Origin of the sequence: Shewanella waksmanii ATCC BAA-643, assembly GCF_000518805.1 — a bacterium.
Classification (GTDB): domain Bacteria; phylum Pseudomonadota; class Gammaproteobacteria; order Enterobacterales; family Shewanellaceae; genus Shewanella; species Shewanella waksmanii.
In genome coordinates, this window is record NZ_KI912499.1 from 9,846 (window position 1) to 67,516 (window position 57,671).

The following is a 57,671-nucleotide window of genomic DNA, read 5'->3' on the forward strand; positions in this document are numbered from 1 at the left end:
GCAAGCTCAACTGGCTTGAACTTAATGTTTGGCGAACCTGCAAGCTCTACAGGCTTGAACTTAATATTAGGAGAGCCAACAATATTGATACTATCAATAGAAGGGCTGATAGTGTCCAATGCGTTAACAGCAGTAGGAGTGGTTAGGCTAAGGGCGATGGCAGTAACTAGTCCGTTAATCATGTTGTTCTCTCTCTCAGGGTGGTTTCATTTTTATGTCAACAAAATGTTGACGTTTGAGAGAGTGGCTGCAGGTGTTATGCCAAGTTTTACTTTTCGCCTTGGTTTTGTGGGATTTCTGTTACATTTTTGGTCCTGAGTTTGCCTGTTTTATATGTTTTTGAGGCTCAATATGCTCCTGAATTAGCAGCTTAGAGAAACGCTCCTCTGTAACCGCTTTGCTGTATATAAATCCCTGTATTTCTTCACATTTTAGTGCTTTTAGTATACTGAGTTGCGATGCTTCTTCAACCCCTTCACCCACAACAGAGAGCCCCATGTTGTGCGCGATGGTAATAATTGAGTCAACCATTTTCAGATCTCTGTCGGACTTATCTATATCGTCAACAAATGCTTTGTCGATCTTAAGAGTATGGATAGGGAAGCGCTTTAAGTATGACAGTGACGAATATCCGGTGCCAAAGTCGTCTAACGCAAGGCTGACGCCCATTTGCGACAATTGATCCATCACCTTGATAGCTTTTTCCGGCTGTTTTATGACGGTCCCTTCGGTAATTTCTAGCTCAAGGTTGCTTGCAGGCAGCTGAGTTAGACGTAAAATTGACTCTATGCGTTGATGGAGGTCGGGTAGAGCGAATTGTTGTGATGATAAATTGACAGCAACCCTGCCATTGAAGATTCCTTGACGGCGCCAATTTTGTGCCGCAAAGCACGCTTTCTTTAGTACGACTTCACCGATATCAATGATCAAGCCAGTTTCTTCTGCCAGAGGAATAAAATCTCCTGGTGGTATTAAACCATGCTGAGGGTGATTTAAACGTACCAGAGCTTCCATGCCTGCTAGCTTGCCAGACTTTAGGTCAATCTTAGGTTGGTAGTAGACTTCAAACAGATCTTCTTTCAGTCCTTCACGAATTAAATTTTCAACTTCAAGCTGGCGAATTGCATTACGGTTGAGTGATTCAGAGTAGAATTGGTATCGGTTACCACCGCCAGATTTGGCATGATACATAGCGATGTCGGCCTTACGCAGCAGTGCTTGCTCATTTTGATCATCTTCAGGATATAGCACAATACCAATACTGACACCGACGACAACTCGGTCATTAGATAGGTCAAATGGATTATTAAAAGCATCGATAACGCTATTGGCGATCACTGCTGCAGAGCCGATATCGGGGTTGTTATCAACAAGAATAGCAAACTCATCGCCACCTAAACGATAAATGCTTGTATGGTAAGGTACTGCAGCTTCAATTCTCAGGGCGACCATTTTCAGCAATTCATCACCAACTTGGTGGCCCAGTGAGTCATTAATCTTTTTGAAGTTGTCTAAATCCAATACCATCAATGTGTGGTGAGTATCTTTGCGTACTAGGTTACCTAACGTCACCATTAAGCTCGAGCGGTTGGGCAGGCTAGTGAGTAAATCATTGTTGGTCAGTTTTCGCAGCTCTTCTTCTTGCTGTTTGCGACGTGATATATCGGAGAATACGCCCACAAAGTGAGATAGCGCCCCTTGCTCATCATAGATGGCATCAATGGTTAGCTCCATTAAGAAACTGCTGCCATCGCCTTTAGAGGATTCGACATCATTACTCCAGCTGCCTTGCTGCTGTAATATTGCATGGATCTGTTCTGAATAACTGTCAGGGTATAAATCAAAGTTAAGTTTAATGCCAATAAAGTCACTGCGACTTTTTTCACATAGATCACAGCAAGCTTCGTTCACTTCGACAAAATTAAATTCACTATCGAGAATAAACATGCCTTCGGAAATATTCTCAATTGCACGCTCAAACAAGCGTAATTGTTCTTCAGCTTGCTTAAAGTTGTTGATGTTCTTGATGGTACCCGTCATCCGAACCGGTTTATCTTGCTCGTCTCGCTCAACAATTTTTGCGCGGTCTAAAATCCATACCCATTCGTCCGCTTTGCCTTTTACTCGATAAGCGGCCTCGAAATGATCGCATTCGCCGGTGAAATGTTTATTCAGCGCGCTACTTACACGCTCTTGATCCATTGGGTGGATATTGCTTTCTTCACTGCCATCACCAGAGCGCTGTCCATCACGAGGAAATTCCAAAGAGCCCCAGATATTGGAGCGATAGATCTGGCCAGTTTCAATATCCCAGTCCCACATTTCATCACCACTGCCCCAGAGTGACAGCTTCAAACGTTCTTCCGATTTGGCTATTTGACGTTGAACTTCACGCCGTCTAAGCAGAGCTTTAGTGAATACACCGGCAAATAACATCACAATCAAGAAATAGACAATCTTGGATTCTGTAGATAACCACCAAGGTGGGGTGATGTTGATGATTAGTGATTTTACTTTTCCAGGTTCACTTAAGAGCGCGCTTTGTGCGTAGATGTTAAATGTATAAACCCCTGATGAAAGGTTAGTGTAGGTCGCAGACTTAGTGCCTTTAGCAGCGATCCAATCATCGGATAAGCCTAAAAGTTGATAATAGTATTCTATTTCTTCAGTTGATGAATTAGGGGTATCAAACTTTATCGTAAAAGGGTAGTCGGAATACTTTAGCGTCACTTCTTCCGCATAGCTAAGAGGCGCTTTTAGGTGCTCGCTGCCAACTGCGACAGCGGTATTAAATATGAGTAGATCGGTTAGTGTGGTTTCAATAACTGGTATATTATTAATATATCGATCTAGTTCAGCGATTGATATCAAACTGGCGCCTTCTATGCCGCCAAAAATCACAGTATCTTGATTGAAACCTATTCCACTCGGCGTATTGTATTCGTGCTGACTTCCATATTTCGTAGAAAAAACATACGACTTATCATTAACCAAGTATACAATTTCGTTGATAGATGAGGCGATAAGTCGACCATCTTCAACAACGATTGAATAGATACTCTTATTATTATCAAATCGTGTTGTACTCAGTTGGCGAGTACGGTCGTAAATGCGAATCGATGTAGATGTGCCGTAAACGACCTGATTTTCATCGATCATGCCAACACTATAAACGAGTCCTTTATCAACTAACTCAACATTGTTGTCGGCGGCTTTATATAAGCCAGCCTGACCGCCGATAAAGTACTCGGTTGCAGACGTTTCTAAGATGCTCAATATTGGCGTTTTTACTGGCAAACTCAATAAAGTACTTACACCACGCTCAGGCTGAAACTGGAGTACTTCGCCCGTTGAGGTTGCTAATATTAGCGCTGAATGAAAATGACTGGTTTTCAGGTAGGTGATTGTCCCACTATATACTTGCTGCAACTCCTCTGACTCTATATCGAACCTGAATAATCCTTGATGATTACCAACGAAGATAGAGCTATCAAAAAATACCGAATTTTTGTAACCGGTAAGTCCTGTTTCATGCGTTGCGATTAGATTCAAATGCTCATCATATTCATTGATGGCACTGCTATCAGAAGATAGTAACAAGTTACCATCAGCTTTCTTGCTCAAATTCCATATGTTGCCAGTAGTGCCGACAATCGTATTAATTAGGTTAGCCGAATTACTTATGCTGATTAAACCGTCGTTAACTAAGCCAATATAAATAGCATTCTTATTGACATAAAGGGCAGAAACTACGGAGTTATTCTCTTCTTTGAGACTCCCAAATAGTGTTTCTATTCCATTTTCAATCAAAAATACTTGGTGGTTGGTAATACCAAACAGGTGGTTATCTCTAACGAAGATCTTTGAATATTGTTTGCTGGTTGCTAACTTAGTACTCTCACCATTAGCAAGAGTTGTGATGTCACTACTTGATAATACGTAGAGGGTATCTTGGTCTTGAGTGATATCAATAATATTATTGGCGACTAACTCTGGTGGTTGTTCGAATTCGCTTAAAGAGAGCTTATATAGTTGTCTGTTGTAGTTTCTGACATAAATATCATTGTGGTATTGAACAATATTTTTAGCTTCATAGAGTGGCTTTTTTGTATTGGCTATAGTGCCATTTTCATTGACTAAATACAGACCCGTATTCGTGCCAATGACTAACCCAGCAGACGTATTGAGAATAGCCCAAATAGCAGATTGGCTAAATTGTTGGGCAATCTTTAGCGATTCGAATTTGTCGTTTTGTTTATCATAAAACATGATTCCCTGGTCGGTGCCAACGAGTAACTCACCTGAACTTGAGGTTGATAAACTTCTAATAAAAGATGACTTTAATCCGCTTTGCTCATCAGCTAAAAAAGCTTTGAATTGCTGACCATCAAAGCGGTTAAGGCCATTTAATGTTCCAACCCAAACATAACCTTGCTGGTCTTCTGCAATTGAAGTTACAGTGCTCTGAGATAGACCTTGGGGGACGCTAAAATTGTCGCTATTAAGTTCAACAGAGTGAGTTATAGAGTCATGGGCACGAGCAACAGTCAAAGACAGGCACGTGATAAACAAGGTCAATACAAGCTTTAACAGAGCATTAGGCATAATTATTTGTTTGATTATTAGCCAGAAAAGCGTAGGCAACAGTTGATTAACCTCACTTTTTCAGAAAGTAAGTGATTTGTCAAAGTTGTGGCTACTTTTTCTAGATGAAAATCATTTGCATCTCCTTTGACTTCAATGAAGAAAATTTGGTGCAGTAATTGTTTGTAGATTATTTAACTAGCTGTTACTGCTATTTTAGATTAAAAATCTGGTGTTGCGTATTTGTTGGTATTATATCGGTAAATTAGCTAATCAATCTCGACATGGCCAATAGTTAGCCAGCTAATAGCTGAATTTATTCGCTTGTTGTTTAAAAGATCGCAAATCAGTGATCATATTATCAGACGTTAATCTATCCAAGTGGCGATGTTGTTCGCCAGTGGTAAACAGGACTAATCGGTCACCGTGCTTGGTGCGCATTTTACTCATCATAAATTTGATGAGATCTGAGCGGGTGATATGCTGAATATTTTCTACCACCAATTCGCGCTGATTGAACTGATAATCCTTATTGCCAATGCTAGACCAATAACGTTGACCACGGGTTTTAAGATTAGCGTCATGTTCCATCACTTGGTTAATTAATCCGAGTTTAGTTTGTTCCCACTGTTCACTGGTGATTTGCATCACCGCATAATTGAAATCAGCAATAAACTCATCGATAGCTTCTAGCAACTGCAGCGGCCCAGCAGTAGGAGATTGAATATAGAAAATCATCCCTGGGTAACGGTTAAGCGGGAGATACCCTGTTCCGACCATATAGCCAAGCTGCCGTTGAGTACGTAACTCGTGGAAAAAAGTAGATGACATGGTGTGGTTGAGTAAACTAAACAGGGCCATCTTTTCTGGTGCGGCTTGTTCTGCCTGATAATATACGATAATGCTGCTGTCTTGATGGGTGACAGGTAGCTCACGCATCAGTGTACCGTGACCTTTGAGGTTAACGAGTTCACGCTCAGATTCGCCACTTGGTGAAGTCACCAAGGACAAAATATGGTCTAAGCGATTGCCCAACTGCCGCACTTCGTCTGTCAGCCAGTCGCCATAGACTAAACCTTCAAGGTGTATTCTTTCATAGAAGCTTCGAACATGCTCGTGTAGATCTTCCAGTTCAATTTCTTCAAGTAGTTCAGCCATACGGCTAGGCTCGTAACTGCGCTTCTGTAAGGTCACCGTTAAACTGGTAAACAGTTGAGATATCGGTTTGGCCTGACTGTGGTTATACCATGTTCTCAAGATCTGTCGCTTAATGGTGTTAAATCGCGCTTGGGTAAAGTTACGTTCCCGGGCTTTATTAATAAGCAGAGACAGCAAGGCTTCTTGTTTGCCGGTGAAGCCAGTTAAATGTAGCGTGATCCCCCCTTGATGAGGGTAGATGTTATAACTGAGCCCAGCAACTTCAGCTGGATAGGTAAATTCGGTCAAATAATCCAGTAACATCTCTACATAAAGCCGAGTGAGTGCGGCATGTCTAGGCGTTTTAGAGGCTTGTTCTGAGTCCATCGATAAATACATATGCCCCTTTGGCACATTAAATTCATCATCTTTACGATGCCAAAGGCGATAGCCTTTCTCTTGGCAAACAACTTCGGGAACCGGGGCACTGCTCTTGTCCGGTCTAGCGACCGAATCGGCAATGATAAACGGGTTTTTATCGGGTAGCTCCAGCGCTTCCCGTGGAGTCACCTCAAGCCACTTTGCCATCCTGTCAGATTCAATAGGTTTTGTTTGGTATGGCGAGTGATACCAAGCAGCTTGTTTTTCGGTATCTAGATCTGGGGCAATCAGTTGCAGCCGCATATTTTGCGGGGTGAGTAGCTTTAACAACTGGTGAGTTTCCGGTAAGTCTAAACCATCCATCCGATAGTCGCCGTAGATCAAATCGTCGACGTCATAGTGGTGCATATTAATGCTTAAATGGCTGGCGAGATCTAATGGCTTTATTTGCTCTTGGTATTTAAATGCCAAATTGAGCAGGTTAGCGCGTTCTTGATAACGCCAATCTTCAATACCTTGTGATTTAATTAACTCAATGTACTCAAAAGCACAGCTAATGACATCATCGAGATGCGAAAGCCCTCGCTCGGTTAACTGGATACTAATGTTGTAGTCTTTAAAATTATACCCATTCACGCCCCCTCCGGCCGAGAGGTTGATAGCCCAGCCTTTTTCTTTCAAGTAACTTAACAGGCTGCCTTTACCTTCGTAGCCAAGTAGGTGGCTGATGAAAGTCAGAGGCTTACGTCGATAAAATGGATCGATTGCAGGTAAGGCGAACGTTATCGCCACCCGGCGTTGCTCTTTAAGTGGCACAATATTGGTTTGCTGTTGCAGTAGCTGCTGACTATAAAGTGGCACATCAGGATATTGTTTGACTAAGTTGGCATTGTTTATCGCACTAAAATATTGTTCGGCAAACGCTTGCAGCTGGGCGATTGGTTGCGGCGCTACCAAGCAAAGCGTCATGAGATTAGCGCTATAGTGGTTTTGATAAAAGGCCAACAATTCTTGTCGCAATTGACCTTCATCGCCATCAAGTGTGCTGAGATTGCCAACCGAAAACTTGCTAAAGGGATGGGCAGGGTTAACGGACTCTTTTTGGACTTGATAGGTGCGCCTTACATCATCTTTGAGCTTTAAGCTAAATTCTGATTCTATTGCGTGACGCTCTCTATCGACCAGTTCTTGATTAAATAGTGGCGCGATAAAAAACTGGCTAAATCGGTCTAAAGATTGCTCGAAAACCTCGGCATCAATAGAGAAAAAGAAATTGGTCTGTTCGGTACCCGTCCAAGCATTATTATTGCCGCCATGCTGGTTAATAAAAGCATGGTATTCACCAGAATCTGGATACTTTTTTGTGCCAAGAAACAACATGTGTTCGAGAAAGTGTGCCATACCTGGACGTTCTACAGGATCATCAAAGTGGCCGACATTGACGGCCATTGATGCCGCAGCCTGCGAGGCCAAACTGTCTTCCACTAACATGACTCTTAGATTATTGGCTAAGGTAATAAATGCATATTGGCGGTGATCGTTGGGGCTTTTAATGATCGAAGTCTGTGTTTGCAACAGGTATATCCATCCTTTTTAGCGATTGATCAAATGAATCAACCTAAAGTATCAGCTTAGCAAGTTATGTCGCGATAATACATATTGGTATTGAAACTCGACTTTAGCAAATTTCATATGTTATTTCTGATAGATATCAACAGTCGTTAACGCTAATTCAGTGGCAATTTTCGTATGGTAAGTGCTGTTATATACCGCCAGGGTGTTGAATATCTGTTAGTTCTACTGTGCCGGGTTAACGTTAAATTTACATTAACATGGCCGCTTGTCTGATTTTTGACTATTCGACTAATTATTGAGTCAACTATGGTTTGTTGACTGCTAATTTAAAGCTACAATTGGCAAAAGCAATGATAATAATAGCGAGATGTTGTATGCAGCTATTCCTAATGCGCCATGGTGAAGCAGGTTACGATGCCCACTCAGACAGAGAGCGAACACTCACTGAGTTAGGTCGACATCAAACCGAGCAAATGAGCAATTATTTGGCCCGTAGTGTAGCCGAGTTTGACTTAGTGTTTGTCAGTCCATATTTGCGCGCCCAGCAAACTTGGCAAGAGGTTGCAAAGCATTTTCCTGAGCCGCGCAAGTGGTTGGTGCTTGATGAATTAACCCCATCAGCCGATCCGTGTACAGCGGCAGATTTAGTCTGTGCTTACGCAGAACAATACCGCGCTGATAAAGTATTGGTTATCGCGCATATGCCGCTGTTAGGTTACATGGTTAGTGAGTTAGTACGTGGCATTGAGCCGCCGCTGTTTGCAACCTCAGGGGTAACTCTCATCGATAAGCATGGCGAACAGCAGTCTATTAGCTGGCAGCACTCTCCCTACACGATTGCGTAGGCAACAAAGTTTCCCATAGCAGAGCTAGATGTTTAGCTCTGCCACATCCACCAAAACCAATAATGCGGCACTGCCACCCCATTCTTTAGGCGCTTGATGAAAGGCTTGCACATGGGGGTGTTGCGCTAACCACAATGGAATACTCTGCTTTAATACTCCGCTGCCATGGCCATGCATAATACAACAGCAATGGATGTGTTGCTTACTGCATGCTTGTATGAGGGCGGCTATCTCTAGCTTGGCCTCAGTTTGTCGCATACCGTGTAAATCCAGCAACAACTCCGGTTGGTAATCACCGCGGCGCAAGCGCTTAAGTTCATGCTTATCGGTGTCTTCTCGTTGCCAGCGCATGGCACCTTCATCGGGCAGATGAGGCTGGTAAGTGTCGGAAAAATAGCTATCAGCATAGAGCTGCTGCTGTTTTTCCACTACCTGACGTTTCTGCTTTTCTGGCGCGGCAAAGTGGCGTTTATCTTGAGTTATTGGCTTTACGCCTGCGGTAAGCGCCTTAAATAGCGCCAAACCATCATCTTTTTCATTTTTCATGCGGGCTATTTTATTGAATCCGATGCCATATGAATAGAGTTCAGTTACAATGATGCCGAACAAATACGTTGGAGTACCCTTGTGGACAAGATTTTTGTAGATGAAGCCGTTACCGAGTTACGCACCGTAGGTGATATGTTGCGTTGGGCCGTTAGTCGATTTAATGACGCTAATATTTATTATGGTCACGGTACAGACAATGCCTGGGATGAGGCGATCGCGCTAGTTTTTCACGCATTACATTTACCAGAAGAGCTTGGTCAACAAGTGGTACATGCTAACTTAACCAGTAGCGAAAAACATAAAATAGTCGAATTGATTATTCGCCGAGTTAGAGAGCGGCTACCAGTGCCTTATTTGACTAATCGCGCTATGTTTGCCGGCCTCGAATTTTATGTCGATGAGCGTGTATTAGTACCGCGTTCACCGATTGCAGAAATGATTGCCGAACGCTTTAGCCCGTGGTTATACAATAAGCCAGTTAATCGCATTCTAGATTTGTGCACCGGTAGTGCCTGTATTGCGATTGCGTGTGCTTATGAGTTTGATGAAGCTGAGGTTGATGCGTTAGATATTAGTACCGATGCCTTAGAAGTGGCGCAGGTTAACATTGAGTCATTGGGCGTAATGGAACGTGTTTTTCCAATTGAGTCAGATCTGTTTTCAGCGATACCACGTGGTCCGCAATACGATCTTATTGTCTCTAACCCGCCTTATGTTGATGCTGAAGATATCGATGATATGCCAAGTGAGTATCACCATGAGCCTGAATTAGGTTTAGCATCGGGGCGAGATGGCTTAGATCTCACTAAACGTATTTTAGCAAACGCGGCGGATTATTTGACTGAAGAAGGTCTGCTGGTGGTTGAGGTGGGTAATTCTATGGTGCATCTGATTGAGCAGTTCCCTGATGTACCTTTTACTTGGGTTAGCTTTGAACATGGCGGTGACGGTGTGTTTGTGTTAACCCGTGATCAGCTAGTTGAAAATGAATCACTTTTCGCCATCTATAAAGATAGTGGACAATAGGTAGTCATGGGTCAGCTCATATGCTGACCTTAAGCTAGTTTATTTCGGAATATGTCATCGGTTAATTTTTGAGTTAACCTCATAAGCTTATTGAATAAAAGACGGGGTGTATAAAGCGGATGTCGGGAAACAGTATTGGTCAAAATTTCGTAGTCACCACATTTGGTGAGAGCCATGGCAAAGCGCTGGGCTGTATTATTGATGGCTGCCCTCCAGGGTTGGAGTTAACCGAAGCCGATATGCAACACGACCTAGACAGACGACGCCCAGGCACATCTCGATATACGACGGCACGTCGTGAGCCGGACGAAGTTAAAGTGTTATCAGGCGTCTTTGAAGGTAAAACCACCGGTACTTCTATCGGACTGGTGATTGAAAATACCGATCAGCGCAGTAAAGATTACTCCAATATTAAAGACCAGTTTAGACCAGGACACGCTGATTACACTTATCAGCAAAAGTATGGCCTAAGAGATTACCGCGGTGGCGGACGTTCATCAGCAAGAGAAACGGCAATGCGTGTCGCGGCTGGCGCAGTGGCGAAAAAGTACTTAAAGCAAGTGCACGGCATTGAAATTACCGGTTATCTTTCTCAGTTAGGGCCAATATGTGCTGAGTCATTTGATGCAGCGCAGATAGAGAAAAATGCATTTTTCTTTCCCGACGCGAGTAAGCTTGAACAGCTCGATGAATATATGCGGGACTTGAAGAAAAGTGGCGATTCTATTGGTGCTAAAGTGTCAGTGATTGCTCACAACGTACCCGTTGGTTTAGGTGAGCCGGTGTTTGATCGACTTGATGCCGATATTGCCCATGCATTGATGGGAATCAATGCTGTAAAAGGGGTTGAAATTGGTGATGGATTTGAGGTGGTCAATCAAAAAGGCTCAGAGCATCGCGACCTAATGTCAGCGCAAGGTTTTGCCTCTAATCATGCTGGTGGTATTTTGGGCGGCATTTCATCTGGCCAACCGATAGTTGCCCATATAGCCATGAAGCCAACTTCTAGCATTAGCGTGCCGGGTGAAAGTATGACTATCACAGGCGAGCAGGCAGAAGTGGTGACAAAAGGCCGTCACGATCCTTGTGTTGGGATTAGAGCCGTACCCATCGCCGAAGCTATGTTAGCGATCGTGCTAATGGACCACCTGTTAAGGCATCGCGCTCAAAATCAAGATGTCAGCAGTGTGACGCCTAATATCGGTATGCGCTAATTGGTGTGCAAGTTAGATAAAGAGGGCACATTTATGTGCCTTCTTTCGTTTTAGTCATCGTTTTTTAGAGTTGATGTAAATGTCGCAATCCAGTGCCATGACGCCACAATTACGGTGGATTAGTGCGTGTTACTTTTTCTTTTTTGCCATTTTAGGTGTTTTAGTACCGTATCTTGGTGTGTTCTTCGAGCACCGAGGCTTTGATGCTCAAGAGATAGGTTTTTTACTCGCCATTTTAATGGCCACTCGGATTGTCGCGCCTAATATCTGGGCCCAAGTGGCCGATCGCACTGGCATGCGCGGTCAACTGGTAAAACTTGGCGCCGCATGTTCAGCAGTGACCTTTCTCAGCTTTTTTTACCATGGTGATTTTGTCTATTTAGCTATCAGCCTAAGCATCTACACCTTCTTTTGGAATGCGATATTAGCTCAGCTTGAAGTGATTACGTTGGAGACCTTAGGCAGTAACACTGGTGGCTATGGCAAGATCCGCAGTTTTGGGAGTTTAGGTTACTTAGTGTTTGTTGTTGGCGTTGGGTTTGCTATCAGCGAGTGGGGCACTGAGGTGCTGCCATGTGTGGGTTTGAGTTTATTCCTTGGGTTGTTAGCTTGCGCATTAGCGCTGCCCAATACCCGCGCGAGTATCGACAAAACCAGTGTTGTTAAACCGCTTAAAATAGATAAAGCTATTTTCTGGTTCCTGCTTTCTGCAGTGTTGCTGCAGATGAGTGCTGGACCCTTTTACGGATTTTTTGTGCTTTATTTAAAGCAAGTGGGCTACACCGAATCTGCTGCGGGCATATACGTGGCATTGGGAGTGCTTGCTGAAATTGTGATGTTTATGTACGCCCCCCGGCTTATGGGCCGGTTTGGTGTGAGAAGGCTACTACTGGTCAGTATCGCCATGACAGCCGCTCGTTGGTTGCTAATGGCTTTTTGCGCCCATAGTATGTGGTGGTTGGCGATAGCGCAGCTACTGCATGCTTTTACTTTTGGCTTAGTGCACGCCGCATCAATTCAGTTTGTTCATCAACATTTTGACATTCGCCACCGTAGCAAAGGCCAAGCATTGTATGCCAGCTTAAGCTTTGGTGTGGGCGGCGCGCTGGGTACTTGGCTATGTGGCATGATATGGGGAGATGGCAGCTTGGCTTGGCTGAGCTGGCTAGTCGATGGTATTTGCGCAGTATTGTCGATGTTAGCGGTACTGATGATCCCCAAAGCATCGCAGCAACCGTCAGCATAAGCGGTTTTTGCGCGCTTACAAGTCATAACGAATAGGAAATAAAGGATAGCTAATGGCAGGAATGTTTCGCTTAGGTATGGTGATTAACCCGTTAGCCGGTCTTGGCGGCAGTGTCGCATTGAAAGGCAGCGACAATGTGGCCAAAGAGGCGCTCGCTCGCGGCGCAGAGCCCAAGTCGGCATTGCGTATGGCACAGGCGTTGACAGTCATATTACCTTATAAAGAACGGATAAAGATCCTTACCGCATCAGGCGATATGGGCGAGGCACTGTGTCAACAGATGGGCTTTAATTATGAAGTGGTTTATCAAAGCGCTGTTGAACAGGGCTTAGTGGCGGCTGGTCAACATACTTTGGCGACCGATACCCAGAATGCTGTAAAACGGCTCGAGCAGCAAGATTTAGATCTACTGATGTTTAGCGGTGGTGATGGCACTGCACGCGATGTTCATCAGGCATTAGATACTGAATTGCCGGTACTGGGTGTACCAGCTGGAGTAAAAATTCACTCTGGTGTCTACGGTATCACTCCACAAGCTTCAGGCATGGTGTTGAAGATGCTGTTAGATGGTGAGCTTGTGAGCATTATGTCTGCTGATGTGATGGATATTGACGAAAGCGCTTTTCGCAACGGAACGGTCAAAGCAAGGCGCTTTGGCGAAATGTGTGTACCTGCCGAACCACGCTATATTCAAGCGGTGAAAATGGGCGGTAAAGAAGTTGATGAACTGGTGCTCGCTGATATGGCAGCAGAAGTGATTGACCTAATGGAAGATGAGTTATTTATTATGGGGTCAGGCAGCACGGTTGCTGCGGTGATGGAAAGTTTAGGATTAGACAATACTCTGCTAGGTGTTGATGTGATCCAAGAGCAAGCATTGGTGGCATCGGACTTGAGTGCAGCGCAACTGCTTGAGATCGTTGCCGGTCAACCTGCCAAATTGGTGATCACCCTTATCGGCGGTCAAGGCCATATTCTTGGTCGCGGTAACCAGCAGTTGAGCCCAGCATTGATCCGTCAGGTAGGCAAAGACAATATCATTATAATGGCAACGAAAACTAAGCTAAAAGCACTTGAAGGACGGCCATTAATCGTGGATAGTGGCGACCCAGAATTAGATAAAGCACTATCAGGTTATTATAAAGTGATCACTGGTTATCATGATTATGTGATGTATCAGGTAGCTAATCCTGATTTTGTTTAAAATCCTGTTAGCCAGGCTAGTGGCTAGCGGTGAGTTAAGATTAATGGTTGGTTATGACCAATCAGTGTAAATGAGATAATGCGGAGCCCTCGATGATTGAGAAGTACGAGCAAACCTTACAAGATTGGATTGAAGCAATTGTCGCAGATGGTGATGATGATGCACTTTTTGCCAGTGGTTATTTACAAGGGCACTTTGCGGTGGTCTTGTCACAACTAGAGGCAGAAACCGCGCAAGATATTACTGCCCTTGAAGCTAAGATGACCGAGTGTTTAGCGTTGGCGCGCCAAGAACTCAACGAAAGTGATTTTGCTTTAGTGAATGATGCCTGGTCACAGCTAAGCGCTAAATTGGCGGCCTAGTGTTACAAGGTATAAGTTGAGCTGTTTATGAGTAAATCTAGTTATGCCGCGATTGGTCTGGTTAACCCTAAAAGCCCGACTAATGTTGGTGGTATCATGCGAGCGGTGGGGTGCTATAGTGCAGATGCGGTTTTCTATACCGGCAAGCGCTATGAGCTGGCGGCCAGTAATGGTAGTGCCCAATACAACACCGATACCAAATTGGCGAGCCAAAGTATTTCGAAAACTAAGGTCGAGTCTTTGGTCGATGCGGTGCCAAACGAGGTTAAAATAGTCTGTGTTGACTTGGTTGAAGGTGCGGTGCCATTGCCTGACTTTCAGCACCCAGAAAAAGCCCTTTATATCTTTGGACCTGAAGATGGCACAATCAGTCAGCAAATTGTTAATCGCGCCGATGCGGTAGTCTATGTGCCAACCATAGGCTGCATGAACTTGGCCGCATCAGTGAATGTTCTGCTGTATGACAGACTGGCAAAATCTACATCGATTGCTAGCGACGAGCTTATTCGTCGCAGTCGAGATACCAATAATCGAGTTCGAGTTAAACCATCCGCTGATAAACACAGTATTAAGAAGCCACGTTAATGTGGCTTTTTTTCTGCCCTTTTTTCCCTCAATGGCTGTGATGCGATTGCTTGCCCAGTCATGCTTTGCGTCATCTAATTTTTGCCATAGTTTAAACATGCTTTATTTTTAATAAGTTATTGCTATATTTAACCAAGCGCTAAATCGAAAGTTTTACTATTTTGGTGTTAGTCATTGTTTATAGGGGAGTCGATCATGGAAAAACTACTGCGGGTATTGTTTGTTGGCTGTATTGTCACGGTTACTGGCTGCGCCACTCAAGCACCAAGTATACAGCAGGGCCCAGATGCCGAAATTTCCCCTGAGGGGTTGGTTAGAGTGGATCATTCAAAGTTAGGCTTATCGTTTGTTAAGCCTAATGTTGATTGGTCACAATATAACAAGTTGTATTTTGAAAAGGTGCCTGTCACCAACGACCACCCAGCAGACTATCGACCGCCAAGAATTGATAGACGAACCGATGGCTTGAATGCCACTTATGATCTGCCACCGGAGATTTTAGATAAGATGTCGGCGCAGTTTGCCATTACTGTAAAAGATGTGTTTAACAGTGAACAACCTTTTGAGCTCGTTGATACTAAGGGGCCGGGTGTGTTGGTCGTAGAAGCCGCAGTGACAGACATTCGCTTAAGCGCGCCGATAGAGTCCAGCCGCAGAAGTTTTTCGTCAATGGGCACAACTTATAGTGAAAGTTCGGGTTCTATGATGTTATTGGCGATGATTAAGGATGGTGAAAGCGGTGAGTTGTTAGCTAAAGCGGCTGATAGAGGCCAAGGGTTTAATCAATGGAGTCAAAACAACCAAGTCTTTAATTGGGGCGATGTAAAAACAGTTTATCGTGGTTGGATGAACGACTTTAAGAATGCGCTAATGAACGCTGCTGCGAAGTAGCCTGCTGAAATTCCCTCACTTTTACAACAAAACAGGCCTAAACATAGGCCTGTTTGCTAGAAAGCTTATCAAGCGCCGCTTTCCAATGTCTTATCCAGTGCTTTGCCTTTTAATAATTTGCGCATCCACATCCGATTCGGGTTGAGCATTTTTAAAGTGGCAATATCCGCGGGTAGTTGCTCACCACATAGCTGCGCCGCAAGTAGCTCGGCCGCCAGTGGCCCTGATGTTAATCCGCGCGAACCCAATCCACCTAAAACAAATAGGTTTTCATGTACAGGTGCCTGTGTGGTACGCCAGTAATTGATACTGGCTTTGGTATGTTGATGCTTGGCATAGGCTTGCAGCATCACTGTATAGTTTGGAGCACAGCCCATCATAGGGGCGTGGTCTCGAGTGACCATTCGCACGCCAACACGGGCGCTATTGGCTGACACATCAACGTCATTAACCCAGTTAGAGTCGGGGTAGCTTTGTTGCAGTTTCTCAAGATTTTGTTGCTGCTCAGCGGCACTAAAATCTAAATCCTGTGGGTCTTTGATATAACTTGCACCGGTGCAATGAGCATTATTGTGAGCGGGAGTGAGGTAACCATGTGAGCACAGCACGGTTTGCAGTTTACTTAGCTCACCTGTAGAAGGAACGTGACTCACCTGGCCTCTAAACCCGCTTATTGCAAGCTGTTTAGTTTGCTCAAAGTCAGTCAAATGACGACCATTGGCGAGTACGAGTGCCGCAAAAGGCCCATGGGTTACGATGTGTCCATCGGCATGTTTTTGCTGCAATATCCAACCTTGGCTTTGCTGACTTATCGAGACAATATGGCAATTAAAGTGGCTGTTAATTTCAGTTAACTGTTGGGCATAATCAAATGCTGCTTGCGCATATTGACGAGGGGAGACCCACCCAGCTTGCGGGTAGTATATTCCGGGTTGATTGATGGCAACTTGGGCGATGTCATTGGCTTGCTGGGCATCGACAGCTTTAGCTATATTTTCTGGCCAAGATTGGCCTTGGATAATTTTATTTAATCGTTGCCGACTGCGTTCATCATGACCTGTTTGCAATACTCCGCAAAACTGATGGTCGATGTTGAAGCCTTGTTCAGTGAGCCAGCTTATTTGGCGTACAGAGAACAATAATCCTTGCTGGAAAAATTGGCTTAAGGTGCCGTTGTCAGGCGTCAACAGTGGGTAAATTGCGCCCTGTTTATTTCCTGAAGCTTGTTGGCCTAATGCATCTTCCATGCAAAATAGGTGCAATTTTCGCTGTCTTTGTGCGAGCGACAAACATAAAGTCCCCGCGGCAATACCGCCACCAATGATAGCAATGTCGCCGTGAGCACGGTGAAGTGGCAGTGATTGCAAATCATTGGCTTGTTGTCGGCGCAGCGCTTGGCGCTCTTGGTTAATAATGTCGGCACTCACATTATCAAGCTTTGGGGCAGGAATTTGGTTAAGTTTTGTGGGCGAATCATTGCCAAATTCACTTGGGTTCTGCGCTGTTGTTGAGTTTGGATTAAAACGGCTTACCGTGAAGCCACTTTGTTGCAGGGCTTTGATTAAATCAAATGGTGGTGTAATACCCGCTGTAGTGGTGAGCCCAGATAAAGAGATCTGACAGTGATCAGCGCTTAAGCTTGCTAGTGTCCAGACTAAGGCGTCAGTATCGATAATTGTCGGGTCGCTAAGATGCCAATGATCTATATTATGCTTGGCGAACTTAACCATGCTATTGAGTTGTGATGGCGTGTCACCTAGGTAAATATCTACTGTCAGTTTTGCAGCAATGAAGCGGTGACACCCGCTTACGCCTCTGATCCCGTTAACGGCATCGTGCGTATAAGTCGGCAGCAATGGCAATAAGTTATCAAGCGAGTCATCAATTGGTAAAAACACTTTGATATATAAGGGTGAGTTTGCCGCAGTTTGTTGCAGACGTGACAGCAAAACAGCAGTAACATGCACAGTCAAGCGGCCAATGACGGCAACTGATAATGATGATTGTAGAGCGGACAGATTGGCAAAATGTGTAAATAATGAGTGATTTTCATTGTTATTTTCTACATTTAGCCCGTTTTCTTCACGTTCTTTAGTCAACGAATTTACTCTCAGTTCAATATTGGGCATTATTTTAGCCGCGTTTATGGAAAGCTGACCACTTAAAAGATCTAAAAGCGATACTATTGGCGCAGCAAAATTGGTACTAGATGTACGGAATGGATAGTTAATAATGAAAAGAGTCGTGATCACCGGACTTGGTGTAGTGTCAAGTATTGGTAACAACAAGCAAGAAGTCACTGAGTCACTTAAAGCTGGCCGAAGTGGCATTACACATTCAGATCAATTTGAAGAGATGAAGCTTCGTAGCCATGTCTGGGGCGATATCAAGTTAGATCCTAAAGAACATATTGATCGCAAAGCACTGCGTTTTATGGGCGATGCAGCAGCATACGCATACATTGCTATGCAGCAAGCGATTGAAGATGCCAATTTAACCGAAGAGCAGTATTCAGATCCGCGCGTCGGCATTATTGTTGGTACCGGTGGCGCATCGAGCGCTAACCAAGTACAAGCTGCTGATACGCTGCGTGCTAAAGGTGTTAAACGTGTCGGCCCATACATTGTGCCGCGTATTATGGCCAGCACGGCCAGTGCCTGCTTAGCAACACCGTTTAAAATTAAAGGCATGAACTATTCAATTAGTTCTGCGTGCGCGACCAGCGCCCACTGTATTGGTCACGCTGTTGAGCTTATCCAAATGGGTAAGCAAGATATGGTATTTGCTGGTGGCTCAGAAGAGTTAGATTGGACCTTGACCATGGGTTTTGATGCTATGGGTGCCTTATCGACTAAGTATAACGACACGCCTGAAAAGGCATCACGGACTTATGATGCTGACCGTGACGGTTTTGTTATCTCTGGTGGTGGCGGTATCTTGGTGGTTGAAGAGCTTGAGCATGCACTCGCGCGTGGCGCCAAAATATATGCTGAGGTTGTTGGTTATGGTGCATCTTCTGATGGCTATGACATGGTTGCGCCATCAGGCGAAGGTGCTGTGCGTTGTATGCAGATGGCATTGGCAGATGTAGACACTAAAGTTGACTATATCAACACTCATGGCACGTCAACGCCAGTGGGTGACATGCGTGAGTTAGAAGCGTTAAAAGAGACATTTGGTGATGCGTTGCCAGCTATCGCTTCTACTAAATCGTTAACAGGTCATGCCTTAGGCGCGGCCGGTGCTCACGAAGCGATTTATAGCCTGATTATGCTAGAAAATAACTTCATTGCCCCGAGCATTAACATCGATACCGTTGATGAGAAAGCCCAAGGGATGCCTTTGGTTACCCAGTACACTGAAACTGAGCTCAATACTGTTATGAGCAACAGCTTTGGTTTTGGCGGTACTAACGCAACTTTAGTGATGCGCAAATATAAATAGTCGTTAAGTGTTAAATACCGCCGTATTGATAACATTGCGGCGATTTAATGCGATAGACAATAAAAAGGGGAAGCCATTTGGCTTCCCCTTTTTATTGGTTGGCTATACCAGTTATTTTACTGGGCATTGAGCTGCTGGCCGTTGATATCTTTTGAATCATCGCCCATCAAATAAAGGTAGGTGGGCATAATTTCAGCAGGCGTTTTTAGGGTTTGTGGATTCTCTGCTGGGTAAGCATTGGCGCGCATCCCTGTTCGTGTTGCACCAGGGTTGATGCTGTTAGTACGCAGGTTTGAGCCTTGGAACTCATGGGCAATTGACTGCATCATGCCTTCGGTAGCAAACTTTGACATCGCGTATTCCCCCCAAAACGCACGGCCTTGACGACCAACACCGCTTGAGGTGAATACTAAAGAAGCCAGCGGCGCTTTTTTCAATACCGGTAGTAAGGCTTTAGTGAGCATGATTTCGGCTATCACGTTGACCTTCATTACCTCTTCTACTGAACTCATCGAGATATGCTCAAATGGACCCAACACACCCAACAAACTGGCGTTGTGTAGCAGCCCATCTAAATGACCAAATTGTTGCTCGATAGTTTCGGCCATATCGATGTAGTTTTGCTCCGTCGCCCCTTTTAAGTCCAATGGGATAATTGCAGGCTGTGGACCACCGGCTTGTTCTATTTCGTCGTATACGGCTTCAAGTTTTTTAACCGTTTTACCTAATAATATCACGGTAGCGCCGTGGGCAGCATAGGCCAAAGCGGCAGCTCGACCGATCCCATCTCCGGCTCCTGTTACCAAGATTGTTTTGTTATTGAGTAGATTTTCTGTTGCTTGATATTCCAACATGACGCTGTCGTTCCTTTTGGCGGAAAAGCCCGCTACTACTGTGATTTATCGGGTGTCTTACACTTGTTTTAAACAAATGATTGATTTTTGCTCATTAAATTCGCTTTGTTTGTGACAAAATTGTAGCTAAGTCAATAATTTTACGTTAACTTGAACTAAAAATAAGGCCACAAATGTCCTTAGGTCACACCTATTATCGACTATTGTGACCAATTTTTGGGGAAAACAAAATTATTACAACAAGATTTGGGGAAAAAAGATGAAAAGACTCTTTTTGGGTGTTGCTATTGCATCTGCGTTGGGCCTGACAGGCTGTAGTGAAGACAGTGTTAATGAACTGGCGGAAAAAACCGAACCGCTCATTCCTCAGTCGCAAATGGTGTTTGATCCTGCAGCAGGCGATGTTCCATTACCAAACGATTTACTCTTTAGTGGCACTACAGATGGCACCATTAACATTCCCGGTGAAATGGCGGATGGTAGTAGTGACTACACAGATCCAAGCATGGCCCTTGGTGCATTAGATGGTTGGTCAACCACCTCTCCAATTTCAATTACAGTCGCACCTGCAATGGACCATGACGGCAGCATGCTTAGCTTAGCCGCTGAGTCTGTCGCTCAGCCTGGTGCGGTGCGAGTATTTGAAGCCACTGTCGGCGGCTCACTGTCAAGTGACCCTGAGTGTCAAACACAAGCTGATGTGTCCGCCTGTAAAGTGGGCGATGAGTTGCAATATGGTGTTGATTATATTTCAACAGCTTCGGGCAATACCATTGCAATTGTACCGCTTAAACCGCTTAAGTTTGGTCAGTCTTATATCTACGCGACAACCAATTTAATTCAAGACTCTGAAGGTCGAGCAATCGCTCCATCATCAACTTATGGCTTGCTAAAGCTAGATATCGATACGAACCCGCTTGAAACCCCAGATCAGTTGCTGCTGCAAACGCTAGTTAATAGCTATGAAAAGGGCATGGCTGAGGCGCACGGTGTAGACAGTGAAACCATTAGTTATTCTGGATTATTTACCACTCAATCTGTAGCTGATGTCTATGAAACGACTAAGCTGCTGATGGCGCAACCAGGCTCACCTTATGGGCCTAACTTCTCCGTGCCGCCAACGCCAGCAGGTTATACCGTGGCGCAAGCAGCAGGGTTAACGCCAGCAGATGGCTTAGCTTATGTGTTATCAGATTTAGCCGATGTTTATGTGGCTGAACTCGAGCTGCCGCATTACGGCGATTGTTCGCGTAACGCCTGTTTAGATGCCAACTTACAACCAACAATCAATGGTCGTTGGTTAGCACAGGGTGACAGCCCTGTTTCAGTGCTACTCGCGTTGCAAGTGGGCACATTGAGCCAGGAGTCATATGGCATGCAAGCTGTTGCACAGGGCATTGAAGATCCTGCTGCTGCGCTCGGTAACCCGGCATTATTGGCTGGTAAAACCTTCCTGCTTGATGATGGCACTCCGGCCGACAAGAGTAAGCATTTAACTAAGTTTAATCCAATTCCAAAGATTAAGAGTTACGAGAAAGTACCGGTTCTGATCGCCATGCCAAATGCTGCTAAGTTGCAAGCGTTTAATGAGGAGCAAGGATTGCCGTTCACGCCACCAACAAATGGTTGGCCTACTAACATCGCCCTACATGGTTTAGGCGGTGGTAAGGAGATGGCGTTAGCTTTCGCAGGTACCTATGCGGCAATGGGGATAGCAACAATTGCGATTGACCAGCCACTGCATGGTGCGCGCTCATTTGACGCCAACGGTGATGGGGTTTACGAAGTGTCAGCTTCCGATCCTGCATATGGTTATGTGGTCGGTACACCAGAAGCTTTTGTTAACGGCAACCCATTAGCCTTTGTTAACGTAGCGAGTACCTTATCGGTACGTGATAACTTCCGTCAGAGTGTGGTTGACCATTTAGGTCTGCGCCTAGCGTTGACGGGCTTGTCATTGCAACTAGCACAAATGGAGCTGCCACAAGTATTTGATATTGGTAAAATCAGCTCTCAAGGCCTGAGTTTAGGTGGCATTGTTAATACTAACTTCGCCACTTATGCCAGCACCGGATTGACCGACCCAAGCTCAGGTACAGCATTGCCAAATGTTTATGCGGTCAATGCAGCATCACTCGTCGCACCAGCAGGTGGCTTTGCCGGTACCTTTATTGGCTCAGCAACCTTTGGTCCAATCTTGTTTGACACTATTGTGGCAACCGAAGATTTCCAAGCGCTTGTGGATGAAGCGAATACCGAAGGTTATGAGCCTGGTACACCTGAGTACGCAGCGCTTGTACAGCAAGTTTATGCGGGCTTCTTACCTACGTTTGCCTTTGCAGTACAAACTGCAGTCGACAGTGCTGACCCAATTAACCATGCAGCAATGCTTAAAGCGACTGGTCTACCATTGCACTTAGTAGAAATGGTTGGTGATGGCGGCGATCATTTACCTGACCAAGTGTTGCCAAATAGTGTTGAAGGCTTCCCGGTATCAGGTACAGAGCCACTGATTGCTAACCTTGGACTTGCGTGTATTGATCGCACAACTGCAAGCTCTGGTGCGGTGCGCTTCTCTAAAGGTCACCATAGCTCATTGCTTGGTCCTAACGAAGTAGAAGGCTCATTGGCTGCAACCGTTGAGATGCAACAGCAAGTAGCGGCATTTGCGCTTACAGCTGGTAAAGGCTCTGCGACTATCTTAGTTGAAGACCAAGACGTACTGCGTCTTTGTCCTGAGACTAACTAATCACTCGATATAAAGTGATTTAATTGAAAAACCCAGCAAATGCTGGGTTTTTTTATTGTCTACGCCTGATAGAATGTCACGCAATTTTATTTGTTTAGTCTAGTGCCAGCTTGAGCTTGTGAATTTAATGGCCTTTGCTGACTGACCCCCGCGGGAGAATATTTTGGAATTTTTGTACGAGTACGGCTTGTTCTTTGCTAAAGCGCTGACGGTTGTGGTTGCGATTGCTGCTGTGGTGATTATTGTTGCTGCTTCGGCATCAAAACAAGGTGGAGATAAAGGTGAGTTGAAACTGACTAATATGTCGGAAAAACTAACCGAGCTTAAACACCATTTAAAAGAAGAGTTGTTAGATAAAAAGCAATTTAAAGCTTATGAAAAAGAGCTAAAAGCCGCAGAAAAAGCTAAAGAGAAGGCGGAGAAAAAGGGCGAGGGGGATGATCCTAAGCCGCGTGTTTATGTGATTGACTTTAAGGGGAGTATCGATGCCAATGAAGTGGCGTCGTTGCGTGAAGAAGTCAGCGCGGTAATTGCGGTTGCTGAGCCGAAAGATGAGGTGATCGTCAATGTCGAAAGTGGTGGCGGTATGGTTCATGGTTATGGCCTTGCAGCAAGCCAGCTAGACCGTTTACGTCAAGCTAGTATCCCATTATCTATCTGCGTTGATAAAGTCGCTGCAAGTGGCGGCTATATGATGGCCTGCGTTGCAAACAAGGTCTATGCTGCACCGTTTGCGATTGTTGGTTCAATTGGTGTGATAGCGCAAATCCCTAATTTTAATCGCTTGCTTAAAAAGCATGATATTGACTATGAACAGCATACTGCCGGGAACTTTAAGCGCACGCTAACCGTATTTGGTGAAAACACCGATGAAGGACGCGAGAAATTTCAAAAAGAGCTGGAAGAAACTCACGTATTGTTTAAAGACTTCATTGGCAACTATCGACCCGATGTCGATCTTGAAAAAGTCGCAACTGGTGAGCATTGGTACGGTCAACAAGCGATTGATTTAGGCTTGATTGATGAAGTATCAACCAGTGATGATGTGATCATGAAACTCGCAGAAGATAAAACAGTAATTAAAATTCGTTATCAGTTGAAAAAGAAGCTAGCAGATAAAATCGCACATGGTGCAAGCCTATCTTTTAACGCGATTTTTAATCGTATTGCAGAGAAAAATCAACCGTTAAATTGAGCATTCTAGCTCACTTTTAATCAGGCTTCGTCAGCATGGCATTGGGATATTGATGCCATGCTGACGGGTTTTAGTTATCGTTTTTACACTCATCTTTAACCATTGCGTTGAACGATAGCGTTTTAGTTTTGCGGCTCGTCAAACTCAATGCCTGTTCCTCAATACCCGTTCCTGTCGTTTCATTTGTGCTGAGTTTGCTTTAGCTTTTGTCTCTATTCCTATCCCTACTCCTATCTATATCTCCATATTTGCCGTCGTACGTATCTTTTATTGATCTCTTGGTTTGCTAGCTTCGACTATACCAGCTTATTGATAGGTGCAGCATTGCTTGAGTATGGAATTGGTGCCGCTGTTGCGTGATAGAGCTTCATTCTAGCTTTGTAAACTTAGTGCTAGAGAGTGTAAGTAAGTGTGTACTCTCAAATTTGTTCTGCCATCGTAGTTAAAGTTTGAGGTGGCTTATCTAGAACGTGGCTCAAGTTATTGTTTTGTATTTATTTTATTTTGGTTCCTTGCCTTTATTAAATAGACAAAAAGCAGTCATTACTGACTATTGTGTGATTTTTGTACCAAGGCGAAGTGGGGTGGCGTTGCTGCTATGTAAAGCCTTGCAAAGACCGACGTTCACAGTTTAATTTATTGGCGTAAGTCATTAACATTGTGACTATAAAAATAATGAAATCTTGGGATTTAATTCGATGAGCAAACACCTCACTAAATTGGGGATCGTGTTGTCGATAAGCCTGCTGGCCGGTTGCAGCAGCACAACATACATTGATGAAACACAGGTCAATCCACCGCTGCCACAAACTTGGTATACCAGCGTGCAAGCGCTTAAAGAAAACCAACCTTGGGTAACAGCCATTGCCACAGAGCAACTATTAGAACTGGCAAATATTGCACTTATTCGCAACCAAGCATTGATTCAGTTGGCGTTAGATGTCGAGATTAAACAGCAGCAGCTTATCAGCACAGATGCCGATTTTTGGCCGGAGCTTACCGGATCATTAAATTCCGGGCGCAATGGTGATAGTGACAGCCAAACTAACACCAACAGCTTGAGCTTTGACTTGAGCTACGAGCTTGATATTTGGGGAAAACTATCTGATGCAGCTAAGGCGAGTAAGCTTGATCTGCTAACTGCACAAGCCAATTATCAGCAAGCTCGAGATACGTTAGTCGCTGATGTTGTTAGCGCTTACTACAAAGTGGTGACCTCACAAGAGCTGGTTAAATTGTATGAGCGCCGCACTGATAACGCTAAAGTCAGTTTTGAAATTATCGAGTCCGGCTATTTTCAAGGGCTCAATACCGCTCTAGATGTCTACTTGACGCAAAATGAATATTATAACGAGCAATCTAACCTGCATGGCCAACGTAGCCAATTAAATACCGATATCCGCCAATTGGAGAGGCTTTTAGGTGGTTATCCAGCAGCGGCGTTGATGGTTGATGCGCAGCTGCCATTATTACCTCAAGGCATCAAAATCGGCGTACCAAGTGAACTCGTTAAGCGTAAACCTTCGTTGCAAAGTGCTTGGTATCAACTGTTGTCACAAGATGCGACAGTTGCTTATACCCAAAAGCAACGCTATCCATCGTTGCGCTTGGGGGGCAGTGTTGGCAGCAGTAGTAGTGAATTTTCTGAGCTGTTCGATGGTGATTTTAGTAGTTGGTCAGTGGTGGCCGGATTAACATCGCCAATCTTTAATGCTGGTCGGTTAAAAGCGCAAACAGAACAACAAAAATTACTGTTAAAACAGCAAGAGCAACAATACCTCATCACTTTGTTTAGCGCATTCGAACAGGTAGAAAACGCCCTAGATTTAGATGCCAGTTTACAACAACAGTATCAAGCCACGCTCAAGTCACAAGATAACGCCCTGCAGGCGGAAACACTGTCCTTTGAGCAATACCAAGCAGGTTTAGAGAGTTACACCACAGTACTTGATGCACAGACTCGTTCGTTTGTGGCGCAAACATCGGTGATTAATCTCAAAAATCAAATCATAGCTAATCGTATTCAATTGCACCTAGCGTTAGGTGGCGACCTTGATGCAGGTGTAACTCAAAATGAAAACTAAAATGAACAAAAAATATCTCATTCCCGTAGCCATTGTGGCGGTGGTTGTTACCGTTATTGTACTCATTACTAGTAACCCGCCCACGTCTAAACGAGGTGGAAAAAAGCCGATTAGCAATGTGATGGTCGAGACTCGCCAATTGCAATCAGCTGATTACCATGTCGAAGTGAGTAGTTTTGGTGTGGTTAAACCACGAACCCAAAGCTCATTGGTGACACAAGCATCCGGGCAGATCCTATCGATAAGTCCTAATTTTCGTGAAGGTGGCTTTTTTAATAAAGGCGAAGTGCTGGTCCAGCTTGATGACCGTGATTATCTTGCTGAGGTGAAAATAGCCCAAGCCGGCATTTTACAGGCAAAACAGAGCCTGCAAGAAGAGCAAGCGCGTGTTGAACAAGCATTGATTGATTGGAAACGTTTAGGCAATGGCCGTGAACCAACAGAGCTGGTTTTACGTCAACCGCAACTGGCCGCCGCCCAAGCGGCTATGTTGTCAAACCAAGCCCAATTAGACAAAGCACTATTGGCGTTAGAGCGCACCAAAGTGGTTGCGCCATTTGATGGCCGTATTCTTGAAAAGAACGTAGATGTAGGGCGCGTGGTATCGACCAATGCACAGTTAGCGACCATTTATGCGACTGATTATGTTGAAATCCGCTTACCGATCAACAACCGAGATTTAGCGCTGGTCGATTTACCCGAGCAAGGAAAAAGGGCGGTGGCTGCGGTGCAATTTCAGTCCGATTTAATTGGCGTACAGAGCTGGCAAGGTCAGCTTGACCGCACTGAAGGTGCCATCGATAACAGTTCTCAGCAGTTATATGTTGTCGCGCAAATCGATGATCCTTTTAGTTACCAGAGTCAAAAGCAGATGCCACTCAAAATTGGCCAGTACTTGACGGCTAAAATTGCCGGTAAAGTGTTGCCTAACGCTATTGTGATCCCGACCAAAGCTATCTATCAAGGTAGTTACGTGTACGTGGTACAAGAGGGCAAATTACTGCGTACCGAAGTGAGTATTTTATGGCAAAACAGCCAAGATGCAGTGATAGCAAGTGGGTTAACAGCGGGTGATGATTTGGTTCTGACCCCGCTTGGGCAAGTTAGCTCTGGCACGCCAGTTTCCATTGCAGGTGCACAGCAATCGCTGAAAAACCGTGGCGCTGCTCGTCCCGATGGCGACACGGCAGATGCAGGCAAGCCACGCCGCGGCGAAAAAGCACCTAAGGCGAAGGAGATGCAGCAATGATAGCCTGGTTTACAAGAAATCATGTTGCCGCCAATTTGTTGATGTTGTTTCTATTGGTGATTGGACTGGGGTCGCTGTCGACGCGTATTCCGTTAGAGGTCTTTCCAAGCGTTGATTCTGAAGTGGTCTCTGTCAGTATCTCCTTGCGCGGTGCAACCCCTGAGGATGTAGAGCAAGGGGTAACGATTCGGGTAGAGGAAGCGGTACAAGATCTCGAAGGGATTAAAAAAATCACTTCAAACTCTTCTGAGTCGGCGTCTAATGTCAATATTGAGATTGAAAGCAGCTACGATCCACGAGAGTTACTCACCGATATAAAAAGCCGCGTCGATGCGATTAATACTTTTCCAGTGGATGCTGAAAAACCGGTTATTGCACTGGCGCAGCGTAAACGTGAAGTGATTGCGGTGACAGTCACGGGTAAGTACAGCGAAAAAGAAACCTTAGAGTTTGCCGAAGTGGTGCGTGATGAACTGCTCAGGCTCGATGGTGTGACCCAGCTCGATTTGAGTGGTGTTCGCAATTACGAAGTGACCTTGGAAGTGCCGCAAGATAAATTGCAGCAATACCAGCTCACGTTGACTGAAATTGCCAGAGCGATTAACGGCTCAAGTACCGATATCTCGGCGGGTAACCTCAAAACCCAGGGCGGCGACATATTGCTGCGCTCAAAAGGGCAAGCCTACTACAAGGATGAGTTTGCCAACATTGCCATTAAAACAGCTGCCGATGGCACCATTATTCGCTTGAGTGACGTCGCCAATGTCGTCGATGGCTTTGAAGAAACGCCCGTGCGTACCCGCTTTAACGGTGAACAGGCGGCGTTTATTGATGTGTACCGAATCGGTCAGCAAAGTGCTATTGATGTGGCCGATAAAGTGAAAGCCTATATCAACTCTCGTCAGGACAGCTTACCTGCTGGCTATAGCTTAAGTTACTGGGATGATGATTCTGAGATTGTAAAAAACCGCATATCGACGCTTGCCGGCAGTGCCATGCAAGGTGGTATTTTGGTGTTGCTGTTACTGACGCTATTTTTGCGACCTTCTATCGCCTTTTGGGTGTTTATTGGTATCCCAGTGTCATTCATGGGCGCATTTATCTTTATGCCATTTTTCAATGTGTCACTGAACGTCATGAGTTTATTTGGCTTTATTCTAGTGCTCGGGATTGTGGTTGATGATGCCATTGTCACCGGTGAGAATATCTATAGTCACCTGAAAACCTCTTCTAGTGGTGAAATGGCAGCGATAAATGGTGCCAAAGAGGTGGCAGCGCCTGTTACCTTTGGCATATTAACCACTGTGACCGCATTTTTACCTATGCTGTTTATCGAAGGTAACCGTGGCGCTATCTTTGCTCAAATTGCCATTGTGGTGATTCCTGTACTGCTGTTTTCACTGATTGAATCTAAGTTTGTGCTACCGGCGCACCTTAAGCACATTAAGCTGCGTCACGAGAATCAAAAGCAAAATAGGTTTGAGAAGTTTCAGCAAAACTTTGCCGATGGCTTTGAGCGGGCGATTATTAAGTTCTATCAGCCATTTTTACGTATTGCGCTGAAAAATAAAACCGCGACGTTAAGTTTGTTTAGCGGCGTATTGTTGATAATTTTTGCCCTGCTGATGACGGGCTGGACTAAGTTTACCTTCTTTCCACGCATCCCTAGTGAAACCGTGCGCTTAAACTTGATGATGCCCGCGGGCACGCCGTTTGAAGTAACCAACCAGCACATTATTAATATTGCGGCTAAAGCGAAGATCTTACAGGACAAGTATATTGATGAGGCGAGTAATGAAAGCATCATTCTGAACATTTTGGCTACAACAGGTGGCCGCGGCGGTACTTCAAATGCTGGTGGTGTGCGTTTTGAGATCACACCGCCGGAAAAACGTGAGTCTGAAATCACATCTGGACAGCTATTGGCCGAATGGCGCCGTATGGTCGGGGATATTCCTGGCGCCGAATCGGTGACCTATCGAGCCGAGATTGGCCGCAGTTCTGATCCTATTGATGTGCAATTAAGCGCTAACTCGCTAGATACATTACGTGAGATAGCCGACCAAGTTAAAGGCCATTTAGCCACTTATCCAACGGTATTTGATATCTCCGATAGCCTATCTAATGGTAAAGAGGAGTTGTTGATTGAACTGACCGAACAGGGCAAAGCGTTAGGGCTGACTCGCGAAGAGGTAACCAATCAAATACGCAGTTTCTATTTTGGATCGCAAGTGCAACGCATTCAACGTGGTCGAGATGACATTCGGGTCATGGTGCGTTTGCCGCTCAATGAACGTCAGTCGTTGGCGGATCTGGAAAAGATATTAATTAGCACAAGTCAGGGGGCACAGGTGCCATTGGGGCACGTGGCTAAAATGACCTCGGGCAAAAGCCCCTCAACCATTAAGCGTATCGACCGGTATCGGGTACTCAATGTGACCGCGGATATCGATAAAGACAATACTAACATGACTGTGTTGCAGGCCGATTTGAAAACCTATCTTGACGGTCTAGTTGCCCAGTATCCCGGTGTTCGTCACTCGCTAGAAGGCGAGGCGAGAGAGCAAAGTGAGAGCTTTGGCTCGCTACAGTGGGGCTTAGTATTTGTTTGTTTCATGATTTATAGCTTGCTGGCTATTCCATTTAAGTCATATGTGCAGCCCTTCATTGTGATGAGCGTGATCCCATTTGGACTGATTGGGGCGGTGATTGGGCACTGGATCATGGGCTCGCCACTGACGATCTTTAGTATTCTGGGGATGTTGGCTTTGGTAGGGGTGGTGGTCAACGACTCGCTAGTGTTAGTCGACTTTATCAATAAAAAGCGTGCTGACGGTATGGCGTTAGTCGAAGCGGTATTGACCGCGGGTGCGAAGCGTTTTCGCCCGGTAATGTTAACCAGCCTGACGACTTTTATTGGTCTGATGCCACTGTTACTTGAGCAATCAACGCAAGCGCAATTCTTAATCCCAATGGCGATATCTCTCGGCTTCGGTATTATTTTTGCCACCTTTATTACACTCATTTTGGTACCTGTGAATTACATGGTGGTAGAGCGTATTAAAGGCGTTAAGGTCGCCGAGTCTGAGTTTGATAAAGACTATGGTGATAGCTTTGCGGTTGCGCCAACGGCAACAAAGATGGCTGAGCAAAGCTAGCACGTAGATTGAGCCTGTGACAGGTCGCTCGCGATGGGCCATTAGCGTTTGATTCTTGGTTGCGGATGGGTATTTATCTATCCCACTGCAACCAAGGGGGGATGCCTACCATATCAATACCTATTTTAGGTTTGGCCGTTGTTTCACTCATTGTGTTAACTGCTTAATGATTGCCGTTGAGTCTGCGCCAAGTTGTGTATTTATGGCAAAGTCAGTTGTACAACATGCAAATAATTCAAGTTGCTTGTTTTGGGTAATTGTTTGCTTTAACTTGGTTTTATCTAACCCTTAACCCCTCGTTTGCGATTACTCGCACAAGTTAAGCAGTGTTTGACAGACTGGGCTAAGCAGACAGCCTGAGCTAAGCAGAAAGGCTCTCTGGTGCTAGCAGCGGTATAGGCATGACGCAATCTGTAAATAATGGATGAATATAGGTGACTACATGGACAGTGATAACAACCAAGTTCAGCGAACAGGGGCTGACTATATCAAACAACTTGAACAGCGGGCGTTGTGGCATCAAGCATCCAATAAATTGTCATTGTTTATAAAACTCATAGTGGCGAGTTACTTTGGCTACCTGGGTATTAGCTTAATAGCCGATGTCCCCAATTATGGCAGTGCAAGCTCAGTTTCAATCATATTGCTGTTGATGATGTTTGTTGTGGTCGAGCGGCGCTTAGACGCAATCGAGAAAATAGCAAAAGATCGCCATCCTTCAATGCCGGATAGCGATCGCTAGTCCAGTTTATCGGTCTTGTAATACCAGTCAGTATAAACATTTAGTCACTCAGCGAGAGTTTAGCGCTTCTGAGGCAAGACAACGAGTGAAGAGCATAGTCATTCTACGGTTAAGCTCGTTAACACAGCATCAGAATCGTTAAAACTCGCCATTCTGGCGCGTTTTGGGCTGCCTACTTCTGCGTTGAATAATTTCACAAGGGAACAACCATTGTTTCAATCATTCGCCTTGAATTAGTTTGCCCAAAGCGCGCTGAGTAGATCAAATTCTTATACTGATTGGTATAATGTTGGTATTTTAAGTAGCAGCTTTACCGACAAACAGCCAAAAGTCGCTACCTATATTGGCAGTCGACGACAGCCACCATAAGCGCTGTCGTCGTGTGAGAAAAACGGCCCGATTAGACTATTTTAACATCAGTGCGGGGCGAATGACTTGGGCGCGATAACCGGTTGCATACATATCATGGCTATCGATGGCGATTCTTACTGCCGGCTCGGTTTGACCATAGCGATGTTCAACCAAAATAGACTTCACTTTGCCGGTAGTGTCATCCATTTTCAAATTGCCGTACCCGCCGCCAATGCCAAACAACCCCGCTGATGCAAAGTAGCTTAATAGACTGTCTTTGTCGGCTTGGTATTTTACAATTGAGGTGACAGGAGAGTAACCAGCGTAGCCCAGCTCCTCTTTACCGTAATGCCACACCTGTTCGATAGTCATCTTCTGTTCATCAATTTTGTACTCAACCGCTCGAGAATACTTCTCCATAGCAAACATGGGTTGACTCAAATGGCGGCCATCACCGTTATCAAATACGGTATACGTGCCTTTTTCGGACACTTTATAGGCTGTGTGTGGGGTATAGCTGAAATCGAAATCACTGCCACTGCAAAGGCCTTTGGCTGTGCACTCAATGGGGTGACCTTTTGCATCGACAGGCTGGAGTAGCTTGTCTGCAAATTGCTCAGACCAGCCTTCGACAGGGCTGACAATCCACTTGACCTGTTTGTCTCGGCCAATTTTGATGACCGCAGATTGATGGCGGGAACTGATGATGATGCTGTCATCACTTGGGTCATAATCAACTGAGTTGGCATGTAACCAGTTGCGGCCCGTTTCTACACCGTGGATATCTCCAAAAGGTGCATTTTGCAGATCTTCTAGGGTAGTTTGATGACCCGCTTGGTCAATATCAATGTTTAAACAAACTGCACCCGCGTCGAGCGATAACAATGCCGCATCGCGCATTGGGTCTAATATGGTGTTCAAATCCCAGTAATCGACAAGCTTGCCATTGTTGTCTACTTCGATGATGTGATCGCGAACAGTATTGACGATTTTACCATCCGGACGGTGATAGTCTTTTGCTGCAGCACGAATGAAGACATTGCCGTTGGCACCTTCAATGCCTTCGTGAGAGGCATCGATAAAATCTCCTGGTAGATTATGCTCAGAGATCATCCGTCCCATGAGTGACATCTTTTTCCACGTTTGCCCTTGTACCCACACCATGTTGCCGTCTTGGGTGACATTCATTCCCATGGCGTAGCCCGCGGTGTCGTAGCTTTTTGAGTTGTGGGTGGTGTAGGGGTTCATATACCAGCGGATATCACCCGCCGTATCTATGATGAAAAAGCCTGGTTTACCATCCCAAGAAAATGCACCCGGCGCTTGAGGATTATTGTGCATTAATGGGCTGGTTTTGCCATCTGGATTGGTCCAGTTAATAAAATAAAGCCTGTCTTTAAAGTCGTCGTCGACATGTTCAACCTTAACCAAAGGCGCTTTCGCCCATTGGCTTTCAGAAAAACCCATGTCGATATCAGGGGTGAGCATTTGGTATTGGTGACTACGCTGCTGCTCATTTTCGGTCCAATGTACGGTAAATTTGTTCATCAATGCCGGATAGAGACCAAAAATGGGCACACCGCCTTCGCTCATCACTCGCATATCAGCAACGCGATAGTGGATATCGACACCAGTGTCATCTTTTGCATGCACCGTCACGCTAACATCGGATATCTTATGGCCGTTTAAGGTGACCAAAGCGGTAAGAGGGGCATGCTCGTACGGATTATGGACAAGATAGCCTAAAGGCGCGTTTTCTACCGGAAATGGCTTCATGCCGTTGGGGTCGGCTTGAAGGTTAAATGTAGGTAAGCAAAACGCGACCAATAGGGCGCTAAGGGCGATGGATTTGAGCATGTCTACTCTCAGTAACCAAAATTAAGTGGCTCAATTATAAAAGACAATCGGTGTTAAGAATGCTGAGTACATAGCACTAAGTGGGCTTTTTTTGAAAAGTGTTTTGCAGCTCACGTAAACACGCTGTGAAGCTGAACCTAGGCTGTTTTTGCCTTGCGATGTTTAAGCCTAGATTAAGCAATGAGGTGAATTTAGTCGGTTTTAGGTAAATTAACTCCACTACACAAGAGTTAAATTAAGTTGTGTGGCAGAAGCATGGCGATAACGACTCACAATTCGGTCCAATGTATAAAAGTCTGCCGTAATACCTCCTTGCAGGCGCAGTGAGCTATAAATTTCTACCAGAGTAGTTTTTCATTGTATCGAGGCTAAGTGTTGCAGTAAGAGTGAACACCGACAGTGGTTTTGTGTTTACGAGTTTTCACTTCCAAATTTTGCTTAAATCCGTTACAACTAAATGATTCGTTTCTAAAACATTAAGGTTTGCATGGCATTTCAAGTTGGCTATCAATCAACGCTCAGGGTTGGCGATCAGCCCTGTTCAGCCAGCGGTGTGCAGCGGATCATTGCTCATCTTGAACAACAAGAAGGCAGTCAAGCGGTCGCTAAGCTAAACCAACATCTTGGTGTGGCTTTTTCGGCCGCAGCACAGCGCCATTTTGTGCCAATGTGGCAAATTGAAACGGCTTTGAATTATTTGCAGCAGCATTATCCGAGTTTAGTGGCGTTACCGTCAAAATTAAGCCCTGATTGGGTTGATGATTTAGCCAGTCTACTTGCTCATTTTGATAACCTTGAACAAGTGATCAGCGCATTGGTTCAACAACAACTGCCCGTGGCGCAGTTTGCCGATACTGTAGTGATTAGCCATGATGATTTTGTCCGTATTCTGTGGATTAATAGCGGCCGTTCGTCGGTAGATAGCCTACAGGTTCAATTCCAACACAGTATAAACATGATGTGCTCAGTCGCTGAGCGTTTACTTGGTGAACCATTTCTACCATTAGAAATTGCGCTAATTCAACCACCTGATCAACATTGGTTGGGCAGCATTCGCTGCGACAATATCCGTACTGGGGCGCCATTTTATAGCTGGACGTTATCGCGTCAGCAGTTGCGGCAGCCGCTCAACGGAATGATTGATGCTCCGCCGCTGACACTGCAGCAAATTGAAGAATCATTTGCCGAGCAAGTGATCAACGCGCTGCGGAGTAGTTTACCGGCACTGCCTAGCATGGAACAGATGGCAAGCCATTTAGAGCTTAGTGATCGGACTTTAAGGCGTAAGCTAGCGAATGGTAAAAGTCGATATCAAAATCTGGTCTATCAGGTTCGCTGCCAATATGCACTGCAACAGTTGGTGACTCAGAGACTCGATGTGGCCACTTTAGCCGAGCAGATGGGATTTAATGATGTCAGCCATTTTAGGCAGAGTTTTAAGCATTGGACTGGCTTTGCGCCGGGCGACTTTATGCGCGCACTGGACAAAGAATGTTGCTTGCCCAGTGCCGGTTAACCGCAGCGAAAGTGTTCCACTTGGCGCTTATTAAGCTTGCTTCTTATTAAGCCTGGCAATCTCCAATACTGGGTGACATGATATCAATCCATTGGCGAATAACCGTTATCGCTTCAGTGTGTACCATGGCACGACCAATCGGCGGCATTCTATCTTTTGCACCGTTTAGCTCTTGACGATATACCATGATGGAGTGTTCTGCATCACCTGGAATAATATCATAAGACAGGCCTTTTTCGCCGCCATCCCAACCTGGAGGCTGCTTGCAAACACCGTAGGGGTAACTTGTATGATCAACATGAAAACCGAGGCGTAATCCCGATATGCTGGCAAAACCTTCAGAGCGATGACAGTGAGCGCAATTGATATCAATATAGCCTTTGGCTCTGGCGGTTAGATCGCCGCTGTCGTCGGTAATATTAGGCGCATGGGGGATGGACTCATTGTTGGCTAAGCCGGCTAACATGCCCAAACTTTGCCAATGGCGCAGTTGAGTTTGGCCATTACTGGTCTCAATCTGATGGTTAAGTAGCTGAGCTTTCAAGCCAATGGGAGCAATGCGGCTGACATCATTGTCATTAAGTTGGTGGCAAAGTTTGCACTCAGCACGGCTTGGTACGTGGTAGTCAAAGCTCACTTGCTCACCTTGGTGATTGAAGGTATGCGCAATATCAGCGCCGACCACATTCAAAGTGGCAACACCCTGATCCCACACGTAAGCCAATGTCGTCCAGCCACTTTCTCGGTGGATCAATAATCGAGTCTCAATGACAGTTTGATGCTCGCGCCCGGAAAGCTGGGTGTCCGAGGGTAGGCTAAATGTTTTAGTGAGCACACTCCCCACGGGCAGAGAAAAGGTATCTTCTGCACGATAGGTTATCTGGCTGGCCTCAGGTAGAAACACAAACCGGTACTTTTGCGCATAGTTGGTAAACAACTCACTTGAGAGTTGATAGGCCATCCCTGTGCCAATTGGCCCTTGGGTGGGATCGCTGCTGTCTGCAAACAGATTATATTGCGACAATTCATTGCAGTCCTCATTCATCAGAGCATCCCAATTAACGCCTGTTGGCGAGGCATCACAGACACTACTGGGGTCGGTGGGATTATCTGCTGGTGGACTAGTGGTATCTGGCGGTGTTGCCGGCGCTGTATCAACTTGATTGTTATTCGAGCTGCTGTCGCCACCTCCGCCGCAGGCCGCTACAAAAAGCAACAGTATAAGAGGGGGGAGAATTCGCATGGTGATTTGCCTAAATTCGCTGAAGCTAATAAAAAGGCCGACACTGGGTGTCGGCCTTGGTTTGCTATTACTCTGAACAAGAGGCGGCGGGTAAGCGCTTAATCCACTCGTTTATTAGGGCGACACCTTCACCATGGGAGAGGCTGCGCCCAATTTCAGGCATACGATCACCAGGATCGTTGGTGGCCATTCTGAAGTGTAGAATCGACTCTTCAGGTGAACCAGGGACGACATCAAATCCAAGCGAGCCACCACCGTAAGCGACTGGCGACTTACATGTACCGTGGGAGAAACCACCATCTTCATCGTAAGCACGGAAGTACTCAAGTTTCAGGCCTGTATTAGACGCGTTGCCTTCTGGACGGTGACAATGGGCACAGTTGATATCTAAATAACCTTTAGCTGTATCCATCAGCTCAGCATCAGACATGGCAGCAACATTAGCTTCATCGCCATCAGCAAAACTTGGCACAGTATCTATGGTGCTGATATCAGGCGTGCCTTGTAAAATGCCAGCTGCTTGCCATTTTAGTAGCTGGTTCATATCGCCATCATGATAGCTATAGGTCTTGTTTAGCTGACGAGCTTTAGGACCAATAGGCACAAACACTGCTGGGCTATCGGCATCAGCTTTAAACTGATGACATTGCTTACACTGGTTCATACTTGGCACAACATAGTCGAACGCTAGACTCTCGCCTTGGTGAACAACTGTCTTGCCCTGAATCGCCCCGGCTTTTGCCAGAACAGCATCGGTTTTTTGGGCATTATGCACATAAGGCAGCGCAGACCAACCGGTTTCGCGGCGGATAAGTAGACGAGTTTCTATCAAGTCTTCGTTAGCAATGCCTCGCTGAGCGGTATTGCTAGGTAGCGCAAACGCTTTAGTGATGACGGTACCTACAGGGAAGTCCATTGATTCGCTGTCATGGTATTGGGCAACTTGACCTTCTGGTACAAATACAAAACGGTATTTAGATGCATAGTCAGTAAACAGTTGCGTATTAAGATCATACGGCATACCGCCGGAATTAGTGCCAGAGGTTGGGTCGCTGGCATCGGCAAACAAGTTGTAGTCCGATAGGTTAGGGCAGTTAGCACCTAATAATGCGTCCCAGTTCACGCCGTTAGCGGTTGATTCACAAAGGCTAAGATCGCCATCTCCGACGAGTCCGCCTTCACCTTCACCAATGGATCCGCCTCCGCCCACAAGGTTACCGCCATCGCAGCCTTCAACGTCATCATCAACGCCACAACCAAAGATTTGGTCGCCGAAGGTCACGGTGTGTACAGGTAGGCTCACCTGAGCACAGTTCAGCAGCTGATCTTGCGTTTTCTCAAACATCACATCGGCAATATTGATGTCCGTATTGTTATTGGCATAAAGGCGACCAAATGACACATCACCATTATCTTGTGCACACACATTGTCACTACCATCTTCAGCAAATGGCAGCTCTTGTAGGCCCAAATAGGCGGCAGTGCCGTTGTTAGATAGCATTTCACCTAAACCGTCATACAGTACGCCTGGGAATTCACCATGGGTAAACAGGTAGGCTTTGATGATGTCATCAATAAGGTAACCGTTAGGTTTCTGCCCGTAGCCTTCAATGACATTGTCGTGCAAGTAGATGTTACGCGGTGTGGGGCGCCAACCATCTTCAATGGATTGATCAGGCTGGCCATAGTTGGCGACAAAGGCATTCATGTCTGGCTCAGCAATAAAGAAACTGGTGATTGCCACGCCAGCGGTATCGTGATTAGTAATTTCATTATTGAAAATCTCAACATCATCGGTTGAGAGAATAATCATACCTGTACCAGGCGGTACAATATGCACCCCTGCAGGGTTAGATGATGCGTTGGCAAAGTTTTTAGTATTATTATCATATACTTTGTTGTTAAAAATACGCACGCTTGAGCCATATCTGTGGTTGTTGATTGGTAAGTCAAATACCAAAATACCACCTGTGTTGCCTACCGCTTCGTTGTCGTAAACATCGGCATACTTTGAGTTTTCAATTTCAATACCAGCGACGTTCTCTTTAGCGATGTTGCGGCGGACCACAATATATTCTGATTGGCCGACATAAATACCGGTATCTGCACTACCGCGTACGTAGGTGTCCTCAATGAGAATGTTTTCACACTCTACCGGGTAGAGACCATAGGCGCCGTTATCTTCATCTAGCTCGCCTTCCCACACCGTGGCTAGACGACGCAGAATGATACCGTTGGTATTTTTAAGCTTAATACCGTTGTTCTTGGCTTCATTGACCGACAAGTCTTGAATAATGACGTTAATAGCATTTTGAACAAAGATACCGTCTCCGGTAATTGATTCAGAGAAATCCAGTACGGTTTCATCCATACCGTAACCCATGATGGTAATATTTTTGGCATAGGCACCGTCGCCGTCAACATCACCATCAAATAGTAAGGTTGATTCTATTTTAAAGTTACCTTTGGGCAGCACAATTACATCGTTACTTTGTGCATTAATGAGTGCTTCTTGAATCCGCAGAGTGAGATTCTCTCCATCTTCAATCAGTATCGCTCCTTCGGGGAAATTATCGGCTGGGTCGGTTGGAGGCGTGACCACTGGGGTCTCTTCTTCCACTACTACCACTTCATCGTCGTCGGATGAACATGCACCTAAGCTCACGGCTACCGCGGTGGCAACCAGTGTCGGTATCAACCAACTGGGTTTCTTGCTGAACATAGCGTCTCCTGCTTATTTTTATTATTCACCCCTTAGATTGCACGGACGTACCAGATATTCAATGTGAAATCCGGCCAACATTAATGTAACAAGTTGATATCATATGGTTGTTAGTAAAAATTCAAACGTATGTTTTGTTATTTTTGTATACAAAACAAGGTGTAGCAGGCACTCTTAAACGCCGAATGTTAGCGCTGTCAAACCTTAAAAAAAACTTAAAAATATCAGTCTATTTGCTGAGATAGAAAAACTTGACTAAACATTGAACAAAAAAGCCAAACGATGTCGTTTGGCTTTCGGTAAGATTAATTGTTTGAAATGAGTTATAAATCGATACCAAAACCGACGATAAACTGGAAATCATCTTTTTCAGGAGTGATACCTTCGGCGTCATCTTGTGGGTTGCTGATGCGGTCCCAAACAAATGATAGGTCCAAATCAAACATGTCTGTCAGTTCAATGGCAAACGCGGCGACAGCATGATGTGAGTAGCCGCCGGAATCTTCACTGCCGTAGTTGACTCTATAGAGCGCATCGAAATCAATGTCGTCGGTAATTTCCCACTCATAAACACTTTCGATCACGACGGCTGCACTGCCTTCAGATTCGACCGCCCCATCTGAGACCTTATCATATTTAGTATAGGTATAAGCCGGACCGCCACTGACGCTCCAGGTGACTTTTGAGGTGTCAATAATGTCATAACCGAGACCAAAACCGAGCGTGGCTTTATAGTCAATATTTTTGAATTTATCTAAGTAGATTTCTGCAAAAACTGGACGTAGGTAAAACTGTTTAGAGATGTACCAGTCAAAGTTGGTATTGATACGGTGATTGTCTATGGTGTTGTTGTCGTCAACGTTGGAATAGTTACCCAGATAATCAATTAAATAACGTGACTCTGTCGTCCGGCGCTTAGCGTTTGCAATCGCGCTGTAGTCGACCTGCTCGGTATTACCTGAGCGGAAGTTAGCGCTCAATGAAATTTTGCTCGACCAGTAGTTGGACTCTTGTTGGCCACCAGCGATGATAGTCATAATATCGTTGCGGTCAAATTCGACGCCATCAAGGTAGCTCTTGCCATCTTTGACTAATAATTTGCCAGTTTTGGTACTTAAGTCAGTAAACCCAATACTTACCAAACCTTGGCTTTGTAGCAGTTTTACATCTTCCCAATCGATATAGAGGGTATCTAAATTATCGCTTTCAAACTCCAACTTGTCGTCATACAAGTTTTTGATCTCACCTTTTAATAACTCCAATGAGGTGAGTTGCAACCAGTCATACTGACTGTCAGCCGGTAGCACGACTTGGGTGGGATCAAAGGGGGTCGGTTCTGTCGCGATAACGGCCATTGAAAAGCCGCTGGTGGCTGCGAGCAATACTGCACTCGCAGTGTGGTGGACCCAGCGGAATTGTTGCAATTGCATAAGCCTGCTCCCTGAAAATATTTATTCTAGGCAAAATAATATCTTTAGTGTAAAGCATTATTTTAGCAGGGTTAAGTCAACTTTCCGTTTAATTTTTATCCGCTAAGTCTTGTTAATCGAAGCGCAGAACTTTATAGCGCTTTACTGATCCAAGGATAAACAAATTCCGTAATGATAGGTTGAGCATCTGCGTTAGGGTGAATGCCATCGCGTTGCATTAAATTGGGATCAATTGCGATGGGCTCCATGAAAAAAGGTATTAAGGTAACTTGAAACTCGTCGGCCAATTCACTGTAGACAGCAGAAAATTGTTTGGCGTAACGGGGACCATAGTTTGGCGGCACCATTACTTCACTTAACAAGACTTTGGCGCCTTGCTTTTGAGATAGTTGAATGATTTTTGTAAGATTTTCTTTCAACTGTTTCGGCGGGAAGCCACGTAGGCCATCGTTACCGCCAAGCTCGACTAACACCAACTTGGGTGACGTAGATTCAAGCAGGGCGGGCAGTCGACGCAATCCGCCAGCAGAAGTCTCGCCGCTAACAGAGCCGTTAATAAAGGTATGTTGTGGCATTTTTTGCTGTAATAAGTTCACCCAACCTTGTTCAGGTGATACACCATAACTGGCACCAAGGCTATCACCGAGAATCAAAATCGGGGTAGCATAGGCAGTTGATAATGATACGCATGACAGTAAGACAACGCTTAAGCCAACGCGAAGTTTGGCAGATACGAGGGATAATATGGCACAGCAGAAGGCAATCACAGTAAATAATCTCATCAAAAAAGTTACGACCCAAGAGGGAGAGCTTACTATCCTCAATGGCATCTCAATGGATGTCAAGTCGGGTGAGAGCGTTGCGATTCTTGGTCCATCAGGATCAGGCAAGTCGACTTTACTGGGATTATTAGCAGCACTTGATTCCCCATCATCAGGAGAGATTTATCTTGATGGCAGCGCATTGCATGGCCTAGATGAAGAAGGCAAAGCAGCATTAAGAAAGCAAAAAGTCAGCTTTATTTTCCAGTCCTTCATGTTAGTTGACACTTTGAGTGCGTTGGAAAACGTCATGTTACCCGCAGAGCTGGCTGGGATTGCTAATGCCAAACAGAAAGCCGAGGCCATGTTAGACAGAGTGGGTCTTTCCCATCGTTTGACTCATCTACCTAATCAACTTTCTGGCGGCGAGCAGCAGCGTGTGGCGATTGCACGGGCATTTATTTGTGAGCCTAAAGTCCTGTTTGCTGATGAGCCAACGGGTAATCTGGACGGCGCTAACAGTCAGCGCGTTGCTGACATGTTGTTTGAGCTGAACCGTGAAAGTGATACGACCTTAGTGTTGGTGACTCATGATTTACAGTTAGCCAAGCGTTGTCAACGCCAATTGATGATGAATTCTGGCGTGCTAACGGAAGCATTAGCAACGGAAAACTCTGATCCCGTTGATGCCAAGGAGGCGAGCTAATGGAAGCACGCTTAGCTTGGCGACTTTTTAAACGTGAGCTATCCCAAGGGCAGTTACTACTGATTATTCTTGCTATTACTTTGGCGGTAATGTCAGTAACAGGACTCGCTCGGGTGAGTGATAGGTTACAGATAGCGATTAATGGTCAGGCGTCAAAGTTCATTGCCGCAGACAGAATTATTAATTCGCCGGTTGAGATAGACCCGCAAATTCTGGTACAGGCTAAAGAGCTTGGGCTGCAACAAGTCAGCAGTATGCAGTTTAACTCGATGGCTTATGCCAATGATGAGTTTCAACTGATCACCGTTAGGGCAGTAGCGCAAGGCTATCCGCTTAAGGGAACCATTGAGTTGGATACCGGTCCTGCGCGAGGACTACCAGAGCTTGGCAGTATTTGGTACGAGACCCGCTTGGGCGGCATTTTGAGTTATCCAGAATCGCTCGAGCTAGGTAACAGTGAATTTACCTTAACCCGCGAAATTGCGCGCTTGCCCGATGCAGGGTTTAATCCGTTTGCATCGTCGCCTGTCGTTTTGATGCGTATTGAAGATGTGGCCAAAACCGGCATTATCCAACCGGGTAGCCGGGTGACCTATTTGTACCAATTTGCTGGTGATAGTGCGGTACTCAAGCAGTTTGAAAATCAGGTTAAACCTTTGCTCAACAACAGTCAGCGCTGGGTTGATGTACAATCGGGTGACTCGCCGATTGCCGAAGCTGTCAAACGGGCTGAGCGTTTCTTATTATTGGCAAGCTTATTGGGTATTGCTTTGGCCTGTGCAGCGATAGGTATTGCTGCGCAGCGCTACTGTCAACGTCACTTTGATGTCGTGGCGATGTTGAAAACCTTCGGTGCGTCTCGCAAGCAGATCCGTATTCTATTTGGTTTACATCTGCTATTGGTGACCTTGCTAGGGGTGGTGTTTGGCATTATTGCTGGCCTGGCGCTGGATGCGGTTATCACCAGTTACCTGCCTGAAAGTATTGCTGCCTATGGGGCACCGTTAGCTAGGCCTGTGCTGCTTGGGGTGGCAACCGGCTTAATTAGTGCGTTTATGTTTTCCGCTTATCCACTGCTGCGCTTGCTGGCGATTCCACCGCTAAGGGTACTGCAACGCCAACTTGAAGGTTTGCAATTTGGCATGTGGCTGCACCTGTTGTTGAGCCTCGCCGCCATGGCGCTGTTGGGTTATCTGTACTCCAATAGTATTGCGTTAACTATGACAGTTGTCGCAGGTGTGCTGCTGCTTGGGGTATTGCTAAGCCTATTTGGTTTTGCCTTGATTCGCGCCGGACACAGTGTCGGCATGAAAACCACTAACCCATTTCAGCTAGCCTTAGCTGGGCTGCGACGCCGAGCACGCCAAAACGCTATCCAGTTGGTGGGTTTTAGTGCAGCGCTGGTGTTGTTGTTGACGATTATTGCCCTAAGACAAGACTTACTCAATGAGTGGCAAAAACAGTTGCCTGAACAGTCGCCAAACTACTTCTTAGTGAATATTGCTCCCGATGAAGCGGCGCCACTAAATGACTACTTTGCTAAGCATGATGTTAAAGCGACAGACATTTACCCGGTGATCCGCGGTCGTCTGACTCAGATTAATGGTGAGACGCTGATTTCTTCTGAGCAATCTAGAAACGGTGATCCCGGTCGAGTCGGTATTTCGCGTGAGCTCAATTTAACTTGGCGTAATAGCTTACCTGAGAATAACGAGATCGTCGCTGGGGAGTTTAACCTTGATGATTACGATGTGTCAGTGGAGTCAGAGGTGGCTGAGCGTTTAGAGCTGCAACTTGGCGATACCTTAACGTACATGATAGATAATCAAGAGCTAACCGTTACCGTTAAGAGTTTTAGAGCGGTTCATTGGGAAACCTTACAGCCCAACTTCTTCATGATTTTTAGTGAGAAAGCCTTGGCGCCTTTTGCTTATACCTCTATGGCCAGTTTTCATTTGCCTGAATCTAAACGCCATTTGATTATTGAACTGATTCAAGACTTTCCAACGGTATCGATTATTGATGTGGGAGCGATGGTTGCGCAATTGCGGCAAATCATCGATCAGGTGTCTCTGTCATTGACCTTGGTGTTGGTGTTGGTGCTCGCAGCCAGTAGCTTAGTGCTGGTGGCGCAAACAGAAGCGGGGATGGCAACACGTCAGCGTGAACTTGCGGTATTGCGAACTTTCGGCGCGTCAGGCAGTTTGCTGCGTTGGTCCACTGGCCTTGAGTTTGCGTTACTGGGGGCGATAGCCGGCTTTATGGCGGTGGTGGTGGCTGAGTTTACTTTGTATCTACTCAAAACCCAGGTGTTTGAGCTCAATGTGTATATGCATTGGCCTTGGTGGGCGTTAGCCCCCATCGCAGGTGCGATTATTGTTGCCGCCCTAGGGACTTGGCGTTGCCGTGCACTGCTGCAACAATCTTGCTCGCAATTACTCAAAGCAAGAGCTTAACCAAAGTCATATCATTGTTTAGGGTTTATCTTTAGATAATGAGATAGAACGGCATTTTTACAAACGGCACTGATACAGTGCCGTTTTTTATGGCGAATAGGGTCAGAGATTTACCGCGGGTTTATTTTAAAATATGCTTTAATGCCGGGCCTAATTGCGGATATTGAAACTCAAAACCCGCAGCTTGGGTTCGAGTGGGTTTGACAAACTGTCCTTGGGTAAGCAGCTCCGCCATTTCACCTAAGGCAATCGTAAGCAACTTTTCAGGAGCTGGAAACAAAGTCGGCCTTGATAGTGTTTTGCCCAGCTGTTGGGTAAATGTGGCATTATCGACTGGGTTTGGCGCAGTACCGTTATAGATACCTTGGCATTGCTCGTTATCCAGTAGATATAGAATCAGTGCGATTAAGTCATCAATGTGGATCCAGCTCATACCTTGAGAACCACTGGCTATTTTGCCACCAAGCCCAAGTTTGAAAGCGGGTAACATTTTTGCCAATGCGCCGCCATTTTTACCCAATACTAAACCGATACGAATAATGGCCACACGGGTACTGTCTTGGGCACTCAGCGCTAGCTCTTCCCATCTGGCGCAAACACTGTGAGCAAACTGCTCGTCCGCTCCGGTTTCGGCGAAACTACACAGGCTGGTTTGCTCATCAACTGCCTCGTCGCCGTTGCCATAGATGCCAATGGCGGATGCACTAATGAAATGTTTGGGGGGGTGACTACTTTGATTGAACAGTTCACTGAGTCTGGCGGTTAAATCCCAGCGACTAGCACAAATTTTTTGCTTGTTGGCGAAGCTCCACCGTTGAGCGATGGGTTCGCCCGCGAGATTGATCACAGCATCAAAGCGGTCAAGGTCGGTTAATGCCCCTAAGTTGTTTAGGTATTGGTGTTGATGACCCAATGTTTTCTGGGCATTGACCATTGAGCGCGTCACTATAGTTAGCTGGTGTGCAGATAATTGCTTGATAAGTTGTTGGCCGATAAAGCCGGTACCGCCAGTGATCAAGATATGCATAATCTGCTCCCGCCTAACTATGATGTATTAAAATTTACTGCTCTATTAGGTATATACACAAAAAGCGGATAAGTCGATCAGTTTTATTACAACAAAAATGTGACCAAGAGGGCTAGGGGAACAAGTGCAGCTTATAGAAAGCTGTACACTATTGTTAAGCTTGTGATTTGTTGTAGCACAGCTGCAGCGATACTGAATCGGCAAAGCGCAATGCGTGAGGCTTATCGATTTCAACGCTGGCAAAATCGACCCAGTCATGCTCGCTCGTTATCTGCAATACTTGGTCAGTAAGATGTTCAAGTAAAGAAAAGCGATTGTTTTCCACTAAAGCAATGATTTTTTTTGTAATCGTGCGATAATTCAGAGCATCATCCATGTTGTCACTATCACGGGCTTTACTGGCACAGTAGTGAATTTGTGCGTTAATAGTGACATCTTGTTTATTGTTTATTTCATCATCTTTAATACCGATATAGGTACGTAGGCGCAGGTTTTTTATTCGAATAATGGCGATTTGAGGATTCATAAGCTCATGTTTTTAGTCGTTAACATATTTGTAGCCTATCAACTATAAGGTAATTCTAGAAGGACTTTTATTAATATGGGTCGGTTTGAGAATCAAGGCGTGGCTTACAAGGGTTTCGCGATAATGGCGTTTCTCGTCGTTATTCTTGCAGGAATTAAGGCCGCAAGTCCGATTGTAGTGCCATTTGTGCTATCAGCATTTATAGCGGTGATTTGTAACCCGGTTATCGATTGGTTAGCCCGTTATCGGGTACCGCGTGGTTTGGCCATAATGGTATTAATGGTGTTCATTGTATTGATGGGTCTGTGGCTTGCATCCATTGTCGGAAGCTCCATCAACGAATTTAGTCAACAATTGCCACATTATCGTGATCAGTTGGTGCAGCAGTTCTCTTGGGTTATCGATAAGCTGCAAGCTTTCAACATCACCGTCTCTCGAGATCAGTTACTGGCCTATTTTGATCCGGGTATTGCTTTGTCCATGACCACCAACATGCTCTCTAGCGTTGGTGGCGTGATGGCTAACCTGTTTCTAATTATTTTGACCGTCGTTTTCATGTTGTTTGAAGCACAAACTTTACCGAAAAAACTACACTTTGCTCTCGATGACCCCGACATGCGTCTCAAGCAAATTGACAAGTTTTTGCACTCAGTTAATCAGTATATGGTGATCAAAACGCTGGTGAGCATGGGGACGGGTCTGATTGTCGGTATTGGTCTTGCGATTATTGGTGTCGACTATGCTTTGCTATGGGGCGTAGTGGCCTTCCTATTTAACTATATTCCTAATATCGGTTCTGTTATTGCCGCCATCCCTTCAGTGTTATTGGCCTTTATCCAAATTGGCCCAGGGGCTGCTGGGATGACAGCGTTGCTGTATCTTGGGACTAACATGGTGATGGGTAACGTTATAGAGCCGCGTTATATGGGCCGAGGCCTAGGCTTGTCGACCTTAGTGGTGTTTTTATCATTAATCTTTTGGGGCTGGCTATTGGGCTCGGTGGGCATGCTGTTGTCTGTGCCGCTGACCATGATTGTTAAAATCGCCCTAGAGTCGAGCCAGAGTGGCGGATGGTTAGCGATATTATTAGCTGACGATGTAAGCTCGCCAAGCGGACAACAAGCGGCAAGTGATGACATTGAGGCAGAGACGCCGCGCGATTAATCAACAATATTTATTGGACTATTTTTACTATCATGCAGTTATTTTTAGAAGCCGTATCAAAGGTTGAATTTGGTCAACAGGTTGAACGGCTATTTCATGGCCGAGGATGTTGTTATCCAGGTAGTGAGCACATTAACTTAGACTTTTTCCCTCCTGTGGTGTTGTTAACCAGTTTTAAGGAGCTTGATGAACAAGCGCTAGAGCAAGCTCATAGTGCCATTAAGCAGCGCTGGCAGGCTGTCGAAAGTCAGGCACCATTGAACTTGGTGTATCAGTTTCGTAAGGGCGGCCAGACCCACACAGAAATTATGGAAGGGCAGGTAAGCGACCCGCATGTGGTGGTAGAGGATGAAGCTAAGTATCAAGTTCATTTAATGCGCGGCCAGAACCATGGTTTGTTTTTGGATATGCGTAATGGTCGCCAGTGGGTAAAACAGCATAGTGCGGGTAAAAAAGTGCTCAATTTATTTGCTTATACCTGCGGATTTTCTGTGGTAGCGATGCAAGGTGATGCAGACAGTGTGGTTAATATCGATATGAGCAAAGGCGCGCTTAGTATCGGTAAGCAAAATCATTTACTTAATGGCTTTGCTGATCAAGTGAGATACCTTGGCCATGATATTTTCAAGTCATGGGGTAAATTAACTAAGCTAGGCCCCTATGATCTGATTATTGCTGATCCCCCAAGTAATCAACGGGGCAGCTTTGTTGCCACTAAAGATTATGCGCGATTACTAAAGCGTTTACCGACACTGTTAGCTGAAGAGGGGGAAGTGCTACTGTGCTTGAACGCGCCAGAATTGGGTATTGAATTCTTGAAAGCGCAGGTTGCAGAGAACAGCCCCACCTTGACCTTTGTTGAGCAAATAGCTAATCCGGCTATTTTTAAGGATGTTGACCCCGATAAAGCGTTAAAAGTACTGCGCTACCGTTAACTCAACAAATCTTGCGGGCAACAGAACCGTTGTTCGTTCTGTGACGGTATTAGACATTGTTTGCATAAGTACAACATAGCCCAGCTACGCTGGGCTATTTTTTGTGTTGATAGTGCTACCACTGCCCAATAGCGCTAACGGTGACAATTTTACTGCGCCCAATTCAATAGCCCAAACGGTCACTCAATGAAGAGTGGCCGTGTGATTCGATAACCTTGGCGATGGATAATTGATCGGGGCGCCGGATTGCAGCCGTGGCCGTTAATAGTTGACCTTGTACATCAAAAGGAATATTCATTTTGTCCATAAATAGTTGTACTTGTAAGTCGTCTCCTTCAGCTAACAGATCGACTAACACACCTGCCTCATATTCAATTAGTTCGTTCATTGTTACACCTCACTAATGCAGAAAACTCAGCCGCTTCAATTGGCTTTCCCCTGTGGCGCACCCGATGATTGCTGCGGTTGATAAGTTGTGGGTCACAAGCTAGGCAGTTTACTGTCGCTATTGATGCATCACAGACACTGCCGATTACTTGAACTGTGTATTAAGTGTTGTTGTGATTTTGCTGCAAAGGTAGATTTTTATGTTGTAAGTAGTGATGCTTTTATCATCAAAATGGATAAAAAACTGAAAGTCTTTCATGTTGAGTTACTTTTTTGCGGGTTGTTTAACCAATAAACACCTTTAAAACCTTTTGAATGAAACTTTTTTGAAAGTTTTCTGTAAGTTTTGGTTTTGAAGTAGTATACTGCGGGTAAGAATTTTGCTGGTTTGGCATAGATTCTAATAATGGCAAAAATGCAGACCTAAATAACAAGCATGCCTCGTACCCTACTATTTAAATTTGGAGTTGTTATGGAATTTCGTGAATACGAAAACGCATATTATCAGGTACAAGATGACGTGATTGAATCTTTGCCGGTAGAAAAGGACGAAGAAGCGTTTTTGGATTAAAGGAAGCTAAACAGCACATCTGAGGCGGAGCGCTGAATGCGCTAACAAGACCTCAATAAAAAATAGCAATCAATTGATTGCTATTTTTTTGCCTGTTTTTTGAGATCATTAGTAGAGCTCAATCAGTTGAGGTTGCCTTTCTCTGGCAATACTTCAACGATGACCCAACTTTTCTTGTGCTTATGCAAGCGCAATGTGCGGTCATCAATCCAGGGACTACCGCCACGCAACCCGGTCATTTTGACAATAACCGTGACATCGTCGGTAAACTTGCGAAAGAAATCAATATTGATCTCCTCAATCTCCATGGTGACATCGGTCATAGATAAATTGAGCACGTGGCGTTGCACAGCTGAGGCAATGTAGTAATGTCCGAGTATTTTTTGCATCGGCTCACTGACATACTGTTTTGCTTTTTCTACATCTCTATCAATATAGATAGCTTGAAAGAACCCTAGGGAGACTTGTTCTGGTGTTAACGGCTTTTGGCCCATTTCTGAGTCTGGGCTACATGCACTAACTAAGAGTAAAACCAGCAAGAGTAGCTTTTTCATTTTGTTAAGTGAGACTTCCTGTACACATGGTAAAAGCAGCTTAACTGAGATTGTGGCTTATTGGTAGCTCGTTCGTTCAATCACGGGTTAGGCGCGGAATTTGGGTATAAATGCAGCACTTGAATCGCTAAGGCTTGACGTATTGGCTTTGATCCGTCATATCTTAATGAATAACTGATGACGGTTATCCACAGAATCTGGGGATAACTATGTTGAAGACTAGATGCATAACTTATAAGTGGCTGATGTTGCTTTATAAATTTTGCTGGTTAAAAATTGACGCATTGTGAGTTTTTAAGCTTTAAAGTGTCAGTCAGTTGCCGATCGTTGATCGATCGCCCATAAAAAAGCCTGTCGTTGATGACAGGCTTTTTTTGTGGCTATTGGGGCTACTTACCTTGAGATGCTTGGATAGCAGTCAGGGCGATGGTGTAAACAATATCATCGACCAATGCGCCGCGTGATAAGTCATTGACCGGTTTGCGCATACCTTGCAGCATTGGACCGATAGAGATCAGATCAGCGCTACGCTGTACAGCCTTATAGGTGGTATTACCGGTATTCAAGTCTGGGAATACAAATACCGTTGCTTGACCAGCTACGGGGCTATTAGGCGCTTTAGATTGGGCTACGTTTGGCATAACAGCCGCATCATATTGCAGTGGACCATCAATCACGAGATCTGGACGCTTCTCTTTGGCAATACGGGTCGCTTCACGTACTTTATCAACATCAGATCCTGTACCAGAGCTACCAGTAGAGTAACTGATCATTGCCACTCGAGGTTCGATGCCAAAAGCCGCAGCCGACTCAGCCGATTGAATGGCAATATCGGCTAACTGTTCCGCGTTGGGATCGGGGTTAATAGCGCAATCACCATAAACCAATACTTGATCAGGCATCAACATAAAGAAGATAGAAGATACCAGACTTGAACCCGGTGCGGTTTTGATTAACTGCAGTGGCGGGCGAATAGTATTAGCTGTGGTATTGACCGCACCGGAAACGATACCGTCGACCTCTTCTTGCGCTAGCATCATAGTGCCGAGCACCATGTTATCTTCGAGTTGTTCGCGGGCAACAACCTCCGTTAAACCTTTGTGGCGGCGCAAATCAACCATAGGCGCGACATAACGCTCGCGTGCGGCTTCCGGCTCGACGATTTCAACCCCTTCACCTAGCGAAACGCCTTGTTGGTCGGCGATACGTAATATCTCATCGCGATTACCTAGTAACACACATTTGGCAATACCACGCTCAGCACAAATCGCTGCGGCTTCAATCGTGCGTGGTTCATCGCCTTCAGGCAGTACCACGGTCTTTCTCGCAGCTCTAGCTAATTCAGTGAGCTTATAACGGAAGGCAGGTGGTGACAGGCGATGTTCGCGCGGCGAGTCTTTAGTGATGCTTTCAACCCAATTTTGGTCGATATGGCTGGCAACGTATTCTTGCACCTCTTCAATGCGAACCGCATCATCGACCGGTACTTCATGGTCAAATCGTTGGATATTAAGTGAGGTTTGCCAGGTATTGGTGTCGATCAAAAATACCGGTAGGCCGGTATCGAAAGCTTGTGCACATAACGCCATGATCTCAGGTTCTGGCTCATAGCTACCCGTGAGTAGCAGTGCGCCAACTTTTACGCCGTTCATGGCAGCAAGACAAGCGGCGACAATCACGTCTGAGCGATCGCCAGAGGTGACCAACAATGAGTCAGTATTAATATGGGTAACCATATTGGGAATACTGCGGGCACAGAAGGTGACTTTGCGCAGGCGACGTGTGTTCATCTCGCCGGCATTGATAATGCGTGCACGTAAATGCTTGGCTAAATCGGAGGCACGCGGTGCAACCAAGTCTAAATTGTATGGCACACTACCTAAAATGCGTAGCGGGCTTTTGCCAGGTAGCTGGAACATGTGCGCCGCATCAGAGCGTTGAATGTCCTGATGGTCAAAGACTTCTGACAAATCCGGTCTTGCACGGCCTTCATTATCGACCGGGGCGCCAATCTTATTAACGATAGCACCGATTAATCGTTTATTTTTGTTCCCGCCCCAGCTGTTGTGAGCAATCTCTAAACGATGCATTAATGCCGTTGCGGTTTCGTTACCTGGAGTGGCCACAAAAATGATGTCAGCGTCAAGAGCCTTGGCCACTTGGTAGTTGATATCGTCTGAGAAAGGGTGGTTGCGAGTCTGCACCAGCCCTTCTACGATCAATGTCTCTGATGGGCTAGCTTGTTCAGTTGCGCGGGCAATAATCTGCTCCATCAGCACATCTGTTTGGTCGGCGCGGATCAGGTTTTCAGCATGGGCCATATCAAAAGGCTCTAGCGGATTGACCGTTGGCGATTTACTTAAAATAGTGGTGGAACGCTCCGGACCGGTATCGGTAGGTCTGAGCTGAGCAATCGGTTTAAAAAAACGAACTTTAACACCATGGCGCTCAAGTGCACGCACCATACCTAAACTGATTGAAGTTAACCCCACACCGGTACCAATGGGGATTAGCATGATATTACGAGACATAAAAACCTCTTAGTGACAATCGACACTCAGCATGGCTGAATGTGGTCAAAGGAAGAGCACTCGGTCTCTTCCATATTAATCGGATTAAACCAAATTACTTTAACACTGCGACAGCATCTTCAGCGATAACCCACTCTTCATTGGTTGGGATAACCATAGCGATAGGGCCATTGTCTGTGGTGATTTGCCCCTGCTGACCAAAACGTGCCGCAAGGTTGCGTGTTTTATCAACTTCAAAGTTAAAGATAGCCAACGCGTTGAGCACTTTTTCACGGATCACATCTGAGTTTTCACCTATACCACCGGTAAAGACTAATGCATCTAAACGACCTAACGGCACTGTGTATGATGCAATGTACTTGGCGAGTCGGTAGCAGAAAATTTCGAGCGCTAGCGTGGCGCCTTTGTGGCCTTTCTCATAGCCTTCTTCAATGCCGCGGCAATCATTGGTGAGCTCAGATATACCCAGTAAGCCACTTTGCTTGTTCATTAAGTCGTTGACCTCTTTGAGGGTGTAGCCTAAGCGGTCAACTAAATGGTAGATAATCGATGGGTCTAAGTCGCCGCAACGTGTTCCCATGACTAAACCTTCTAAGGGGGTTAACCCCATAGAAGTATCAACACTTTTACCACCTTTAATCGCGGTCACAGAGGCGCCATTGCCCAAGTGAGCACAAATTACATTACTCTGCTCAAGTGGTTTATTTAAGGCTTTAGCGGCTTCACGGCTCACAAACAGATGGCTGGTACCGTGCATGCCATAGCGGCGGATACCATGCTCGCGATAAAACTTGTAGGGCAAGGCGTATACATAGGCTTCTTGTGGCATGGTTTGGTGGAATGCTGTGTCGAATACCGCCACCTGTGGCAGGTTAGGAAATGAGGCTTGCGCGGCGCGGATACCAATCAAGTGCGCGGGGTTGTGCAGCGGTGCCAGTGCGGCGCAGTCTTCTATGCCTTGTATTACAGATTCGTCAATAATCACAGAATGGGTGAACTTCTCACCACCATGCACCACACGATGGCCAATGGCTTGGATTTGCTCAGCAATCTCTGGGTGGCTACCCAGTATGTTATTTACTATGTACTCAACAGCTTCACGGTGAGCCGTATATGCGCCTAAACTAGCATCAGCTTTTTTGCCATCGACTTTCCACTTGATGCGTGAATCTTCAAGCCCAAAGCATTCAGCGAGGCCGGAGATTTGGTCTTCGCCGGTTGCCGCATCAATAATGGCAAACTTAAGTGAAGAGCTACCACAGTTTAGAACCAGTACCAGTTTGTTTGACATGTTTAAAACCTTATACAAAGTATGAATTTGTGTTGACCTAACCGGTAGCTGTTGCTGCGCTAGCGAAAGCAAACCTGAAGTTAGGTCGTTAATGCTGCTATACCACATCCCTTTAGCCTTGGGGCTTTACGGCGGATTGTGCTATGGTAAAGGCAGTCTTTTAAAAGTTAGGTGCCGTTTTGACCATTAATGTGTTTAAGACCTTAGGCATGGGTCGTCGTTATATGAAGACTTGGCCTATGGTGCGACAGCTGAGTTTTTATTTTCCTGAATATCGTGTGGTGCGCGCGACGCAATTGTCATTGCGTTTTATGCCGGTATTGGCATTGTTAGCTGCTGCGAGCCAAATCTATATTCATGGTTGGGCATTTTTGCCTCAAGCTATCACTATTGCGTTATTTTTTATCAGTCTACCCATTCAAGGTCTGTTGTGGTTGGGCTGGCGTGCTCAGCACCCACTACCATTAACTCTATTTGATTGGTGCAACCAACTTACATCTAAACTCAATACTATGGGGGTATCGAGTAAACCCCTCGGCGCTAAAGCGTGCTACTTCGACATGGCAATTGTGTTAAAAATTGCCTTTGAGCGTCTCGATAAAAGCTACTGGGAAGAGCTCTAAAAGCACCACGTCAGTCAAGCTTAGTAAATGGCATTAATTCCTGCATCAATGAACACTTGTTTTATCGCCGCCATGGTCTCGCTTGATGGGGGGGAAATATCACTAAGCTGATATTGCTCTCCCATGGCTTCCCATTTATGCTTGCCTAATTCGTGGTAGGGTAATAGTTCTACTTTTTCAGCATTTGTCATTGGCTTGACCAGATCAGCAAGTGCTTGGGCTGATTCAATATCATCGGTAAAACCACCGACAACCACATAGCGTATCCACGTTTTTTGTTGGCGTTGGTGTAGATAGTGGGCAAATTGAAGGGTACGTTGATTACTGACATGGGTCAGTGCAATATGCTTATCGTCATCAACCTGTTTGATATCCAATAATACCAAATCAGTGTTATCTAATAATTGATCAATAATGGGCGTATATTTACGCACAAAACCGTTGGTATCTAAGCAAGTATGGATACCTTCTTGACGACAGGCTTTGAATAATTCGTTGACAAACTCAGCTTGTAGAATCGCCTCGCCGCCACTGGCCGTGACTCCGCCGCCGCTGGACTCTAGAAACGGTCTGTAGCTGCGAATTTGGCCCATGAGCTCTTCAACTTCGACCTCGCGGCCACCATGAAGATCCCAAGTATCACGGTTATGACAGTATTGGCAACGCATCAAACAGCCTTGCATAAAGGTGATAAACCTAATGCCTGGGCCATCAACCGTACCGAAAGACTCAAGCGAATGAATCCGACCTGTTACTGCCATTTTTGCTCCAAGGGGTAATAAAAAGTAGGCTGATCTAATTTAGATGACAACCTACTTTATTGCTACTAAAAGTCTAGCGTTAGCTTATTTTTACAGCCCTTGTGTAAAGGTACGTGTGATGACATCTTTTTGCTGCTCAGCAGTCAAAGAGTTGAAACGTACCGCATAGCCAGAAACACGAATAGTTAATTGTGGATACTTGTCCGGATTAACGATTGCGTCCTCTAACATTTCACGGTTCATCACGTTGACGTTTAGGTGTTGGCCACCTTCACGGCTATCACTGTGCGCAAAATAACCATCCATTAACGCTGCTAAGTTAGCACGGCGACCATCTTCATCTTTACCTAATGCATTAGGCACAATCGAGAAGGTATAAGAGATACCGTCTTGAGCATGTGCAAAAGGCAGTTTAGCCACTGACGTGAGCGAGGCAACAGCGCCTTTTTCATCACGGCCGTGCATTGGGTTTGCACCTGGTGCAAAAGGAGCCCCAGCTGGACGACCATCTGGTGTAGTACCGGTTTTCTTACCGTAAACCACATTTGAGGTAATAGTAAGAATTGACTGCGTTGGGATAGCGTCACGGTACATTTTCATGTGGCGAATTTTACCCATGAAGCATTCAACCAATTCACTGGCGATATCATCAACACGTGGGTCATTGTTACCAAACTTCGGATAATCACCTTCGATGTCGAAATCGACGGCAATGCCATTCTCATCACGGACCGGCTTCACTTTGGCAAATTTAATTGCTGATAGCGAGTCAGCCGCAATAGACAAGCCTGCAATACCACAAGCCATTGTACGACGCACATCGCGGTCGTGTAATGCCATTAATGCCGCTTCATATGAATACTTGTCATGCATGAAGTGGATAGCATTAAGTGCAGAAACATATTGGGTAGCCAACCAATCCATCATAGTGTCTAAACGACCCATGACATCATCGTAGTTAAGGACTTCATCACTGATAGGTGCTGACTTAGGACCAATCTGTGTCTTTAACTTTTCATCCACGCCGCCATTGATGGCGTAAAGCATGGTTTTAGCTAAGTTGGCTCGAGCGCCGAAGAACTGCATGTGCTTGCCGACAACCATTGGGCTAACACAGCAGGCAATCGCGTAATCGTCAGAGTCGAAATCTGGACGCATTAAGTCATCGTTTTCATACTGGATTGAACTGGTATCAATCGAGACTTTTGCACAGTATTTTTTAAAGCTCAGTGGCAGTTTTTCAGACCAAAGAACAGTAATGTTTGGCTCTGGGCTTGGGCCCATGTTGTAGAGCGTGTGCAAGAAGCGGAAGCTTGACTTAGTCACTAAGGTACGGCCATCCACACCCATACCGGCAATGGATTCAGTCGCCCAGATTGGATCGCCCGAGAACAACTCATCATACTCAGGTGTTCTGAGGAAACGTACCATACGCAGTTTCATCACGAAATGGTCAACCATTTCTTGAGCTTGTTGCTCTGTGAGTACACCATTTTTGATGTCGCGTTCAATATAGACATCTAAGAAACTAGAGGTACGGCCAAGGGACATCGCCGCGCCATTTTGGCTCTTAACAGCGGCTAAATAACCAAAGTAAGTCCATTGAATGGCTTCTTTAGCGTTGGTTGCTGGACCCGAAATGTCGAAACCATAGCTGGCAGTCATCTGTTTCATTTGACCTAGTGCTTTATGCTGCTCTGCAATTTCTTCACGCAACTGCATGGTTGCACTTAAATCTTCACCCGCTTCAAAGCGAGGTTGCAACGAACCAAATTGAGCAAATTTGTCTTGCATCAAGTAATCGATACCATAGAGCGCAATACGGCGATAATCACCAATAATACGGCCACGGCCATAGGCATCAGGTAAACCGGTTAGTACACCAGACTTACGGCAACGCATGATCTCTGGGGTGTAAATATCAAATACACCTTGGTTATGGGTCTTACGTAGTTCTGAATAAACATACTTAATATTCGGATCAAGTTCACGACCGTAAGCGGCACATGAGCCTTCAACCATACGAATACCACCATTTGGCAACATGGCACGTTTAAGCGGCGCATCAGTTTGCAGGCCAACAATGGTTTCCAGTTCTTGATTAATATAACCAGCATCATGTGAAGTAATGGTAGAGACTTTATCGGTATCAAAGTCTACAGGCGCATGGGTGCGGTTTTCCTGTTTGATTCCTTCCATCACTTTGTCCCATAAAGAGACAGTGGCAGGGGTCGCCTCAGCTAGGAAGCTTTCATCGCCTTCATAGGGGGTATAGTTTAATTGGATAAAATCACGAACGTTGACTTCAGTTTTCCAGTCACCAGCGGCGAAACCTTCCCATGCTGCTAAAAATTTTTCAGTATTTTCGCTCATAGTATAAATACCTTAAGTTAAGAATTGGGTTACTACTGTTAGGCGTCGGAGCCGCGCTTTAGCGCAGGGCGACGGTAAACAAACCAATAAGTCATGCCAACGAACAGCGCACCGCCAATAATATTACCTATTGTGACGGGAATGAGGTTAGCAAACACAAATTGGCTCCAAGTTACATCGGCGTATAGAGCTGGATCGACTCCAGCTTGCGCCCAAAATTCGGTTGAAGCGACTTGCTTGGTGATGATAGCCATCGGGATTAAGAACATATTGGCGATACAATGTTCAAATCCTGCGGCGACAAACATGGCAACGGGCAAGATGACGGCGATGATTTTATCTGTGACCGTGCGACCCGCGTAGGCCATCCAGACGGCAAGGCACACCATGATGTTACACATAATGCCTAATGCGATAGCTTGTATAAAAGAGTGCTGTAGCTTCGCTTGTGCGGTTGCAAGGTACCCTAAACCTAATAGTCCATGACCGGACTCATAGTGCTTAGCACTGATCATTAGCAGCACAAGTAACATGGCACCTGCAAAGTTACCAATATAAACCAAGCCCCAGTTTTTTAGCATCGCGGTTAGTGAAACACGTTTACTGAGTTTGGCGGTTAGAGTAAGCACGCTAGATGTGAATAGCTCGCCACCGAGCACGACAACTAATATGAGTCCCAAACTGAAGCATAAACCACCAATGAGTTTATTTAGTCCATAGGGAAGGTCATGGCCACCGGCAGTCACCACAACATAGAAAATAAAGGCAAGACCAATAAACAAACCAGCCGTCATGGCTAACACCAATGTTGA

At 45.4% G+C, this 57,671-nt stretch carries 40 protein-coding genes and 1 pseudogene (1 of these 41 only partly in view); 21 read left to right on the top strand and 20 right to left on the bottom strand.

Going from position 1 to position 57,671, the window contains the following annotated elements; genetic code table 11:
* From L865_RS25765 to L865_RS0121850, 3 genes and pseudogenes are all read right to left on the bottom strand, one after another.
* Window positions 1–182, bottom strand: a pseudogene (locus L865_RS25765) (hypothetical protein); the annotation flags it as partial.
* A 118-nt stretch (window positions 183–300) separates the two neighbouring features.
* Window positions 301–4,605: an EAL domain-containing protein gene (locus tag L865_RS0121845; RefSeq protein ID WP_028775166.1), complete on the bottom strand. Its 4,305-nt coding sequence runs from the start codon at window positions 4,603–4,605 to the stop codon at window positions 301–303.
* Window positions 4,606–4,887: 282 nt separating this feature from the next.
* A complete protein-coding gene (locus L865_RS0121850; RefSeq protein ID WP_028775167.1) occupies window positions 4,888–7,677 on the bottom strand; it encodes an insulinase family protein in 2,790 nt (929 codons plus the stop codon).
* Between the two features lie 374 nt (window positions 7,678–8,051).
* On the opposite strand from L865_RS0121850, the gene sixA reads away from it, so the two are divergent.
* Window positions 8,052–8,522 (top strand): phosphohistidine phosphatase SixA, encoded by a 471-nt coding sequence (gene sixA / locus L865_RS0121855; RefSeq protein ID WP_028775168.1) that lies wholly within the window; start codon window positions 8,052–8,054, stop codon window positions 8,520–8,522.
* Between the two features lie 24 nt (window positions 8,523–8,546).
* On the opposite strand, the gene smrB is transcribed toward sixA, so the two are convergent.
* Window positions 8,547–9,068, bottom strand: a complete 522-nt coding sequence (gene smrB, locus L865_RS0121860) for an endonuclease SmrB (RefSeq protein ID WP_028775169.1) — start codon at window positions 9,066–9,068, stop codon at window positions 8,547–8,549.
* Between the two features lie 81 nt (window positions 9,069–9,149).
* On the opposite strand from smrB, the gene prmB reads away from it, so the two are divergent.
* The 7 genes from prmB (at window position 9,150) to L865_RS0121895 (ending at window position 15,599) form a co-directional block, all read left to right on the top strand.
* Window positions 9,150–10,097 carry a 50S ribosomal protein L3 N(5)-glutamine methyltransferase gene (gene prmB, locus L865_RS0121865; protein ID WP_028775170.1) on the top strand — a complete coding sequence of 316 codons (948 nt, stop codon included), beginning with the start codon at window positions 9,150–9,152 and terminating at the stop codon, window positions 10,095–10,097.
* Between the two features lie 119 nt (window positions 10,098–10,216).
* Complete coding sequence (aroC, locus tag L865_RS0121870; RefSeq protein ID WP_028775171.1) at window positions 10,217–11,311, top strand: chorismate synthase; 1,095 nt, start codon at window positions 10,217–10,219, stop codon at window positions 11,309–11,311.
* 79 nt (window positions 11,312–11,390) lie between these two features.
* Complete coding sequence (locus L865_RS0121875) at window positions 11,391–12,557, top strand: MFS transporter (protein WP_028775172.1); 1,167 nt, start codon at window positions 11,391–11,393, stop codon at window positions 12,555–12,557.
* 52 nt (window positions 12,558–12,609) lie between these two features.
* Window positions 12,610–13,761 (top strand): ATP-NAD kinase family protein, encoded by a 1,152-nt coding sequence (locus L865_RS0121880; protein WP_028775173.1) that lies wholly within the window; start codon window positions 12,610–12,612, stop codon window positions 13,759–13,761.
* A 92-nt stretch (window positions 13,762–13,853) separates the two neighbouring features.
* On the top strand, window positions 13,854–14,123 hold the full coding sequence (locus L865_RS0121885) for a YfcL family protein (protein ID WP_028775174.1): 270 nt from the start codon (window positions 13,854–13,856) through the stop codon (window positions 14,121–14,123).
* A 27-nt stretch (window positions 14,124–14,150) separates the two neighbouring features.
* Complete coding sequence (locus L865_RS24360; protein ID WP_051484750.1) at window positions 14,151–14,708, top strand: RNA methyltransferase; 558 nt, start codon at window positions 14,151–14,153, stop codon at window positions 14,706–14,708.
* Window positions 14,709–14,903: 195 nt separating this feature from the next.
* Entirely contained in the window at window positions 14,904–15,599 is a 696-nt protein-coding gene (locus L865_RS0121895; RefSeq protein WP_028775175.1) for a DUF3313 domain-containing protein, read from the top strand.
* Between the two features lie 68 nt (window positions 15,600–15,667).
* On the opposite strand, the gene mnmC1 is transcribed toward L865_RS0121895, so the two are convergent.
* Window positions 15,668–17,698: an FAD-dependent 5-carboxymethylaminomethyl-2-thiouridine(34) oxidoreductase MnmC1 gene (mnmC1, locus tag L865_RS0121900; protein WP_169732714.1), complete on the bottom strand. Its 2,031-nt coding sequence runs from the start codon at window positions 17,696–17,698 to the stop codon at window positions 15,668–15,670.
* A gap of 133 nt (window positions 17,699–17,831) precedes the next feature.
* Here mnmC1 and fabB point away from each other — a divergent pair, with 133 nt between their 5' ends.
* Window positions 17,832–19,043 carry a beta-ketoacyl-ACP synthase I gene (gene fabB, locus L865_RS0121905; RefSeq protein WP_028775177.1) on the top strand — a complete coding sequence of 404 codons (1,212 nt, stop codon included), beginning with the start codon at window positions 17,832–17,834 and terminating at the stop codon, window positions 19,041–19,043.
* Window positions 19,044–19,159: 116 nt separating this feature from the next.
* Here fabB and L865_RS0121910 read toward each other — a convergent pair whose 3' ends face one another.
* Window positions 19,160–19,897, bottom strand: coding sequence for a YciK family oxidoreductase (locus L865_RS0121910; protein ID WP_028775178.1), 738 nt, complete (start codon window positions 19,895–19,897; stop codon window positions 19,160–19,162).
* A gap of 259 nt (window positions 19,898–20,156) precedes the next feature.
* Here L865_RS0121910 and L865_RS0121915 point away from each other — a divergent pair, with 259 nt between their 5' ends.
* The 6 genes from L865_RS0121915 (at window position 20,157) to L865_RS0121940 (ending at window position 31,074) form a co-directional block, all read left to right on the top strand.
* On the top strand, window positions 20,157–22,646 hold the full coding sequence (locus tag L865_RS0121915) for a VolA/Pla-1 family phospholipase (RefSeq protein WP_028775179.1): 2,490 nt from the start codon (window positions 20,157–20,159) through the stop codon (window positions 22,644–22,646).
* 163 nt (window positions 22,647–22,809) lie between these two features.
* Window positions 22,810–23,841: a protease SohB gene (gene sohB, locus L865_RS0121920; RefSeq protein ID WP_028775180.1), complete on the top strand. Its 1,032-nt coding sequence runs from the start codon at window positions 22,810–22,812 to the stop codon at window positions 23,839–23,841.
* Window positions 23,842–24,539: 698 nt separating this feature from the next.
* Entirely contained in the window at window positions 24,540–25,925 is a 1,386-nt protein-coding gene (locus L865_RS0121925; RefSeq protein WP_028775181.1) for a TolC family protein, read from the top strand.
* A complete protein-coding gene (locus tag L865_RS24365; protein ID WP_051484751.1) occupies window positions 25,915–27,174 on the top strand; it encodes an efflux RND transporter periplasmic adaptor subunit in 1,260 nt (419 codons plus the stop codon). Before L865_RS0121925 ends, L865_RS24365 begins: the two co-directional genes overlap by 11 nt.
* Window positions 27,171–30,332 carry an efflux RND transporter permease subunit gene (locus tag L865_RS24370; RefSeq protein ID WP_051484753.1) on the top strand — a complete coding sequence of 1,054 codons (3,162 nt, stop codon included), beginning with the start codon at window positions 27,171–27,173 and terminating at the stop codon, window positions 30,330–30,332. Before L865_RS24365 ends, L865_RS24370 begins: the two co-directional genes overlap by 4 nt.
* A gap of 442 nt (window positions 30,333–30,774) precedes the next feature.
* The gene (locus L865_RS0121940) at window positions 30,775–31,074 is read left to right on the top strand and encodes a hypothetical protein (RefSeq protein ID WP_028775182.1); all 300 of its coding nucleotides are present in this window, start codon (window positions 30,775–30,777) and stop codon (window positions 31,072–31,074) included.
* Between the two features lie 405 nt (window positions 31,075–31,479).
* Here the strand turns inward: L865_RS0121940 and L865_RS0121945 are convergent, their stop codons facing one another.
* Window positions 31,480–33,282 (bottom strand): aryl-sulfate sulfotransferase, encoded by a 1,803-nt coding sequence (locus L865_RS0121945; protein WP_028775183.1) that lies wholly within the window; start codon window positions 33,280–33,282, stop codon window positions 31,480–31,482.
* Between the two features lie 487 nt (window positions 33,283–33,769).
* Between L865_RS0121945 and L865_RS24700 the strand changes: the two genes are divergently transcribed.
* Complete coding sequence (locus L865_RS24700) at window positions 33,770–34,798, top strand: helix-turn-helix domain-containing protein (protein ID WP_028775184.1); 1,029 nt, start codon at window positions 33,770–33,772, stop codon at window positions 34,796–34,798.
* 46 nt (window positions 34,799–34,844) lie between these two features.
* Here L865_RS24700 and L865_RS0121955 read toward each other — a convergent pair whose 3' ends face one another.
* The 4 genes from L865_RS0121955 to L865_RS0121970 all read right to left on the bottom strand — a co-directional run bounded on the left by L865_RS0121955 (window position 34,845) and on the right by L865_RS0121970 (window position 40,975).
* On the bottom strand, window positions 34,845–36,041 hold the full coding sequence (locus L865_RS0121955; RefSeq protein ID WP_028775185.1) for an SO2930 family diheme c-type cytochrome: 1,197 nt from the start codon (window positions 36,039–36,041) through the stop codon (window positions 34,845–34,847).
* A 67-nt stretch (window positions 36,042–36,108) separates the two neighbouring features.
* A complete protein-coding gene (locus tag L865_RS0121960) occupies window positions 36,109–38,763 on the bottom strand; it encodes a parallel beta-helix domain-containing protein (RefSeq protein ID WP_028775186.1) in 2,655 nt (884 codons plus the stop codon).
* 323 nt (window positions 38,764–39,086) lie between these two features.
* Complete coding sequence (locus tag L865_RS0121965) at window positions 39,087–40,193, bottom strand: DUF481 domain-containing protein (protein WP_084632618.1); 1,107 nt, start codon at window positions 40,191–40,193, stop codon at window positions 39,087–39,089.
* Between the two features lie 131 nt (window positions 40,194–40,324).
* The gene (locus L865_RS0121970) at window positions 40,325–40,975 is read right to left on the bottom strand and encodes an arylesterase (RefSeq protein WP_084632619.1); all 651 of its coding nucleotides are present in this window, start codon (window positions 40,973–40,975) and stop codon (window positions 40,325–40,327) included.
* On the opposite strand from L865_RS0121970, the gene L865_RS0121980 reads away from it, so the two are divergent.
* Both L865_RS0121980 and L865_RS0121985 read left to right on the top strand, forming a co-directional pair.
* Entirely contained in the window at window positions 40,938–41,660 is a 723-nt protein-coding gene (locus tag L865_RS0121980) for an ABC transporter ATP-binding protein (RefSeq protein WP_028775189.1), read from the top strand. The genes L865_RS0121970 and L865_RS0121980 overlap by 38 nt on opposite strands.
* Complete coding sequence (locus L865_RS0121985) at window positions 41,660–44,116, top strand: ABC transporter permease (protein ID WP_028775190.1); 2,457 nt, start codon at window positions 41,660–41,662, stop codon at window positions 44,114–44,116. The genes L865_RS0121980 and L865_RS0121985 overlap by 1 nt, the downstream gene beginning before the upstream one ends.
* 121 nt (window positions 44,117–44,237) lie before the next feature.
* Here the strand turns inward: L865_RS0121985 and L865_RS0121990 are convergent, their stop codons facing one another.
* Window positions 44,238–45,143, bottom strand: coding sequence for a TIGR01777 family oxidoreductase (locus L865_RS0121990; protein ID WP_028775191.1), 906 nt, complete (start codon window positions 45,141–45,143; stop codon window positions 44,238–44,240).
* A 154-nt stretch (window positions 45,144–45,297) separates the two neighbouring features.
* A complete protein-coding gene (gene folX / locus L865_RS0121995) occupies window positions 45,298–45,669 on the bottom strand; it encodes a dihydroneopterin triphosphate 2'-epimerase (RefSeq protein WP_028775192.1) in 372 nt (123 codons plus the stop codon).
* 75 nt (window positions 45,670–45,744) lie between these two features.
* Between folX and L865_RS24380 the strand changes: the two genes are divergently transcribed.
* Window positions 45,745–46,833, top strand: coding sequence for an AI-2E family transporter (locus tag L865_RS24380; RefSeq protein ID WP_037471774.1), 1,089 nt, complete (start codon window positions 45,745–45,747; stop codon window positions 46,831–46,833).
* Between the two features lie 32 nt (window positions 46,834–46,865).
* Window positions 46,866–47,768: a class I SAM-dependent methyltransferase gene (locus L865_RS0122005; protein ID WP_028775193.1), complete on the top strand. Its 903-nt coding sequence runs from the start codon at window positions 46,866–46,868 to the stop codon at window positions 47,766–47,768.
* A 163-nt stretch (window positions 47,769–47,931) separates the two neighbouring features.
* Here L865_RS0122005 and L865_RS0122010 read toward each other — a convergent pair whose 3' ends face one another.
* The 4 genes from L865_RS0122010 to ackA all read right to left on the bottom strand — a co-directional run bounded on the left by L865_RS0122010 (window position 47,932) and on the right by ackA (window position 53,102).
* Entirely contained in the window at window positions 47,932–48,156 is a 225-nt protein-coding gene (locus L865_RS0122010) for a hypothetical protein (RefSeq protein WP_028775194.1), read from the bottom strand.
* 692 nt (window positions 48,157–48,848) lie between these two features.
* A complete protein-coding gene (locus L865_RS0122020; RefSeq protein WP_028775195.1) occupies window positions 48,849–49,280 on the bottom strand; it encodes a hypothetical protein in 432 nt (143 codons plus the stop codon).
* A 389-nt stretch (window positions 49,281–49,669) separates the two neighbouring features.
* A complete protein-coding gene (pta, locus tag L865_RS0122025) occupies window positions 49,670–51,811 on the bottom strand; it encodes a phosphate acetyltransferase (protein WP_028775196.1) in 2,142 nt (713 codons plus the stop codon).
* Window positions 51,812–51,905: 94 nt separating this feature from the next.
* Window positions 51,906–53,102, bottom strand: a complete 1,197-nt coding sequence (gene ackA, locus L865_RS0122030; protein WP_028775197.1) for an acetate kinase — start codon at window positions 53,100–53,102, stop codon at window positions 51,906–51,908.
* A gap of 179 nt (window positions 53,103–53,281) precedes the next feature.
* On the opposite strand from ackA, the gene yfbV reads away from it, so the two are divergent.
* Complete coding sequence (yfbV, locus tag L865_RS0122035; protein WP_028775198.1) at window positions 53,282–53,725, top strand: terminus macrodomain insulation protein YfbV; 444 nt, start codon at window positions 53,282–53,284, stop codon at window positions 53,723–53,725.
* A gap of 20 nt (window positions 53,726–53,745) precedes the next feature.
* On the opposite strand, the gene pflA is transcribed toward yfbV, so the two are convergent.
* The 3 genes from pflA to focA form a co-directional block, all read right to left on the bottom strand.
* The gene (pflA, locus tag L865_RS0122040) at window positions 53,746–54,486 is read right to left on the bottom strand and encodes a pyruvate formate lyase 1-activating protein (protein WP_028775199.1); all 741 of its coding nucleotides are present in this window, start codon (window positions 54,484–54,486) and stop codon (window positions 53,746–53,748) included.
* A 90-nt stretch (window positions 54,487–54,576) separates the two neighbouring features.
* Complete coding sequence (pflB, locus tag L865_RS0122045) at window positions 54,577–56,859, bottom strand: formate C-acetyltransferase (protein WP_028775200.1); 2,283 nt, start codon at window positions 56,857–56,859, stop codon at window positions 54,577–54,579.
* A gap of 38 nt (window positions 56,860–56,897) precedes the next feature.
* Window positions 56,898–57,671, bottom strand: partial view of a formate transporter FocA gene (gene focA, locus L865_RS0122050; protein WP_028775201.1) — the 3' portion only. 99 nt of this gene lie beyond the right edge of the window; the window shows 774 of its 873 coding nt (coding positions 100–873); the start codon falls outside the window, past its right edge; it ends in the stop codon at window positions 56,898–56,900.

Coding starts and splice junctions, on each gene's coding strand:
- L865_RS0121845 (WP_028775166.1), bottom strand. CDS start 4,605: ATGCCTAATGCTCTGTTAAAGCTTGTATTGACCTTGTTTATCACGTGC.
- sixA (WP_028775168.1), top strand. CDS start 8,052: ATGCAGCTATTCCTAATGCGCCATGGTGAAGCAGGTTACGATGCCCAC.
- smrB (WP_028775169.1), bottom strand. CDS start 9,068: ATGAAAAATGAAAAAGATGATGGTTTGGCGCTATTTAAGGCGCTTACC.
- aroC (WP_028775171.1), top strand. CDS start 10,217: ATGTCGGGAAACAGTATTGGTCAAAATTTCGTAGTCACCACATTTGGT.
- L865_RS0121875 (WP_028775172.1), top strand. CDS start 11,391: ATGTCGCAATCCAGTGCCATGACGCCACAATTACGGTGGATTAGTGCG.
- L865_RS0121880 (WP_028775173.1), top strand. CDS start 12,610: ATGGCAGGAATGTTTCGCTTAGGTATGGTGATTAACCCGTTAGCCGGT.
- L865_RS0121885 (WP_028775174.1), top strand. CDS start 13,854: ATGATTGAGAAGTACGAGCAAACCTTACAAGATTGGATTGAAGCAATT.
- L865_RS24360 (WP_051484750.1), top strand. CDS start 14,151: ATGAGTAAATCTAGTTATGCCGCGATTGGTCTGGTTAACCCTAAAAGC.
- L865_RS0121895 (WP_028775175.1), top strand. CDS start 14,904: ATGGAAAAACTACTGCGGGTATTGTTTGTTGGCTGTATTGTCACGGTT.
- fabB (WP_028775177.1), top strand. CDS start 17,832: ATGAAAAGAGTCGTGATCACCGGACTTGGTGTAGTGTCAAGTATTGGT.
- L865_RS0121910 (WP_028775178.1), bottom strand. CDS start 19,897: ATGTTGGAATATCAAGCAACAGAAAATCTACTCAATAACAAAACAATC.
- L865_RS0121915 (WP_028775179.1), top strand. CDS start 20,157: ATGAAAAGACTCTTTTTGGGTGTTGCTATTGCATCTGCGTTGGGCCTG.
- L865_RS0121925 (WP_028775181.1), top strand. CDS start 24,540: ATGAGCAAACACCTCACTAAATTGGGGATCGTGTTGTCGATAAGCCTG.
- L865_RS24365 (WP_051484751.1), top strand. CDS start 25,915: ATGAAAACTAAAATGAACAAAAAATATCTCATTCCCGTAGCCATTGTG.
- L865_RS24370 (WP_051484753.1), top strand. CDS start 27,171: ATGATAGCCTGGTTTACAAGAAATCATGTTGCCGCCAATTTGTTGATG.
- L865_RS0121940 (WP_028775182.1), top strand. CDS start 30,775: ATGGACAGTGATAACAACCAAGTTCAGCGAACAGGGGCTGACTATATC.
- L865_RS0121945 (WP_028775183.1), bottom strand. CDS start 33,282: ATGCTCAAATCCATCGCCCTTAGCGCCCTATTGGTCGCGTTTTGCTTA.
- L865_RS24700 (WP_028775184.1), top strand. CDS start 33,770: ATGGCATTTCAAGTTGGCTATCAATCAACGCTCAGGGTTGGCGATCAG.
- L865_RS0121955 (WP_028775185.1), bottom strand. CDS start 36,041: ATGCGAATTCTCCCCCCTCTTATACTGTTGCTTTTTGTAGCGGCCTGC.
- L865_RS0121960 (WP_028775186.1), bottom strand. CDS start 38,763: ATGTTCAGCAAGAAACCCAGTTGGTTGATACCGACACTGGTTGCCACC.
- L865_RS0121965 (WP_084632618.1), bottom strand. CDS start 40,193: ATGCAATTGCAACAATTCCGCTGGGTCCACCACACTGCGAGTGCAGTA.
- L865_RS0121980 (WP_028775189.1), top strand. CDS start 40,938: ATGGCACAGCAGAAGGCAATCACAGTAAATAATCTCATCAAAAAAGTT.
- L865_RS0121970 (WP_084632619.1), bottom strand. CDS start 40,975: ATGAGATTATTTACTGTGATTGCCTTCTGCTGTGCCATATTATCCCTC.
- L865_RS0121985 (WP_028775190.1), top strand. CDS start 41,660: ATGGAAGCACGCTTAGCTTGGCGACTTTTTAAACGTGAGCTATCCCAA.
- L865_RS0121990 (WP_028775191.1), bottom strand. CDS start 45,143: ATGCATATCTTGATCACTGGCGGTACCGGCTTTATCGGCCAACAACTT.
- folX (WP_028775192.1), bottom strand. CDS start 45,669: ATGAATCCTCAAATCGCCATTATTCGAATAAAAAACCTGCGCCTACGT.
- L865_RS24380 (WP_037471774.1), top strand. CDS start 45,745: ATGGGTCGGTTTGAGAATCAAGGCGTGGCTTACAAGGGTTTCGCGATA.
- L865_RS0122005 (WP_028775193.1), top strand. CDS start 46,866: ATGCAGTTATTTTTAGAAGCCGTATCAAAGGTTGAATTTGGTCAACAG.
- L865_RS0122010 (WP_028775194.1), bottom strand. CDS start 48,156: ATGAACGAACTAATTGAATATGAGGCAGGTGTGTTAGTCGATCTGTTA.
- L865_RS0122020 (WP_028775195.1), bottom strand. CDS start 49,280: ATGAAAAAGCTACTCTTGCTGGTTTTACTCTTAGTTAGTGCATGTAGC.
- pta (WP_028775196.1), bottom strand. CDS start 51,811: ATGTCTCGTAATATCATGCTAATCCCCATTGGTACCGGTGTGGGGTTA.
- ackA (WP_028775197.1), bottom strand. CDS start 53,102: ATGTCAAACAAACTGGTACTGGTTCTAAACTGTGGTAGCTCTTCACTT.
- pflA (WP_028775199.1), bottom strand. CDS start 54,486: ATGGCAGTAACAGGTCGGATTCATTCGCTTGAGTCTTTCGGTACGGTT.
- pflB (WP_028775200.1), bottom strand. CDS start 56,859: ATGAGCGAAAATACTGAAAAATTTTTAGCAGCATGGGAAGGTTTCGCC.